The organism is Streptosporangium sp. G11 (genome assembly GCF_051192615.1).
Lineage (GTDB): Bacteria > Actinomycetota > Actinomycetes > Streptosporangiales > Streptosporangiaceae > Streptosporangium.
In genome coordinates, this window is sequence record NZ_JBPJUQ010000034.1 from 1 (window position 1) to 56,988 (window position 56,988).

Here is a 56,988-nt window from a genome sequence, read left to right on the forward strand (position 1 = left end):
GCGATGAAGCAGGAACCCACCCGAAGCCCACGCGGCAGGCGGGAATCTCCGTCCTTTAGGACGGAGTGGATGTCAAGAGGAGGTCTCGCAGACCCTCCGCATCCCGTTCGGCACCGTCGGCTCCCGGCTCAACCGGGTGCGCAGGAAGCTGCGCGCGGCGCTGGGCGGCGTCAACCCCATGATCGGAGGCTCCGATGGATGAACTGACCTCGGTCCGCGACCTGCTCACCGAGCCGGAGCCGTCCCGCGAGGTGATCGCGGCGGGCCGGGCCCGGCTCCTGGCCGCCGTCGACCCCTTCACCGAGTCCCCCGAGCCGTCCGGGCTGCCCTCGCCCCGGCCTCCGGGCGGCCGGATGATCCGGCAGGCGCGACGCGGCCGCAGGACAGCCTGGTGGACGGCCCTGGGGGTGGGGCTGGCCGGGACCGCGGCGGCCGCGGCCCTGGTGATCGCCTCGCCGACCGCCGTACGCCCCCCGACACCGCTCACAAAGCTGCCGGGGCCGGACACCTCCGCCACGGCGAGGCAGGTCCTGCTGGCCGCGGCGACCGCGGTCCCGGCCAGCACGCCCACCCCCCAGGGCGAGAACAAGGTCTACGGGAGGAACCGGCTCGTGATCGACGTGGCGAGCGGGCTGCCGCTGTCCAGGGAGAGGGACGGTCTCGACCGGCTCCCGGACGGGCGGACCTACAAGGTCACCTCGTTCACCGCGTACGAGCGGATCGGCTGGACCGACGATCTCCCTGACCTGCCCGCCCGTCGCGACTGAGCCGCTGGGTGTAAGGGGTCGCGCGGATCGGCGCGGGTGCGCGACCGGCACGGGTGCGCGCGGCCTCAGGGCGCGATCGGCGCGGATGCGCGACGGGTAAGGGTGCGCGCCTCGGGAACAGGCGGGACGCGGGGCGTACGGGAGCCGGGCCCGGGCTGTCGCCTGGGCCTGGCGCACCGCCGGGGGCGGGGTCAGCGACGCGTGTGGCCGCCCCGGAAGCGGTCGAGAAGCCCGCGCAGCTTCTGCCGGTTGCGCGGGTCGCGGGCCATAGTCCTTGCCTTCTCCATGTTCCTCTGCCCCTGCGGGGTGCGCAGGTAGTTTCGGACCCGGTCGATCAGCGACGCCATGGTGTCCTCCTCTGTCGGAACCCTCCAACTACCCGAGGAGGCCGGTTCCAATCACGGCGGCGCCGGGCTCAGGAGTCGACGAAGTCGTCGGGGACCATCACCCGCAGCCCGTTGGGGACGGTGCGGATCGTGATGGGGGTCATCAGGCGGACCTCGCCGTCGACGTCGGCGGCCATCGGCGGGTCGGTCTCCAGGTGCATCTCGCGCCCCACGACGAAGGGGCCTCCCGCCAGGCTGCGCCAGCGGCCGCTGCTGGCGCGGATCATGGTCTCCACCAGCAGGCGCAGGCGCTTGCCCGAGCCGAGCTGGTACGCGACCAGGCGTCCGTTGTCGATGCTGATGTCCTTGGCGACCTGCCAGCCGCCGTGGAAGCGGCCGTTGGCGATGTTGAGCTGGTGGGTGAGCAGCTCGTGGCGGCGCCCGTCCACGGTGAGGAAGGCGCGGAACGGCTGGTGGCGCGGCAGGACCGTCAGGGCCGTGAGCGGGTAGGCCGCGCGGCCGAGGAAGCGCTTCACCCCGTGCCTGACCTTGCCCGCCACCTCCACCGAGACCCCGAAACTGGCCAGGTTGGCGAACTCGCGGTCTCCGGCGATCCCCAGGTCGATGTCGGCGACCTTCCCCGTGCGCAGGACCCGGATGGCTCCGGCGAGGTCGAGGGGGACGCCGAGACTGCGGACGAAGTTGTTGGTGGTGCCCAGGGGCAGCACGCCGAGGGCGACGTCCCGGTGGGCGACGTGCTTGACGGCGGCGCTGAGCGTGCCGTCGCCGCCGCCCACCACGAGCAGGTCGGGCTCGGCCGCCAGGGCCTCCTCCAGGGTGGCGCGCAGGCGTTTGGGATCGACCACCGGGAAGAAGCGGATCGAGCCGAACCCCTGGGCCCGCAGCGCGCGGACCACGTCGGGGTAGCGGCGCCGGCCGCGGCGCGAGCGCGTGTTGACGACCACGCAGACGCTGCCCTCGGTCCGGATGGCCTCGGTGTGCTCGGCCTTGCTTCGAAGCTCTCCCACGCTGCCCCTATCCGATCGGGTGTTTGCCCGTTCAAATGGTAGGGCCCCGCCGTCGGTGACGGCGGGGCCCGGTGCCCGTGGGCCCTTGTTTACTTCTTGGGCGGGGTGACCTGCACGATCGCGCCGAGGTTGCCCGGGAACGGGGTGATCAGCTTGAGCTTCACGCCCAGCGCCTTGCCCTCGTCGCCGGGGTTGCCGGAGCCGAGGACGTGGCCGTTGCCCATGTCGGTCCCGTACAGCTCGGTGGCCGGGGTGCCGTCGGCGTTGACGACCCGGGTGCTGTAGAGCTGGTCGTCCTTGGAGGGGACGACCGTCGAGGCGTCGAAGTCGCGGTAGAACAGGCTGGTGCCGCGCGCCTCGAACCCGGGGTACCAGGTCTTGGCGTCGGTGAACTCGGAGACGCCGCGCTGCGCAGCCACCTTGGTGCAGTACTCGCTGAAGGGCTCACCGGGCCCCTCGAAGCACTCGGTGAAGGGGTAGGTCTTGGAGAAGGAGAAGGCGGCGTTCGAGGTCTGCACGCGGCCGTTCATGTTCTTGAGCGTGGTGGTGTCCTTCTCGGCCGCCGCGCCGGTCCGCCGCAGCGGGTCGAAGTGGGAGTCGACGAGGATCAGGCTGCCCTTGGAACCGATGCTCGGCGCCAGTTCGAGGTTGTTGGCCACCGAGTTGTTGGTGTAGTTCGAGTCGCGGAACCAGACGAGCAGGCCGGGGGCGTTGTACTTGACCTTCTCCACCTTCCAGGCGCCGTCACGCGAGTAGTTGGTGGTGTAGGTGTACTGCAGGCCCTTGTCGAACCCGTCGTAGTTGCGCCACTCGGCCAGATAGAACCGGGAGACCTCGCGCTTGCCGTCGTTGACGACCCAGCCCGCGCCGGTGGTGCCGTTGAAGGTGCCGCCGTTGGCCGTCCAGCCGGCCGCGCCGCTCTCGAGGTCGTCGCTCCAGACGGTCTGGGTGCCGTTGGTGAGCGAGAAGTCGTCGACGTGCCAGCCGCGCGGGGTGAACGCCGCGTCGGTGTTGTAGGTCAGGCGCAGCTTGACGGTCTTGCCGGCGAACGGGGCGAGGTCGACGTAGTCGTGCCGCCAGCCGTCGGTGTTACCGGTGAGGCCGTACTTCTTGTTGCCGAACGTGGCCAGGTTCTTGTTGGGGTCGGTGTAGTCGTCGTCGGTGGAGACCAGGGCGCCGCCCTCGGTGTAGACCTTCTGCTGGGCCCAGGTCGTGCCGCCGTCGGTGGAGATCTCGACGAAACCGTAGTCCCAGTCTTCCTCGATCTCGTAGTTGTTCCACATCCGGAACTTCAGGTCGGTCCCGGCGGGCACCTGGAGGTCACGGCCGATCTTGACGTTGGCCCATTCCTGGTCGAAGTTGGACCAGAAAGTCTTGGTGCCGCTGTGCGGCTCGACCATCGTGACCGGGGGGCTCGTCAGGTTGACCCTGACGCCGTCCTGGGTGAGCTTGGGGGTGCGCGAGGCCTGGCCGATCGTCACCGCGGCGGCGCGGTCGCCGGGGTTGAAGACCTTGGGGTTGGCCCAGCCGAGGACCCACTTGCTCCAGATGCTCATGTGGGCGGGCATCGACTGGAAGATCGGGCCGCTGTGCGAGCCGCTGGACATGAGGTCCCAGAAGTCGACGGCCGAGGAGGCCTGGCCGCTGGTGTCGTAGAGGTCCGGCAGGCCCAGGTCGTGACCGTACTCGTGGGCGAAGACGCCGACGCCGGAGTCCTCGGGCTGCACGATGTAGTTGGAGATCTTCACGTTCTTGCCGGGCACCTGGTAGCCGCCGGCCACCGCGCTGGAGTGCGCCCAGATCGCGTAGGTGCCCTCGGCGCCGCCGTCGGAGGACTTGTCCTTGCCCGCGTGGACCAGGACCAGGTGGTCGACCACGCCGTCGGGCTCGGCGAAGTTGCCGTCGCCGTCGGCGTCACCGACGTCCTCGAGGTCGTAGTCGGCCCAGGGGAAGGCCGGGTCGGCGGCGGCCAGGGTGTTGACCGCGTCGATGGCGAGCTGGCCGGCCCCGAGCGGGTTGTCCGGGTGGCCGCTCATGTCCTGCACCGGCTGGCCACAGGCGCGCGCGCCGTAGTAGGCCTCGGAGTGCGGGACCTTGATCCACGGGCTGGCCTGCCCGGTGACCGTGTAGGCGCCCTTGGACATCTCCTCGTACATGTTCTTCATGGTGAAGCCGGAGATGTCGATGCCCTTGCGGCCGTCCCGGGGGTCGGTCAGGTCGGTGCGGACGCGCTGGGTGATGCCCTGCTTGGTGTAGAGCATCTTGTTGAAGTGGTCGGGGCTGAAGTCGGGCACCCAGAAGCTGTTGTTGTCCTTGTGGGACAGCGTGGCCGGGTTGGGGATCTTGTTGTGCAGCGGGCCGTTGAGCAGCGTGCCCGCCGGCTCGGTGACGCACTCGGCCGGGTCCTCGCTGTCGACGTTCCCGGGCCGGGAGAAGCCGGAGAAGTCGTCGTTGGCCTTTTCGTTGAACTCCACCAGCAGCGTGAGGAGCTTGGCCGTCTTGACGGTCTTCGACTTCTTGAAGATGAAGTCGGCGGGGTTGATCCCCGTCCTGATCGCCTCGGCCTCACGTTTGGCCAGCACCCGCGCGGCGACGGGGTTGCCCTCCGAGTACTTCTCGGCGATCTTCTCGGAGGGGCTCTTACGCGCCTTGGCCGACGGCACGGCGGGGTCCTCGACCTCCGGCTCGTCCCTGGGAGGCGCGTAGTTGATGTAGTAATCGGCCGCGGTCGGCTGGTACCGCGCGACCGAGGCGTCGCTCTCGGCCGACGCACCGCCCACGGCCAGTCCCGTGACGGCCAGGCCGAGCACGGGAACAATCGCGAGGAGACGCCTGCCGGCGCCTCCGCTGCTGACTCTGCCGGACAACGTGTCCCCTTCCCTGCGCCCGGGTTGGCCGGACGCGTCCATCTCCGGCGCGCCGTATGAGCGCACCGAACCGGGACGTTAGACGAGAAGGTAAAGCGAGAGTCAAGAGACCAAATGATGTTGCGAAACTGCAATAAAGTACCTTTTGTCCGGGAGGAGCATGTTGGGGCAGGCCGTACAGTCCAACGTGTGACCGCTATCTCCGAACTCGTCACCGCGCTCGCACCGGAGAAGGTGCTGACCGACCCCGACGTGACCGACTCCTACGCGAGGGACCGGACCTTTCTGGAGCCGGGCAAACCGCTGGCCGTGGTGCTGGCGCACACCAGGGACGACGTGGTCGCCGTGATGAGGTGGGCCACCGAGCACCGGGTGCCCGTGGTCCCCAGGGGAGCCGGGACCGGCCTGGCGGGCGGGGCGACCGCCGTCGAGGGATGCGTCGTGCTGGCGCTGCACAAGATGGCGGCCATCAGGGAGCTGTCCCCCGCCGACGAGATGGCCGTGGTCGAGCCGGGCGTCATCACCGCCGACCTGGACCGGGCCGCCCGCGAGCACGGGCTGATGTACGCCCCCGACCCCTCCTCGTACGAGATCTCCACCATCGGCGGCAACCTGGCCACCAACGCGGGCGGCCTGCGGTGCGTGAAGTACGGCGTGACCCGCGACTCGGCGATGGGCCTGGAGGTCGTGCTCGCCGACGGGCGGGTGATCAACACCGGCAGGCGCACCGTGAAGGGCGTGACGGGGTACGACCTGACCGGGCTGTTCGTCGGCTCCGAGGGGACGCTCGGGGTCATCACCGCGGCGACGGTGCGGCTGCGCAGGGCACCGTCGGTCTACCCGGCGACGATCGCGGCCGAGTTCGCCTCCCTCAGGGACGCCGCCGCCGCCGTCTCGGCGATCATCGCGGCCGGATGCCAGCCGTCGCTGATGGAGATGCTCGACCGCAACACGCTCAAGGCCATCGACGACTGGCGGAACATCGGGCTGGAGGAGTCGACCCGGGCGATGCTGATCGCGCAGTCGGACGCGGTGGACGGCCCCGCGGTCTCCGAGCGCATGGCCGAGCTCTGCACCGCCAACGGCGCGGCCTTCGTGGCGGTGTCGTCGTCGGCGCAGGAGGCCGAGGAGCTGATCGGGGTCCGGCGGATGGCCTACCAGGCCAAGGAGCGGCTGGGCAAGTGCCTGGTGGAGGACGTGTGCGTGCCGCGCTCCTCGCTACCGGACATGATCGAGAAGATCGAGGCGATCGCCGTCAGGCACGACGTGCTGATCACCACGGTCGCCCACGCGGGCGACGGCAACCTGCACCCGGTCTTCATCTTCGACCACGCCCTGACCGAACCGCCGCCGGAGGTGTGGGCGGCGGCCGACGAGCTCTTCAGGGAGACCCTGGAGATGGGCGGCACGCTCACCGGCGAGCACGGTGTCGGGCTGCTGAAACAACGCTGGCTGGCACTGGAGACCGGGCCGGTCACCGAGGAGATCCACCACGGGATCAAGCGGGTCTTCGACCCTCTCGGCATCCTCAACCCCGGCAAGGCCATCTGAGCGGCCTCCCCCGTCGCCGCGGATCTCCGTCACCACCCGCGCTGGTAGCGTTCTGCCTCACATAAACCATTTTTCGGGTTTTGTTCGGGGGACATCGTGACAGAGCCGCTCAACGAGGAGGATCCGTCGCGGCTGGGCTCGTTCGAGCTGATCGGACGGCTCGGCGAGGGCGGCCAGGGGATCGTCTACCTCGGACGGGGGCCCGAGGGCGAGCAGGTCGCCGTCAAGCTCCTGCACCACGGGCTGGCCGGCGATCCCGAGGCCAGGGCCCGCTTCCTGCGCGAGGTGTCGGTCGCGCAGCGGGTGGCCCGGTTCTGTACCGCGGCGGTGCTCCACGCCGACCTCGCGGGAAGCCGCCCGTACATCGTGAGCGAGTACGTCCCGGGACCGTCCCTGCGCCTGCTGGTCGACCGGGAGGGGCCCCGGCGCGGCGCCTCCCTGGAACGTCTCGCGGTCAGTACGGCCACCGCGCTGTCGGCGATCCACCGCGCGGGCATCCTGCACCGCGACTTCAAGCCCGCCAACGTGCTGATGGGCCCCGAGGGCCCGGTGGTGATCGACTTCGGCATCGCCAGGGCGCTGGACTCCCCGGGGATGACGGCGACCGGGGTGGCCATGGGAACCCCGTCCTACCTCGCGCCCGAGCAGCTCGGTTCCGGCGACGTGACGCCCGCGGCCGACGTGTTCGCCTGGGGCGTCACGATGGTCTTCGCCGCGACCGGTAGGCCCGCGTTCGGCCAGGACTCCATCGCCGTCGTGATCAACCGGATCCTGAACGCGCCGCCGGAGCTGGGCACGCTGGAGGGGCCGCTGCGCGACCTGATCGCGGCCTGCCTGTCCAAGGACCCGGCCCTGCGCCCCACCGCCGAACAACTCGTCAGCCACCTGATGGGCTCGGGCCCCACCACCCCGGTCCCCCGCCCGGCCGCCCCCCTCCCCGGACCGGGCCAAGCGTCCGGTCCCGCGCCCGGTTCCTTCCATGCCCGCGGCACCGGTGCCGACACCGCACCTGGTTACGGCACCGTGCCCGGTTCCATGCCTGGTTCCATGCCAGGTTCCGGCACCGGACGCGCGACCGTACCCGGAACCGGGACGGCCGCGCGACAGGGCGGGCACGGCGCGCAGGGTCAGGCCGGACCACCGGCGGGCGGCCCCGGACAGGCCGGACCGTGGCCCGGCGGACCGGAGCGGCGCGGACCGGGACAGAACAGTCAGGAGCCCGGCAAGAGGAAGGCGCCCCGGCCGGTGGGGCTCCTGCTCGCCGGGGTGGCGGTCGTGGCCGCGCTCGGCATGGCCGCCGGGGCCGTGGTGCTTCTCCAGGACGACGAGAAGGCCGCGGCGGCGCGACCGGCGGCGACCCCCACCGTGTCGGGGATCGCGGAGCCGGAGCCGACGCTCGTCCCCGACGACCCGCCCGACGCTTTGGAGGAGTCTCCCGAGCCCTCGGAGACGGCCTCGCGGGAGGAGAGCGAGACGGTCGTCGCGCTCACGCCTCCCCCGTCCCGGCGCACCTCGCAGCCGTCCGAGGGTCGGGACCCCGCCGTGGAGAAGCCGACGCGAAGACCCAGTGGATCCCCCAAGCCGACCCCGTCCGCCAAGCCGACGACCTCGCTGCGGCCGAGCGACGCCCCCAAGCCCTCGTCGTCTCAGAAGACGATCTCCAGTCCCACCACCGCGCCACCGACGGTGAAGCCCACCATCATCGCCAAGCCGAGCCCGAGGCCCAACCCCTACAGGGCCACCGGCATCTGCGGAAGCGGCTACAAGGTGGTCAACTCCAGGGCCCTGGGCAGCGCGGCGACCGTCTATCTCCTCTACAACGCCGCGCAGGGCAGGAACTGTGTGGTCACCATGTCCAGGTATGTGTTCCCCTCCAAGATCGCGATGAACGCAATCCTTCAGGTGAAGGGCGGCCTCACCAGGAGCAACCCCGGCAGGTTCACCGCCTACGCGGGCCCGGTACGGCTCTCCGCCGCGAAGAAGTGTGTGATCTGGGGCGGCTCGCACGGGTCGCGGTCCTGGAAGAGCGGCTGGAGCCACTGCGGCTGAACACAGGGGACCGCGCGCGCTTCGCCGGTCTCCGTTTCATCCGGTCCGGCTCCGGCCGTCTTGCGCCGCCTCGCGTGTGCACGTCGGCCGACAGCGATGGAACCCGGGCATCGTGGCGTTCAGCGGGGAACGACCTGTGCCCGGACCCCGGGCAGGTCGTCGAACCCGGCGGACGAATCCATCGTGATCACGATTCTCGCGGTGGCGGCCGCCGTCGCGGCGATCAGCAGATCGTACGCTCCCCGCGCCTTTCCCGAGCGGCGCGCATCGGCCAGGAGGCGAGCGTGAACCCTGGCGACGTCCACCGTGTACTCCTCGACCGGGATCAACGCCAGAACCTCATCCACGAAAGCCTGCCGCCCGGGACGGCGTGCCGCATCCGCCAGTTCCACGCCGACGAGCAACTCGGCCACTGTGATCGCGGCGATCGCCACATCGTCGGCATCCCCGATCACCGCGTCCACGGAGGCCCTGCCCCGCTCCACCGCGCTCAGCACGCCGGTGTCCGGGATCAGGCGTCGGGCCACGTGCTCCTCATCTCGTCGTCGACCGCCTCCCGGGCCGCCGCGACATCGGCCTCAAAGCCGGCGTCCAGCGTCCCCACGGCTCTGGCCAGGAAGGCTTTGACCATACGCCCCGGCGCCGTGGGCGCGGGACCGATCACCGCGATCCGCTTGCCCCCACGAGTGACCACGATCGTCTCCCCCCGCTCAGCCTCGTCCAGAACGACCGCGAAGCTCCGAGACGCCTCAGTGGCAGTCATCACCTTCATGAAATCAGACCATCTGATTTTGGGTGGAGATTCGTTGATCACCCCTTCCGGCCATCGGACACTCCTGGATCGCAGGCGCCTCGTCAGCCACCTGATGGACGCCGGCCTCGTACAACTCGCCACCGCCGAAGAGTGCGTCATCTGAGGCGCTCGGACGGGTCACCGTCATGGAAGAGCGGCTGGAGCCACCGCGGCTGAGCACGGGGGCGCTTCGCCGGTTCTCGTTGCCTGCCGGCGTCTTCCACGGTCTCGCGGAGCGGCGACGGAACAGATCCATCGGGACTGCGAGAGATGAGCTTCCCCCCGTAGGACGGACACCTCGTCTGAGAACGCACGCTGGATGATCAATAGATCACGTTCCGGGCGGTGGTGTCGCGGCCGGGAGATCCGAGAGTGTCGGACTCAGGCGGTGACGCCGATTCACCCAGAACCCGGGACCGAACTCGCCGGGGATGCCGTGACTCCGGCACACAAGGTCACACCATTTCGCGTTGTTCCGGGCGGCCACGACCACCGCCCCTCCGACATGAGGACCTTCACCTTCACGGTGTCACAGCGCCCGTTCGACCGATCGGCCACCACTTCACGACCTTCACGGCAGCGCTCCACGATAGGGCCGACCCCGGAAACCCCCGTCCCATGCCCGCTCGGTCGGCACGTACCACCGTGGTCGGTAGCATCGGGCGGAAGATCCTTTCCGTACGAGCCTGTTGGACGTGTTGAATGAACTCGCACACTCACGGTTCCGAAAGCCGCGGCGAAGACGACACGCGGGATTCGATCTGGGATGTCCTCGCGCAGCCCTACTCCGGTGAGGTCGGATCGGCTCCCCCATGGATCGTCAAATGCCTGAACGGCTCCAACGCGCCAGGTGACCGCGTACGCCTGGGCGATTCGGCGACCGGAACGTACGTCATATTGAGCAAGTTCATGGACAGGTACGTCTACGCGGAGATCTTCGAGGCGCGCGGGCTCTCCGACGTCCAGCGGGAGCGGCTTCACGCGCTGGGCTGGAGACTGGAGGCCACCGGAACCTCGCAGATCCGTCCCACCTGGTCCATCGGCTGGACATGGTACGAGAGCGACCTGGAATTCCTCACGGGTCACGCCGAGGCCGTCATCGGCGCGTTGTGTGACGTGCTCGCCGTGCCGCCGGAGCGGTTGCGCTGCTGGTCGTGGGGTGATGACGGTCCCCTCGACGCTCCGCTCTTCTTGAAAGGTCGCGACGAGCGGCCCACGGCCACCGGCGCTCCCACCCGGTGTACCGAGTGGGAGGATCTGCGGCGGCGCCTGGACTGGGTGCTGCAGACCCTCCCCACCGAGAGCGCCGTGATCCTGACCAACGGGGAACGCGGCGGAGTGCAGTTCATGACGGATCACTATGGCTTCGCGAGCACCGGCGCACTCGACTACCGGCCGGTGTCGACGGACACCCCGGATCCGGACGCCCCCAGGACCGACCGCGAGCGGCGAATGTTCGAGATCGGCTGGACTCCCGACACGGTCACCGGGAAGTGCGTCAGCTGGACGGTCGGCAGCCCGGTCGTCTGGGCGGACACCGGGCCGCTGGCCACGCAGGCGGTCGAGGCACTGCGGGCGCTCGGTTTCCACGATCCCTCGGAACTCGCCGTCAAGACCTTCCGCAACGGCATGGGCGACGAGCACGTGAAGCACGTCGCCGAGGAGCTGGGCATCCGCCCCGAGGAATCCTGATCCGCCCCCTTGGCCATGCGGTAGGCGGACAGGGCGCGAGCAGCGATCGCAGTCGTCACCGTGGCCACCGGGCCGGGCGGCCGGGTGCCGCCGGACTCCCGCGCCCAGGGCGACGGAGGCGTCGCGGTCGGCCCCTCGAAGTACGCCGGCCAGTGCGGCCTGTCCCCCTCCCACCGTGAGCAGCGATCCTTCGTCCCCGAAGAGCGGTGCGGGGACGGCGTCACGGCCGGTCGCGGTGCGGCTCGTGATCGCCCGGTGGACACGACGGGTTGCACAGCACGTCCACCCAGATGTCGGTGACCGGCGCGGTGATCCGCTCGACGACATCGGCCGGGATCGCGTCGTCCACGAGGTCGGCCCAGATCGTGCGTACGGCGGCGGCCAGCGTGACGATGCAGGTGCCGCACCGCACGCAGACCCGCACGTCGTCCGGCATGTCCAGGACGGACAGCGGGCCGCTCATCGCGATCCCGGCTCCACGCAGACGAACCAGACGGTCTTGCCCTCGGGCGCGGACTCGACACCCCACCGGTCGGCGTAGGCCGCGACGATCGCCAGCCCGCGACCGTGTTCCGAGTCCGGGCCCGCCGGAAGCGGGCTCGGCCACACGATGCTGTGATCGGTGACCTCCCCGCACACGATCCGCCCGTGCCGGTGCAGCGAGAGGGTGATCGGCGCCTTCCCGTGCACGACCGCGTTGCTCACCAGCTCGGACACGACCATGGTCACGTCCTCCGCCACGGCGGAGATGGCCCAGGCGGCGAGGGCTTCCCGCGCCAGCCGACGCGCGACGCCGACCACTTCGGGATCGGCGGGCAGATCCCAGAACGCCTCAAGAGCCTTGCGAGGTGTCTTCATAAGTTCTCCAGCGGAGGCGAGACCGACAGAGCGAGTACCGCGTTTGCCATGCGAAGGATCAAGACTGCGAGGCCGGGATCCGGCCAGAACGACGACCGATGTTGCACAGCATCACGAAGCACTTACAGAGCGTGTTCGTCAACGCGCCTTATGATGTGGCCTGCACAGACCAAAATGCAACTCTCATTTTGAAACTCGACCGATATGTCTTCTCTTACGCTGAGTGCTCTACGATCGACACCCCTACCCCTTGGAGGCAAGCGATGACAAACAGTGGCCAGGGCCCAACGGTGCGCCGTCGACGTCTGGCCACCGAACTCCGACGTTTGCGCGAGGCTGCCGGCCTGACCATGGAGGAGGTCGCTCAATCACTGGACATGTCGCGGGCCACGATTTCACGCCTCGAAACAGGCAAAACGGCCCGACCGCGCCCTCGCGACATCCGGGACATTCTGAAGCTGTACAAGGTAGGAGATGCCCAGCAGGAGGCGGTCATGGACCTCGCCCGAGGTGCCCGCGAGCGAGGGTGGTGGGAGCAGTACAAGGGCGTCTTCACAGGCACCTACGTAGGGCTCGAAGCGGAGGCATCCTCAATTGACACTTTCGAACCTCTTGTGATTCCCGGCCTGCTGCAAACGTCCGCGTACGCGGCCGAGCTGGCCCGAGCCTCTCTCGCTGACCCTGCCGAGATCGATAAGCGCGTGGAAGCTCGGATGCGCCGCCAGGAGATTCTGCAGCGCCCGAATCCGCCCCGATATCGGGCGATCATCGATGAGGCAGCCCTACTACGGCCAGTGGGCGACACGGAGGTCATGCGCGATCAATTTCGCAAGTTGATCGATACCTGTTCGCTTGAGCACGTGACCATTCAGGTCATGCCGATGTCAGCCGGTCCGCACATCGGCTTGTGGGGGCAGTTCGTCATTCTCGGGTTCCCTGACTCCACCGATCAGAATGTTGTCTACATTGAAACTCCGACAGACAATCTCTATCTCGAAGAGTCCGAACACCTCGAACGTTATAACCTGGTGATGCAGCGCCTCGTCATCGACGCACTTGGAGCTGACGCCTCGATCGCGCATCTGTCCGAACTAATCGACCGGCTGTGAGGCACCGATGGATCTATCCAGCGCAGAATGGCACAAGAGCACACTCAGCCAGGGCGATGGCAACAACTGCGTGGAAGTCGCACTGAACCTTCCCGACATCATCGCGGTACGTGATTCGAAATCCCCCCACGAGCCGATCCTGACCTTCACCCCCTCGGAATGGTCCGCCTTCATCAGCGATATACGAAACGGCCGGTTCGACTGACCAAAACCAGCTGCACAGACGCGACCGCGATGAGCCAGAAGGAAGTCGTGGATCCTGTCTGGGGTGATCTCATCTGGCGAAAGAGTTCCTGTTCCGGCTCGGGCGACAACTGTGTCGAGGTCGCGGCGCTCCCCGGCGGAGGGCAAATCGTGTCGTGCCCGGTTACAGAGCGATGAGGCCGGCGTGCGTCGGCCGAAACCCGCAGGCCCCGAGGTAGAAGTCATTCACGTCATCGTCGAAGTCGACGTGGAGCCATTCGCACCCGGCCGCGCGGGCCTCTCTGACGGCGACGGCGATGAGTTCGGTCCCGACACCGTGCCGCCGGGCTCTCCCCGTCACGAGAGTGTCAAGGACGAAGGCATGGACGGCGCCGTCCCATGCCACATTGACGAAGCCGACGAGCTCGCCGTCCTCCGTGGCGCAGACCCACCCGAGGCTGTGCCGGTTGACCTGAGCCCACCGGTCGTCCTTCGGGGGCGCGTGACCAAAGCCCTCCGCGTGCAGGGCGTTGATCGCCGTATTGTCGAAGTGGCCTCGCCACTCGTATGCGATCGTCACGGAGTGACCGTAGGAAGAGACCCGCGCCCTCGGCAACGAGTTTTCAATCACCCCCTGTCCGGCGCCGGCCGCTCGCGGTACGCCGCCGCGCGGGTCACGCGCCGGACTCCGAAACGGCGGTTTCACGGAGCGCCTTTCGGCGAGGGCTCCGGATGAAGGGGCGCTCTCGATTCTCCCCGGATTCGGCTTCTCCAGTGGAGAGCCCGGCCATGGCGCTGTCCCCTCTTTTCGTTTCGTCGACGTCAAAGGCCTCGATCGCGATGCACGCTTCCAAGGTGACGGGCTACACCTTCAGGTGGGATCATCGGCGCAACGAGCCCGGGACTCCGCTGTCCGAAGAGGAGGCCCGGGCCAAGGACGCCGCGGGCGAGGAATACTCCGCGATCCTGCCGCCTCGGCCCGGCACGCGATCTGCGGTATTGGTGACGCCGGTGTGGCGGACCGGCGTGGTCGTCGTGACCTTCATCGACGACTTCGGCCGCAGAGTCGTCGAGTACGTCTTCACCGGCAAAGACGATCACCGTCTCTTCCTGAGCGGCGTCCGTGTCTGGACCTATCCGAACGACCAACCGGGTCTGCTCCTGTCCGACGCCGTAGTGCGCGAAAACATCCGCTACCGCGAGGACGGCCACGTCAGGCGCGTCATCACCGACAAAGCCGAACGGCATCGCGAGACGGTGGAGTACACCGGCGTCCCGGTCGACACCCACTGGGAATCCGTCCCTGCCTTCGGCGCCTACGGCTCGATCGGCCGGTTCGAGCGAGGAGCACCCCCGCTGGAAAGCCACCCCGGGGACTGAGTCGACCTGCCGATCGAACCGGTCGGCGGAGTGACGGTGGTTCGGCGGCCCCGCCCGGCCAGGCGCCGTGAACCGCGGATCACTTCCCGCCCGGGTGGTCAGACCCGGCGCAGGCGGCGGATCGGCGGGATGAGCAGGAGGGCGGCGCAGACGGCGGCGGTGACGCCGGTCGAGACGAACAGCAGGTCCCGGGGTTCGACGATCGAGGAGACCGGGCCGACGAGGGCCTGGCCCACGGCGACGCCCGAGACCGAGCCGGCGACCTCGTAGGCGGTCACCCGGTTGAGGACGTCCGGGGCCACCTGCGTCTGGACGCTCGTCGACCACATCACCGACCAGAACGCCCAGGAGGCGCCGCCGAGCAGATGGCCCGCCAACAGCGGGAGAAGCGGGAGCTCCAGGGCGACCGACAGCGGGATGCAGGTGAAGCCGATCAGGGCGACCGCACCCGCGGCCAGGGGGCGGGCGGGGCGGAAGCGGATCGCGACCAGGCCGCCGATCACGGTGCCGGCGCCGAGGGCGGCCATCGCCCAGCCGTAGGCGGCCTCGCCCAGACGGTCGCCGATCAGCCGGGAGCCGAGCGGGATGTAGGGGCCGAAGACGAACAAGCCGAAAAAGACCCAGACCAGGATCACCGACCACATCCAGCTGCGGGAGCGGAACTCCACCCAGCCGCGCCGCAGGTCGAGCAGGACCGTCGAGGACTCCCCGGCCCCGGCGGCGGGGGCGAGCCTGATCAGGGCCAGGCAGAGGCCGCTGACCAGGAAGGTGGCCGCGTCGAGGGCGTAGACGGCGCCCGCGCCGGTCAGCGCCATCAGCACTCCGGCCAGGACCGGGCCGCCGAGCTGGGTGGCCGCGTCAGCGATCTTGAGGGTGCCGTTGGCCCGCTGGGGGTCCTTCGCGACCAGCGGGACCATGCCGTTGACGCCGGGCTGGAACATCGCGGCGGCCGTACCCGACAGCGCGGAGGCGACGATCAGCAGCCACAGCGGCGGGGTGCCGGTGAAGAACGCGACGGCGAGCACGCCCTGGGTGACGATCCGCACCAGGTCCGCGCCGACCATCATGGCGCGTGCGCCGATCCGGTCGGAGAAGACCCCGCCGAACAGCACGAACAGCACGAAGGGCGCCGTCCAGATGGCGAGAACGTACCCCACGCCCGAGACGCCGTAGATGGCCCCGACCGCCAGCGCCGTCGCGACCGGCATCATGGCGTCGCCCAGCAGCGACACCACCCGGGCCGCGAAATAGAAAGAGAAATCCCTGGTCCAGAGCGTGGACGGGACGCTCGAGGCATCTTCACGATCGAGAATCGCGGTCATGTGACGAACTCCATGACCACTCATTCTGAAGATCAGCGCACATCCCCACAGATGCCCTGAATGACATTGTTGGGTACATTCTTGCCATGAGGCATCGCGTGGTCGCCCTGGTCGGCCCCACACAGGAGATGTACCCGGTGACCTGCGCGTCCGCCGTGTTCGGCTACCACGGTCCCGACATCCCCCAGCTCTACGACTTCCGGCTCTGCGCCGAGCGGCCCGGCCCGATCCCGACCACGCTGGGCGCCGACATCGTCGTCCACGACGGCCTGGAGGCCCTGGCGGAGGCCGACACGATCCTCATCGCGGGCTGGTGCCCAGGGCCGGACTTCTCCGCCGAACTCGGCGCGGCGGTCCTGGCCGCCCACGGCCGCGGCGCGCGGATCGTCGGGATCTGCGCGGGCGTCCACGTCCCGGCGAGCCTGGGCCTGCTGGACGGCCGCGGCGCCGCGGCCCACTGGGAGCTCACCCACGAGCTGGGCCGGCGCTACCCGAGGGTCCGCGCCGACGCGACCGTCCTGTACGTCGACCACGGCGACGTCGCGACGGCGGGCGCCACGGCCACCACCGTCGACCTGTGCCTCAACCAGGTCAGGCGCGACCACGGCGCGGCCCTCGCCATGCGGATCGGCCGGCAGCTGTCGGCGGCCCCGCACCGGGAGGGCTGCCAGCGCCAGTACCCCGCGCTGCCGACGACCGGCCCGGTCCCCGACTCCCTCGCCCCGCTCCTCGACTGGATAACCGCCAACCTCGACCGGCCGCTGACCCTGGAGGACATGGCGGCCCGGTCGGGGATGTCGGCGCGCACCCTCAGCCGCCGCTTCACCGAGCAACTCGGCATCTCCCCCGGCCGCTGGCTGCTCGACCGGCGCATCGCCGGCACCCGCGCCCTGCTGGAGGAGACCGACCTTCCGGTGGAGACGATCGCCCAGCGCGTCGGCCTGTCCTCTGCGGTCAACCTGCGCCGCCGCTTCCACAACGCGCTGAGCACCACCCCGGCCGCCTACCGGCGTTCCTTCCGCTCTCCGGCCCCGGAGGCCGTCGCCCGCTCCGCCGTGGGCTCGCACCCGCGCCGGATATGACCCCACCGGCGGACACGACGGGTTGTACAACACGTCCACCCAGACGTCGATGACCGGCGCGGTGATCCGCTTGACGATCTCGGCCGGGATCACGTCGTCCGCGCTCGGCCCGGAATCAACTCCGTGTGGGTTTCAGGCTCATGTGGGCCGCCCCCTAAATGCTTTGCCCGCGGATGGCGCGCACTGGGATGCTCGGCTGAGCCGGAACGGAGAGGAAACCGCGAAGTGGCCGTCACCGCGTCCAGCAAGCAGTCCGAGCCGGAAGTCCGCACGGCGGCCGGCGTCCTCCGCGGCGGCCGGGAGGCGGGCCTGGCGGTCTTCCGCGGCATCCCGTTCGCCGAGCCGCCGGTCGGCGCCCTCCGTTTCGCCGCGCCGCAGCCGGTGCGCGGCTGGGACGGTGCGCGCCCGGCGGTCGCGTACGGCCCGCCGCCCCCGCAGTCCGGCGTACTCGGGGTGTCCCAGGACACCACCGACGACGGCTGGCTGACGGTCAACGTCTGGACACCCGAACCGGATCCGGCGGCGGGGTTCCCGGTGATGGTGTGGATCCCCGGCGGCGGTTACGCCATGGGCGACTCCAGCCTCCCGGAATACGACGCCGGGCACCTGGCCGGGAGCGGAGCCGTGGTCGTGACCCTCAACTACCGTCTCGGTATCGAGGGTTTCGCGCAGATCGGCGGAGCCCCGGCCAACCGGGGACTGCTCGACCAGGTCGCGGCCCTGCAGTGGGTGCGCGACAACATCCGGGTGTTCGGCGGCGATCCGGACCGGGTCACGGTCTTCGGCCAGTCGGCGGGTGGCGGATCGGTCGCCGCGCTGCTCGCCATGCCGCGCGCCGCCGGGCTCTTCCACCGGGCGGTCGCGCAGAGCGTGCCCGGGACGTTCTTCTCCCCCGAGCTGGCCGCCGACATCGCCGCCGCCTGCGCCGCCGAGCTGGGAGTACGGCCCACGGTGTCCGGCCTGTCGGCGGTGGCCCCGGCCCGGCTGCCCGCCGCGGGCGACGCGATCTTCGCCAAGACGGTCCAGTGGCGGGAGCGCTGGGGGCAGATCACACACCGGCCGATCCCGTTCGCACCGGTCGTCGACGGCGACGTCCTGCCGGCGCCCCCTTGGCAGGCGCTGGCCGACGGCGCCGCCCGCGACGTCGGGCTTCTCGTCGGGCACACGCGTGACGAGCACCGGTTGTTCAGCCTGATCGACGGCGTGCTCGGCCAGGTCACGCACGAGCAGACCGAGACCGCTCTGCACATGCTCGCCCCCGGCCCCGACGGTGCGCGCCGGTACCGGCGGGCATTCCCGGCCGCGGCCGATGAGGAGCTGTACGAGCTGGTCAACGCGGACTGGTTGTTCCGCATGCCGAGCCTCCACCTCGCCGACGCGCAGATCGCCGGCGGCGGCCAGGCCCACCTCTACGAACTGACCTGGCCCGCCCCGGGATTGGGCGGCGCGCTCGGCGCCTGCCACGGCCTGGACGTGCCGCTCGTCTTCGGCAACCTGAGCAGCGGACAGACCGCCGCGCTGATCGGCGACCCGCCCTCCCCGGTGGCGGAGGAGCTGTCCGCGCGGATCCGCGGGGCGTGGACGGCGTTCGCCGCTCACGGCGACCCGGGCTGGCCTCCGTACGACGCCGGCCACCGCCTCGCACAGCTCTTCGACACTCCGTCGACGGTCACCGCCTACCCGGAGGAGACCTCGCGGCTGCTGTGGCGGGACCACACCTTCCCTGCGCTCCCGCTGCTCGCGCGGTAGGCGTACCGACGGCTCGGTCATCAGGAGTTCACCACCCGCCGACCGAGACCAGGCCGCCCCGTGGCCGGTCGTCTCACGGATTGCAAGTGGACGTTAACCGGTCAGGGGCACCGTGGTGCTTTCCATCCGAAAGCACCACGAGGAGACCGATACCGATGGACACATACGAGGCGGCCGACCCTCCGCCGCAGGGGGGTCGGCCGCGGATTCTGCCGCCCCGGCCGGGCAAGGGGCTGATCGCCGCTCTGGCGATCTCCGGGATCTGCGTCCTGGTCGCCATGGGGATCGTCCTGGCGAGCGGGGGCCCCACCGGCTTCGGCGTCTCGCTCGCCCTGGGGCTGGCGCCACTGCCGATCCTGCTCGCCGCCGTGCTCGCGCTCGACCGGCTGGAGCCCGAGCCCCGGCTGAACCTGCTCTTCGCGTTCGCCTGGGGGGCGGGCATCGCGGTGATTCTCGGCGTCGTCCTGGAGCTGGGCGGCACGATGGTGATGGTGCGGGCCTTCGAGGTGGGCGAGCGGACCGCGGCCACCGTCACCCTGGTGGCGGTGGCCCCCGTGGTCGAGGAGGCGCTCAAGGGCGCCGCGCTCCTGTGGCTGATCTGGCGGTGCAGGCGCGAGATCGACGGCCCGACCGACGGCATCATCTACGCGTCCATGGTCGGCCTGGGGTTCGCCGCCGTGGAGAACATGCTCTACTACTCCGCGGCGTTCACCGAGGCGGGCGCGGAGGGGGCGGTGGGCGTCTTCGTGCTGCGAGGGCTGGTCTCGCCGCTCGTGCACCCCCTCTTCACCTCGATGATCGGGCTCGGTGTCGCCCACGCGGTCACCGCGCGCCGCAGGGGCGCCTTCCTGGCCGTCCCGCTGGGCTATCTCGGCGCCGTGCTCCTGCACGGCCTGTGGAACGGGACCTCGGCGCTGGAGTCGCTGCCCGCCCTCGGGGCCGCCTATCTCCTGGAGCTGGCCGTCATCTGCGGGCTTGTCGTCGTCACCGTACGGGAGCGGCGGCGGCTGGTGGCCATGATGAGCGTGCACCTGCCCGCCTACCTGCGGACCGGCCTGGTCTCGCCGCAGGACATCGACATGCTCGGCTCGCTGTCCACCCGCAGGCAGGCCCGCAGGTGGGCCAGGGGGCTCGGGGCGGGCGGCGCGATGTCCGACTACCAGCAGGCCGCGACCGAGCTGGTCATGCTGCACCAGCGCGCCGAACGCGACGGCGCCGACCTCGGGGAACTCACCGCCGAGCGCGAGGCCCTGCTGGCGGTCATGGCGCGGTCGCGGGAGAGCTTCGTGCCGCGTTCCCCGTCCCAGCCCCAGCCCGCGTAGGGCGATGCGCGCTGTACGGCGGGTGCCGTGCGAGCGGACCGGCTCGCACGGCGTCCGTCGCGGACCGGGGGTCGTTCAGTCCGGCTCAGTTCAGTCCGGCTCAGTTCAGGGGGCGTTCACTCCTCGCCCTTCTTCCGGCCGGTCGTGAAGGCCACTCCCAGTCCGGCACCGACGGCGATCCCGATGCCCATGCCCATGCCCAGGTTTCCAAGCGCGACTCCCAGAGCGGCACCGATGGCGACGCCGACGGCGATGCCGAGGGAGAGGCCGGTGGCGGCCTTCGACGCGTCGTCTGACTTCTCATCCATGTGCTGCCGCTTCCCCCGCCTTTGTGGAACATGCGCTCTTTCAGGCCGACATCTTGGCATACCGGCCATCTTCGGAATCCCGGCCCGGTCCCCCTGCCAATGCGAGAAACGGTGGGCGGGAGGACGGACGGGATACGCGCCATCCCTGGCGGGGGCGCCTTTTGTGGGCTACCGTACCTGACGTGATCGTCAAGTCTGAGACCCTTGGCAGCCGGGGGCGGCGTACCCGGGCGACGCTCGTCCAGGCCGGGCGGGAGGCGTTCGAGGAGCGGGGCTACGACGCCGTGCGCGTCGACGACGTCTGCGCCCGCGCCGGGGTCTCGCACGGCACCTTCTACACCTACTTCGGCTCGCGCGAGGAGCTGTTCCGCGAGGTGGCGGCGACCGTGGTGGGCGAGATGTTCACCGCCAGCGTGGTCGGACCGGCCGCCCCCGGCGACCCGTACGCCCGCATCGAGGCCGCCAACCTGCTTTACCTGCGCGCGTGGGCCGCCAACTCCCGGCTGGTGCGGATGCTGGAGCAGGTCGCGGTCACCGACGAGAGCTTCCGCGGTCTCCTGCTGGAGCTGCGCGAGGTCTTCGTGCGGCGGGGCGCGGAGGGGTTGCGGCGCCTGCAGGAGCAGGGACTGGCCGACCCGTCGCTGGACCCCCGGCTGACCGCCGTGATGCTGGGCGGGATGGTCGAGCACTTCGCCCACGTCTGGCTGGACCTCGGCGAGCACGCCGACGAGCGGACCGCCGTCGCGGCGCTCTCCACGCTCTGGGCCCGTGCCATCGGCCTGACACCGGCTCCGTCGCGGGATCCGGTACAGGAACGAACACCGGCACCGACGCCGACACCGGCGCGAACGCCAACGTCGACGCAGAAGCCGACATCGACGCCAACGAGCCGGATCGTCGATATGACGTCCGCGTCAACCAAGGGAGCGGGTTCATGAGCCGCCTGGACACCTCCGGTGACGACTACCTGGCGCGGCGCGAGGCGATGCTCGCCAAGCTGGCGGAGCTCGACGCCGAGCAGGCCAAGGCCGTGGCGGGCGGCGGCGGCAAGTACGTCGACCGGCACCACGCGCGGGGCAAACTCCTGGCCAGGGAGCGGATCGAGCTGCTCGTCGATCCCGACTCGGCGTTCCTGGAGCTCTCGCCGCTGGCGGCCTGGGGCAGCGACTTCCCCGTCGGGGCGAGCGTGGTCACCGGGATCGGGGTGGTCGAGGGCGTCGAGTGCGTGATCGTCGCCAACGACCCGACCGTTCGGGGCGGCTCGTCCAACCCGTGGACGATGCGCAAGACGCTCAGGGCGGCCGACATCGCCTTCGAGAACCGGCTGCCGCTGATCAACCTGGTGGAGTCCGGCGGGGCCGACCTGCCGACCCAGAAGGAGATCTTCATCCCCGGCGGCCGGATCTTCCGCGACCTGACCCGCCTGTCGGCGGCCGGGATTCCCACGATCGCCCTGGTCTTCGGCAACTCCACGGCCGGTGGGGCGTACGTGCCGGGCATGAGCGACCACGTGGTCATGGTCAAGGAGCGCGCCAAGGTCTTCCTCGGAGGGCCGCCGCTGGTCAAGATGGCCACCGGGGAGGAGTCCGACGACGAGTCGCTGGGCGGCGCCGAGATGCACGCCCGCGTCAGCGGCCTGGCCGACTACCTCGCCGCCGACGAGCACGACGCGCTGCGGATCGGGCGGCAGATCGTCAGGAACCTGAACCGGCGCAGGTCCGGCGTCTCCCCCGGCGCCGTGCGCGATCCGCTGTACGACGAGGACGAGCTGCTGGGCATCGTGCCGGAGGACCTGAAGATCCCGTTCGACCCGCGCGAGGTGATCGCGCGGGTGGTGGACGGCAGTGAGTTCGACGAGTTCAAGCCCCTGTACGGCGGGAGCCTGGTGACCGGGTGGGCCCGCCTGCACGGCCACCCGGTCGGGATCCTGGCCAACGCCCGGGGCGTGCTGTTCAGCGAGGAGGCGCAGAAGGCGGCGCAGTTCATCCAGCTCGCCAACCAGGCCCGCACCCCGCTGATCTTCCTGCAGAACACCACCGGCTACATGGTCGGCAAGGACTACGAGCAGGGCGGCATCATCAAGCACGGCGCCATGATGATCAACGCGGTGTCCAACTCGTCCGTCCCGCACATCACGATCGTCATGGGCGCCTCGTACGGCGCGGGCAACTACGGCATGTGCGGCAGGGCCTACGACCCCCGCTTCCTGTTCGCCTGGCCCAGCGCCAAGTCGGCCGTCATGGGGCCCGCCCAGCTCGCCGGGGTGCTGTCCATCGTCGGCCGGGCCGCCGCCCAGGCGCGGGGCCAGGTCTATGACGAGGAGGGCGACACGGCGATGCGCCAGCTGGTCGAGGCGCAGATCGAGGCCGAGTCGCTGCCGTTCTTCCTGTCGGGCCGTCTCTACGACGACGGCGTGATCGACCCCCGCGACACCCGGACGGTCCTGGGCCTGTGCCTGTCCGCCGTCAACAACGCCACCGACAACGCCGCTGGCAACGCCGTCGGCAACGGCGCCATCAGCGCCGCCGGCAACGCCCCCGCCCCGAGGCCCTCGGGCTTCGGCGTCTTCCGGATGTGACCGTGACCATGCCCATGACCGTGACCGTCCCGCCGATCCGCCGCCTGCTCGTCGCCAACCGGGGTGAGATCGCCCGCCGCGTCTTCCGTACCTGCCGCGACCTCGGCATCGAGACCGTCGCGGTCTTCTCGGACGCCGACGCGGACGCGCCGCACGTGGCCGAGGCCGACCACGCCGTACGGCTGGAGGGTGTCAGGCCCGCCGACACCTACCTGTCGGTGGAGAAGATCATCGAAGCGGCCCTCAGGTCGGGGGCCGACGCGGTCCATCCCGGGTACGGCTTCCTGTCGGAGAACGCCGCCTTCGCGCGGGCCGTACCGGACGCCGGGCTGACCTGGGTCGGCCCTCCGGCCGAGGCCGTCGCCGCGATGGGCTCCAAGATCGAGGCCAAGGCGCTGATGGCCGGGGCGGGGGTCCCGGTGCTGCCGGGCTTCGTCGCGGGCCCCGGCTACTCGACGGACGACCTGGACGCCGCGTTCGGCCGGATGGGCGGATCCGCCTCCGAACGGGCCGTCCCCCTCCTGGTGAAGGCGTCGGCCGGTGGTGGCGGGCGCGGGATGCGCGTCGTGCGTTCGGCCGGCGACCTGCCGGAGGCGGTCGAGTCGGCGCGCAGGGAGGCGGCGTCGGCGTTCGGGGACGGCACGGTGTTCGTCGAGCCCCTGCTGGAGGGCGCCCGGCACATCGAGGTGCAGATCCTGGCCGACGGGCACGGGACGGTGTGGGCGCTGGGCGAGCGGGAGTGCTCGATCCAGCGGCGGCACCAGAAGGTGGTCGAGGAGACCCCGTCCCCGGCGATCTCCCCGCCGGTGCGGGCGCGGCTCCTCGACGCGGCGGTCACGGCCGCGCGGGCCATCGGGTACGTCGGCGCCGGGACCGTCGAGTTCCTCGTCCGGGACGAGACGGTGGCCTTCCTGGAGATGAACACCCGCCTGCAGGTGGAGCACCCGGTGACCGAGTGCGTCTACGGCGTCGACCTCGTCGAGTGGCAGCTGCGGATCGCCGAGGGCGCCCGGCTTCCTGCGTCGCCGCCCGAGCCGTCCGGGCACGCGGTCGAGGTGCGCCTCTACGCCGAGGACCCGGCCCGCGACTGGCTTCCGCAGAGCGGCGTCCTGCACCGCTTCGAGGTTCCCGGCGTGGACTCCCGCTTCGCGCTCGTTCCCGGCGGGCGGTACGGCCTGCGGCTGGACTCCGGCGTCGAGGACGGCTCGGAGATCGGCGTCCACTACGACCCGATGCTCGCCAAGGTCGTCTCGTACGGCGCGAGCCGCCCAGACGCCGTGCGGAGGCTGGCCTCGGCGCTGGCGGGCGCGAGGATCCACGGTCCCGTCACCAACCGGGACCTGCTGGTCGAGGTCCTGCGCCACCCGGCGTTCCTGGCCGGGGACACCCACACCGGCTTCCTCGAGGAGCACGCGCTCACCGGTCCTCCTGCGACCGGCCGGAAGGACACCGATCTCGTGCGCCTGTCCGCCCTCGCCGCCGCGCTCGCGGGGGCGGCGGCCAACCGGGCGGCGGCGACCGTTCAGGCGGGACTGCCGAGCGGGTGGCGCAACGTGGTGTCGCAGCCGCAGCGCGCCGCCTTCGCGGAGGCGGAGATCTCGTACCGGATCACCAGGGACGGCCTGCGGGCCGAGGGATTTCCCGATACGGTCCTGGTCGGCGCGGCGCCCTCGCTCGTCGTACTGGAGACCTCGGACGTGCGGCACCGGTTCGCCGTCGCCCGCTACGACGGCGTGACGCACGTGGACTCCCCCCTCGGTTCGGTACGGCTCACCCCGCTGGACCGCCTGCCGGAACCGGTGGAACACGTGCTGCCCGGCTCCCTGGTGGCGCCCATGCCCGGTACGGTGCTGCGGGTCGACGTCAAACCCGGCGAGACCGTCGGGGCGGGGCAGGTGGTCGTGGTGCTCGAAGCCATGAAAATGGAGCACCGGATCTCGGCGCCCGCGCCGGGCACGGTGGCGGCGGTGAACGTGACGCCGGGCCGCCAGGTCGAGGCGGGGGCCGTGCTGGCCGTGATCGAGGAGCAGGCGTGACCTTCTCCCGGAGCTCCCCGGGCTCCGCGAGCTCCGTGGGCTCCGTGGAGTCCCGGGAGCCGGGAGGAGGTCCCGACGACGGAAGGACCGACATGAAGAGCGACGGGGGCTGGCCGGTGGAACGACTGGTGCGCAGGGAGGTGTCCGGTGGGGTGGCGACGATCACCCTCGACTCCCCCCGCAACCGCAACGCGCTGTCGGTGCGACTGCTGGGCGACCTGGAGGACCGGCTCAACTGGGCGCTGGCCGAGGAGAGCGTCCGGGTGATCGTGCTCACCGGGACCGGGCCCGTGTTCTGCGCGGGCGCCGACCTGAAGGAGCAGCGGGTCGCGCCGGGCGGCGCGCACGAGGCGCCGGTGACCGCGTCGTTCCCGGAGATCATGAGCCTGATCTGGGAGAGCCCGAAGCCGGTCGTCTGCAGGCTGAACGGTACGGCGAGGGCCGGGGGGATCGGCCTGGTGGCGGCCTGCGACTTCGCGATCGCCCCCGACTCGGCGTCGTTCGCGTTCAGCGAGGTGCGGCTCGGCGTGGTGCCCGCGATGATCTCGGTGACCGTCCTGCGGCGGCTCGGCCCGCGTGCCGCCGCCGAGTACCTGCTCACCGGGGAGACGTTCGACGCCGCCCGCGCCACGGAGATCGGGCTGCTCACCCGAGCGGTGCCCGAGGAGGAGCTGGACGCGACGGTCGCCCACTACACCGGCATGCTGCTGCGCGGTGGCCCCGAGGCGCTCGCCCTCACCAAGCAGCTGGTGCGGACCGTGCCCGAGCTGAGCGTCGAGGAGGGCATGCGCCAGATGGCCGAGCTGTCCGCGCGGCGCTTCACCTCCGCCGAGGGGCAGGAGGGGATCGCCGCCTTCATGGAGAAGCGGCCCGCGTCGTGGATCCCCGCGCCGGAGGCGGGCTGATGCCGTACGCCGGACCGGCGACACACGACGGGCCCGCGCCGCCCGCGCCGCGCGGACCGCGCGGACCGGAACTCGCGACGCGGGCCCGCGCGTCCGGGACGTCCCGGACGCGCAGGACGCACCGGACCTGCCGGATGGCCCGGACGCACCGGAACGAGGAGAGCTGATGCTGCGCGTCGCCAACTGCTCCGGCTTCTACGGTGACCGGCTGTCGGCCGCCAGGGAGATGGTGGAGGGCGGCCCGATCGACGTGCTCACCGGCGACTGGCTCGCCGAGCTGACCATGCTGATCCTGGCCGGGAACCGGCTGAAGGGCCGCCCCGGCTACGCGCCGACCTTCCTGAGACAGCTGGAGGAGGTCCTCGGGACGTGCCTGGAGCGAGGCATCAAGATCGTCTCCAACGCGGGCGGGCTGGACCCGGCCGGGTGCGCCGAGGCGGTGGCCGAGCTCGCGGGGCGCCTCGGGCTGCCGGCGCGGGTCGCCCATGTCACCGGCGACGACCTCACCGGCCGTGACCTGGGCGGCGCCCCCAACGCGGACACCGGCGAGAGGCTGCCCGCGACCGCCCTGACCGCCAACGCCTATCTCGGGGGCCGCCCGATCGCCGCCGCCCTGTCGGCGGGGGCGGACGTGGTGGTGACCGGCCGCGTCACGGACGCCGCCCTGGTCACCGGGCCGGGCATCTGGCGGTACGGCTGGGGGCCCGGCGATCTCGACGCGCTGGCCGGTTCGGTGGTCGCCGGGCACGTCATCGAGTGCGGCTGCCAGGCGACCGGCGGCAACTACGCCTTCTTCGGCGAGGTCCCCGACCTGGCGCGCTGCGGGTTCCCGCTGGTGGAGCTGGAGGCCGACGGTTCCAGCGTGGTCACCAAGCACCCGGGGACCGGGGGGCTGGTCTCGGTGGGCACGGTCACCGCGCAGCTGCTGTACGAGATCGGGTCGCCCCGCTATCTCGGCCCCGACGTGGTCGCGCGCTTCGACACGATCCGGCTGGAGCAGGAGGGCCCCGACCGGGTCCGCGTCTCGGGGGTGCGCGGCGAGGCCCCTCCCGACACGCTCAAGGTCGCCGTCAACTACCTGGCTGGCTACCGCAACACCATGACGCTCGTGCTGACCGGCCTGGACATCGAGGCCAAGGCCCGGCTGGCCGAGGAGGCCGTCTGGTCGCGGGTGCCGAAGGAGTCGTTCGACGAGGTCCACGTGGAGCTCACCCCGCTCGCCGGGACCGCCCTGCTGCGCGTCACCGTGATGGACGCCGACCGGCGGAAGGCGGGACGCGCCTTCTCCTCGGCCGTGGTCGAGACCGGCCTGGCGAGTTACCCCGGTTTCTACGGCCTCACCCCTCCCGGTGACGCCTCCCCGTACGGGGTTTACTGGCCCACGCTCGTCCCGGCGGAGACGGTGCGGGCCCGCGTCTGGCTCGACGGCCGCGAGCTCGACCAGGCACCGGACGCGTCGTGGACGCCCCCGGCGGGCGGTGACGGGCTCCCCGCCTCCGCGCCTCCGGAGGAGTCCCCGCGACGGGACGCGCGGAACGGCGACGGGGAGGACGGGGAGAAGGAGACCGTGCGGGTCGCGCTGGGCGCGATCGTGGGCGCCCGCTCGGGCGACAAGGGCGGCAACGCCAACCTGGGCGTCTGGGTCCGTACCGCCGAGCAGTTCAGGTGGCTGGAGGGCCACCTGACGGTCGAGCGCCTGGCGCGGCTTCTGCCGTCCACCGCCGGGCTGAGGGTCGAGCGCTTCGAGCTGCCCAACCTGCTCGCCCTCAACTTCGTCGTCCACGGCCTCCTCGGCCGGGGCGTGGCCGCCAGCCCCCGCCTCGACGCGCAGGCCAAGGCACTCGGCGAAGAGCTCCGCGCCCAGCTCGCCGACATCCCGCGACACCTCCTCTGACGTCTCCTCCGACGCGTACGACGATCCGTACGGCAACGCGTACGACGATCCGTACGACGGACCCGCGTCCCGGCCGGGCCCGCCCGATGCCCGGACTCAGGCCTCCCCCGCCCCGTACGGCGAGGTATGGCGAGCCCTGATCCGCCCGCCCGCACGGCGGCGCCCGCGCCGATCCTCCGTCTCGTAGGGGAGGCCCGGTCCCGTCCTCCCCGTCAGAGGGCGGGGAGGCGGTCCTGTCCGCGCAGACCGGCCAGGGTCACCGAGAGCAGGCGTTCGGCCCGGTCGAGCCCGCCGGGCAGCTCGGTCGCGGCCAGCGCGACGCCGGTGACGAGCTGGAACAGGTCCTCGACGTCGATGTCCGGACGCGTCCGCCCCTCCCGCTGGGCCCGCAGCAGGAGACCCGCCGCCGCCGAGCGCATCGCCGCGCGGCAGTCGAAGCCGAGCTCGACCCCGCCGAGCGTCATCGAGGTGGACAGCCCCCGGTCGGTGAGGGCGTGGGCGAGCACGTCCCGCGACCAGAGGGCCAGCGCCTCGTCCGGTGAGGCGTGGGCGAGCAGGGCCCCCGCCCTCGCGCACAGCGTCTCGACCCGATCCTGGAACACGGCCGCCAGGAGCACCTGCCGCGTGGGGAAGTGGCGGTAGAGCGTTCCCGGCCCCACCCCGGCCCGGCGCGCGATCTCGTTGAGGGACGCCTCGGGCCCCTGCTCGGCGATCACGGTCCTGGCTGTCGTCAGCAGGTGTTCACGGTTGCGGCGCGCGTCGACCCGCATCGATACCCCCTGGTTTCCACACCCGTTTGCAAACGGAGAAGTTCTCCGTATCATACGGTCATATTATCCGGAGACCCTCTCCGGATATTTTCGGGAGAGAGGCTTCTGGATGAACGACGAAACCGCCGACCTCGGACGCGTCGGGATCTGGACGTTCGCCTTCGACGGCCAGCCCGCGGCGAAGGTGCGTGAGGCCGCGGCGGAGATCGAGGAACTCGGCTACGGCGCCCTGTGGTTCGGCGAGGGGTTCGGCCGCGACAGCGTGAGCCAGGCCTGGCTGCTGCTCTCCGCCACCCGGCGACTGGTCGTGGGAGCGGGCATCGCCAACATCGCCCTGCGCGACCCCATCACCATGGCGGCGGCCGAGCGCGCGCTCAACGAGGCGTACCCCGGCCGCTACCTTCTCGGCCTCGGCGGGCACCGGGTGTCCGACGCCCCCATCGAGATGAACGGCTACAGCATCCCCAGCCGCGGCCGGGCCGTGCACACGATGGGCGCCTACCTTGACGCGATGGACGCCGTCCCGCTGGGCTCCCCCGCCCCGGCGACGCCCCCGCGGCGCGTCCTCGCCGCGCTCGGGCCGCGGATGCTGGCTCTGGCCGCCGGGCGGACCCTCGGCGCCCATCCCTACTTCGTGCCCGTGGAGCACACCCACCGGGCGAGAGAGATCATGGGGCCCGACGCCCTCCTCGCGGTCGAGCAGGCCGTCGTGCTGGACACCGACCTCGCCAGGGCCCGCGAGGTCGCCAGGGAACACATGGGCCCGTACGCCGGCATGGCCGCCCACCAGGCCGCCAGCCTCCGCAGGCTGGGCTTCGGCGACGACGACCTGGCGGGCGGCGGGAGCGACCGCCTGGTCGACGCGATCGTCGCCCACGGGGACGCCGACGTCATCGCCGAGCGCGTCCGGGCCCACCTGGACGCCGGGGCGGACCACGTGTGCCTGCAGGTGCTGACCGCCACCCCCGCGGCGCTCCCCATGCGTGAATGGCGCGAACTGTCCGCCCTGGCCACGGCCGCCTGACCGCGACCCGTCAAGCGTGCCCTCCCACCCGCCCGGCGCACCGGCGGCCGGATCGACAGGACGGCGCCCGCCACCGAGAGCCCCGCCCAGGGCCCCGGCGGGAGCACGTGTGAGGCCGGTGCCGCCTCCGCCGGACCGGGACGCTATTGACCGCCGCGAACGGGAATCATAGATTCACCCATCTAGAACATCATTCGGTCAAGGAGGGCGCATGACGTCCACGCACATCGACGTCAACGCGATCGACTTCGGCGTGCTCGGGGCGTGGATGGACGCGCGGGGGCTGCCGGAGGGGCCGTTCGAGCGGGTCGCGCCGGTGGCGGGCGGGACGCAGAACGTCATGGTGCGCTTCGAACGGGGCGGGGCGTCGTACGTGCTGCGCAGGCCGCCGCTGCACCCGCGCGCCAGGAGCAACGAGGTGCTCCGCCGGGAGGCGAGGGTGCTCGCGGTCCTGCGCGACACGCCGGTGGCGGCGCCGCGCCTCGTCGCGGCCTGCACCGACGAGAGCGTCATGGGCGCGGTCTTCTACCTGATGGAGCCGGTCCGGGGGTTCAACGCCACCGTCGAGCTGCCCGAGCCGCACGCGGGCGATCCCGCGATCCGGCACCGGATGGGACTGGAGGCGGCCTCGGCGCTGGCCGACCTCGGGCGGGTGAACCACGGCGCGCTCGACGGGTTCGGCCGCCCCGAGGGCTTCCTGGAGCGGCAGGTGCCCCGCTGGATGGGTGAGCTGGACGGCTACGGGGCCCTGAAGGGATATCCAGGGCCCGACATCCCGGGACTGGAGGAGACCGCCGGCTGGCTGGAGCGCAACCGGCCGGAGGGGTTCACCCCGGGGATCATGCACGGCGACTACCACCTGGCCAACCTCATGTTCGCCTGCGACGGGCCCAGGGTGGCCGCGATCGTCGACTGGGAGATGTGCACGGTGGGCGACCCGCTGCTGGACCTGGGGTGGCTCCTGGCGACCTGGCCGACCCCCGACGGGGTGGGCGTGATCTCCGGCGGGATCACCGGGCTGGCCACGGCCGCGGAGCTCGTCGACTGCTACACGGCCCTGTCCGACCGCGACCTGTCGGCCGTCGACTGGTACGCGGTGATGGCCTGCTTCAAGCTCGGCATCGTCCTGGAGGGCACGCACGCCCGCGCCTGCGCGGGCAAGGCCCCCAAGGAGATCGGGGACCTGCTCCACGCCACCACGCTGAACCTGTTCGCCCGCGCCCAGACGTTCATGTGACCATGCGGCGAAATAGGCGGAATGTGCGTTAGCTGGTGATTGAAACCTTCATGCAACCTTCCGAAATCTAGGATTGCACGCAATTGCTTCACGAGTGTGATTCGGGGAAGGACCCAGCCATGCGTCTCCGGTTTCTTGGCTCCACCTCGGAGGCGGGGGCCTGTCCCTCCCTCTACGAGACCGACCGCGGGACCGTCGTGGTGCAGGGTCTCCGGGTGACCGACGTGGAGGCGCTGGCCGATCTGCGCCACGTCCTGGACGGTGAGACCGCCGTCGAGGTGCCCCGTGAGCTTCTCGCGGATATCGCGCGCCAAGTACTTTCTGTAAATATTGGTCACGATTAGGAGTGCTCTCTGGCTTGATCCACATGCTCGGGTCTAGCGTCGTGCGCACCATACGGGAGGCGACGTGAGCACGCGGAGAGAGCGGGCGGGCGGCAGCCGCGGCACACCGCCCGTACGAACGGCCGAGGAGATCGGGTGAGCGGGTTCCAGCAGGCCAGGACCGACCTCGGCGTGCAGCTGCGGCACCTGCGGGAGGCCGCCCACCTGTCGGGCAAGGACCTGGCCGAACGGCTGAGGTGGCAGGCCTCCAAGGTCTCCCGGATCGAGAACGCCCGCCAGACCGCCACCGAGGACGACGTCACCCAGTGGGCCCTGGCCGTGAACGCCGCCCCCGAGGTCGTCGGGGAGCTCGTGGAGCAGGCCTCGGGGCTCCTGGAGCGCCAGGACTCCTGGCGGCAGCGGCACCGCAGCGGGCTGGCCGCGCTCCAGGAGGACATCCGCGACGCGGAGGCGCGGACGACCCTGCTGAGGGTGTTCGAGCCCGGCGTGGTGATCGGGCTCCTGCAGACCACCGAGTACGCCCGGAGCATCTTCACCCGGATCAAGCGCCTCTACCGGGCGCCCGACGAGATCGACGCGGCCATCCGGGTGCGCATGCAGCGCCAGGACATCCTCTACGACCCGAGCAAGCGGTTCAGGTTCGTCATCCCCGAGGCGGTGCTGCGCTACCGGCTGGCCCCGCTGGACGTGATGCGCGGCCAGCTCGACCGGTTACTGGCGGTGACCGCGCTGCCGAACGTGGAGTTCGGCGTGATCCCCTTCGAGGCCCCCCTGCCCTCGGCTCTGCTCAACGGCTTCTGGGTGTACGACGAGGACCACGTGGCGGTGCCGACCAGGACCAGGGACCTGATCCTGCGCGACCCGGAGGACGTCGCCTTCTACGCGCGGACCTTCGAGGAACTCTGCGAGGTCGCGGCCTTCAGGGAGGATGCCCGATCGGTGATCGTCCGAGTACTCAGCGATTTCTCCCGACAATCGGCGGACTAAACACCGCAATTGCTTGATTAGCATCCCAAGATCGTGCAATTCTCTGTCGAGACGGAGGTGACGCACGATGCTGGACACGCTGTCTTGTCTCGAGAGATTCGTTACCGCGATACGGCTGCACGCGGACCTTTCCGTGCAGCGAATCTCGTTCGGCGACCCCGCGTACGTGTACGTCCGCAACCGCTTCAGCAACACGCTGGCCGAGACCGTGACCTGCTCCCAGGACGGCGGCTTCATCACGTCGTGGGGCTACCGGCTCGGCACCACCGAGAACATCGAGGACGCCGCGGCCCGGCTGGCCTTCCTCCTCGCCGCCATGCCCACCCCCCGGGCCTGACCACCGCGCCCCTAGGGGGTGTCGGCCGGCGCGTCGGGGAAGTCGGAGAGGTCGAGGCCGACCTCGCGGGCGGCGGCGACCCTGGCGTGGTGGAGCATCCGGCTCCGCGACATGTTGCCGGCGTGCAGGGTGTATCGGACCACGAGACCGTCGAGCATGCCGTCGATCCGCTCGGCCGCGCCCAGCGGGTCGTCGCAGGTGAACTCGCCCGAGGCCACCCCGCCGGAGATCACCTGGCTGAGGATCTCGATCCAGGCGCCCTCGAGCTCCAGCAGGATGGCGCGGACGTGCTCCTCGCGCACCCCGACGGCCCAGGCGTCGACCCAGAGGATCCAGCTCTGGTCGGAGCGGGAGGCCGGGATGTAGAAGCGCAGGACGCGGTCGAGACACTGGACGGCGGTGCCGGGGCCCGCGACGATCTCCTTCAGCCGCTGGACCTCGGAGTCGCTGGTGCTGCGGAGCATCTCGGTGATGAGATCGTCCTTGGTGGCGAAATGGTAGTGGATCAGCCCGCCGCTCACGTTCGTCGCCTTGGCGATGTCGGCGACGCGGGTGCTGGCCAGCCCGCGCTCCAGCACGACCCGCCTGGCGGCTTCAAGGAGCTCCGCTCGACGCTGGTCGGCCTGGTCGGCGCGGCTGCTGCGCGCTCCTCCTCCGCTGTGCACGGCGCAAGACTACAACAGCACGGGACGCCGCCTCACTACTCCTGATTGACTAATCAGTCAATAGCTTCACGCCTATCTCACCGGCCGTATCCGGTCACCGTGCGAGGGACGACCGCCCGGGACGTCGGGGCGTTCCGGGCGGTCGCGGCGGGCTCAGGCGCAGCGGTAGAGGGACTGGCCGGTGGAACCGCCGTACTCCGAGGCCTTGACGGCGGCGCAGTTGGCCCGCACCCACTCGGTCACCTGGGAGCCGCCAGCGTCGGGCCCTCCCCTGCCGCCGCCGGGCATCACGTACCTGAGCCGTCCCGAGGAGACGAGCCCCTTGAGCCGGTCCACGGTCATGGCCGGGTCGCCACCGGTGAAGCCGCCCATCGCGATCACGGGCAGCCCGGTCGACAGGATGGCCGAGGAGGCGCCCTGAGCGCTGCCCACCGCCACCAGCCAGGTCGCGCCGCCCCGGTTCCTCTTCAGGTAGTCGACCATCCGCTGGTCCATGGCCCCGCCGAAGCCGCCCCGCGCCCCGCCGGGGAAGCCGTAGCGCACGCGCGGGGCGGCGTCACCGGTCGCGCCCTGTCCCGGAGCCTGTCCCGGGCCCTGCCCCGGCGCGCCGCCGGGGAGCTCGCCGCGCGTTCCCCCGGCAAGCCCCGCTCGTACGCCGCCGGGGAGGCCGCCCCGCATGCCGCCGAAGCCTCCGCCGCCCGCGGGGCCCGCCGTGGGGTTGGTGCCGTTGACGGGCGAGCCGAGAGGGGTCAGCGCGTAGGCGGCGGGCCCGGCCAGGACGGCCACCAGCCCGGCCATCAGCGCGACCGCGGCGATCCGCGGCCTGAGCCGCCGCCCGAGGCGGGCCAGGAGCAGCCCGGCGACCGCCACGACGGTCGCGCCGGCCACCGCCCAGGCCAGCCAGGGTACGAAGTCGTCGGTGCGTCGCAGCAGCGTGAACGCCCACGCCCCGGTGACCGCGATGCCCGCGGGCAGCACCCACGACCAGGCCCGGGACTCCCGGTGGGCCCGCCACGCGAGCACCCCGCCGAGACCGGTCAGGGCGGCGACGGCCGGGGCCATCGCGGTGGTGTAGTACGGGTGGAAGGTACCGCTGGAGAAGCTGAACACCACGTAGTGGACCGCGAGCCAGCCACCCCACAGCGGCAGGGCGATCCTGGCGTCGCGGAGCGGGCCGCGCGCGACCAGGGCCAGGCCCGCGACGAGCGCGATCACCGAGAAGGGCAGCAGCCAGGAGATCTGCCCGGCCATGATGTCGTTGAACAGGCGCCCGGCGCCCGCCTCTCCGCCGAACCCGCCGCCGCCCCCGGGCCCGCCACCTCCGCCGGGCCCGCCGCTCCCGCCGAAGATCCGACCGAGGCCGTTGTAGCCGATGACGAGGTCCCGGACGGAGTTGTCGGTGCTGCCGCCGACGTAGGGCCTGCTCGACGCAGGCCACAGGTCCACGACCACCATCCACCAGGCGCTGGAGACCACCAGCGCGGCGCCCGCCGCGAGCAGGTGCCCGAGGCGGCGGAGCGGGGCGCCGGGAGCCAGGGCCAGGTAGAGCAGGGCGAAGACCGGGAGCACCAGGTAGGCCTGGAGCATCTTGGTGTTGAACGCCAGCCCGACGAGCACCGCCGAGACGACGAGCGTGCGCATCCGGCCGGTGCGTACCGCCTCCTGGCAGAACCAGGTGGCGAGCACCAGCAGCAGGACGAGGAGGGTGTCGGGATTGTTGTCCCGGTTGATGGCCACAGTGATCGGGGTCAGCGTCATCACCAGGGCCGCGACCAGTGCCGCGGCGTGGCCGTACGTGCCGGGCAGTGCCCTTCGCACGGCCGAGTGGAGCACGGCGACGGCGGCGACCCCGGCGACGGCCTGGGGCAGGAGCATGCTCCAGGTGCCGAACCCGAAGATCCTCGCGGGCAGTCCCATCACCCACAGCGCGAGCGGCGGCTTGTCCACGGTGATGAACGACCCGGCGTCCAGGGCCCCGAAGAAGAACGCCTTCCAGCTCTGGGTGCCCGACAGGATCGCGGCGGAGTAGTAGTCGTTGGCGTAGCCGTTGCGCCCGAGCGCCCACACGTACAGGACGGCGGCCGTCGCGAGCACCCCCCACAGGCCGGGCCGCGCCCACCGGGGGTCGCCGGGGCCGCCGAGGAACACCCGCCGCACGGCCCCGCCGAACCCGCCCGCCCGCTCCGCACGGCCCCGCCCGGCGACATGCCCCCCGCCGGAAGACGACGCCGCCGTTTCGGGCACGGCCGGCGCGACCGACACGGGTGGCGCGGACGGCGCGACCGGCGTGACCGGCACGGACGGCGCGGACGGCGCGGACGGCGCGGACGGCGCGGACGGCGCGGACGGCGCGGACGGCGCGGACGGCGCGGACGGCGCCGTACCGGGTGCGGGCGTGGAGGAAGATCCCGCGTCCCGCGGGGTGTGAATGGTCATGGAGTGGTCTCCTTGGCGCGGCGAGGGTTGAAGACCCAGGCGCGGAGCATCAGGAATCGTACGAGGGTGGCGAGGGCGTTGGCCGCCACGAGCGCGGCGACCTCCGCGGCGGTGGAGGCCGCGGGCGCCACGAGGTCGAGCAGGGCCAGGCCGCCGGTGCTCAGCAGCAGGCCGACGAGGAAGGCCAGGCCGCCTTCGAGCTGGTGGCGGAGGGCTCCGGTGCGGCCCGTGACGCCGAAGGTGAAGCGCCGGTTGGCCGCGGTGTTGGCGACGGCGGTGACGAGCAGGGCCACCCCGTTGGCCACGACGGCCGGCATCACCAGGCGCAGGGTCACGAACAGGATCAGGTGCGCCAGGGTGCAAATGGCGCCGATGACGGCGAAGCTGGGCAGCTGGCGGGCCATGCCCCTGGGCAGGCGCGCTCCCCGCACGCGCGGCGGGACCGGGATCCTGGCCGCCCCCGACAACGTCTTTCGCGCCACCCTGGCCATCCCCCTGAGGTCGTCCACGGCGGTCCTGGCGATGTCGACGCGGCTGTCGGGGTCGTCCACCCAGTCGACGGGCACCTCGTGGATGCGCAGCCCGTGCTGCTCGGCCAGGAGCAGCAGCTCGGTGTCGAAGAACCACTCCTCGTCCTCGACGGCGGGGAGCAGCGCCTGCGCGATCTCGGTGCGGACCGCCTTGAAACCGCACTGCGCGTCGGAGAACCGCGCCCCCATCGCCGAGCGGAGCAGCAGGTTGTACGTCCGCGAGATGAACTCCCGTTTCGGCCCCCGGACGACGTTGGAGCCCCTGGAAAGCCGGGTGCCGATGGCCAGGTCGCTGTGACCGGACAGCAGCGGGGCCACCAGCGGCAGGAACGCGTCCAGGTCCGTGGAGAGATCCACGTCCATGTAGCTGACCACGTCGGCGTCGCTCGCCGACCACGCCCGGCGCAGCGCGCGGCCCCGGCCCTTGGCGTCGAGGCGCAGGGCGCGCACGTGGGACAGCTCGCGGCTGAGGGCGGTGGCGATCCGCCAGGTGGCGTCGGTGCTGGCGTTGTCGGCGATCGTGATGCGGAAGCCGTACGGGAAGGTTCCCGTGAGGTAGGCGTGCAGGCGGCGGACGCTCTCACCGAGCACCCGCTGCTCGTTGTGGACGGGGACCACGATCTCGACCAGCCGGGTGCGCGCCGGCGCCGTGGCCTGCTTCACGCCGCCCTCCGGGGGCGGGGGCTCGGGTGTCTCATGCCCTCAGGGTCGTCACGTGATCTTGAGCGATCCTGAGGCGACCATTAACACCGGGTGAGAAACCCGGGACGGCCGGTCCCAACGGCGGGCGGGCGGCTCACGGACCCGGAGCGAGGCGGCCGACGAGACCCAGGGGCACCGTCTCCGGCGTCACCGGGAACGCCCGCTCAGGCACCCCGGAGTAACGGGACACCGTCCCCGGAAGTCACCGGGAACACCCGCTCACGCACCCCTGCGCGACAGGGCACCGCCGGAACGCCCGCTCACGTCTCCGAAATGACGGGGGACCGGGTGGGGGAGCCGGGCAGGCGGACGCGCGCGAGGATGCCGCCCCCGGTGGCGTTCTCCAGGTTCACCTCTCCCCCGGCGTCGCGCACGGCCTTGGCCACGATGGCCAGCCCCAGCCCCGAGCCCGGCATGCTGCGGGCCGAGGACGACCGCCAGAACCGGTCGAACACGTACGGCAGTTCCTCCCCCGGGATGCCGGGGCCGTGGTCCCTGACGGTCAGCTCGCCGTCGCGGAGCCGCACGCTCACCGGATCGGCCCCGTCCGCCGAGAACTTCACCGCGTTGTCCAGGAGGTTCACCACGGCCCGCTCCAGGGCGGCCTGGTCGCCCCGCAGGTACCAGGGGCTCAGCTCCACCTCGATCGCGGTGTCGGGGGCGCGCGGCCGCGCCCTGCGCACGGCCGCCTCGACGGCGTCGTGGAAGGCGACCTCGACGTGCGGCTCGTGCTCGTCCTCCGAACGCGAGAGCTGGAGCAGGTCCCCGACGAGCGTGGACATCTCCTCGAACTGGGCCTTGAGGTTGGTCAGCAGCCTGCGCTTGGGAGCGGCGTCGAGGGGGCGCCCGGCGTTCTCGCTGCGCAGCAGCAGGTCGATGTTGGTGCGCAGGCTGGTGAGCGGGGTGCGCAGCTCGTGCCCCGCGTCGGCGATCAGCCGCCGCTGGCGCTCGCGGGACCCGGCCAGCGCGGTGGTCATCGCGTTGAAGGAGACGCCGAGCCTGGCGATCTCGTCGGTGCCCTCGACCGGGATCCTGGTGTCGAGGTCCTCGGTCCTGGCGACGTACTCGACGGCCTCGGTCAGGCGGCCGACGGGGCGCAGCGCCGTACGGGAGACGAGCAGCCCGGCGGAGGCGGCGCCGAGCACGCCGAGGGCGGTGACCCCGGCGAGGATCCAGGCGAGGGTGGCGAGGGTGGCGCGGACCTCCTCCAGGGATCGGGACTCCATGACCGCGAGGCCGGCGCCGACGTTCTTCGTCATCACCCGGACCTCCTCGCCGCCGTCGGTCACGCCGTTCCTGAACGCCCGCCCGCCCGGGGGGCCCTGCGCCAGGGCCAGGTCCGCCGGGGTGACCTTGACGGGGGTGGAGCCCGCCACGCACCTCGCGCCGTCGGCGTAGACCAGCTGGATGGGCGGGAGGCGGAGCTGCGGCCTGCGACCGATGATCTCTCCCGGGCCTCCCGGGCCTCCCCGGTCCCCCGGGACCCCCGGGATTCCCGCCCATCGCGGCCCCACCGGGCAGTACGGCCTGATCCACTCGATGCCCTGCGGCCGTCCCTCCAGCGAGCGTTCCACCTGCCGCAGCAGCTCGGCCCTGACGACGAACCAGCACAGCACCGCGCACACCGCGATCGCCAGCGCCACGGCCGACGCCACCAGCAGGGTCAGCCGGGAGCGCAGGGAGCGGCGACCGTTCACGCGGAGGTCCGCAGCACGTAGCCGACGCCCCGGACGGTGTGGATCAACCGGGGGCGCCCGCCGGTCTCGGTCTTGCGGCGCAGGTACATGACGTAGACGTCGAGGGAGTTGGAGGACGGCTCGAAGTCGAAGCCCCACACCTCGCTGAGGATCTGCTCGCGGGTGAGCACCTGGCGGGGGTGGATCATGAGCAGCTCCAGCAGCAGATACTCGGTGCGGGTCAACTCCAGCGGCTCGCCCGCCCGGGTGACATCGCGGCCGGCGGTGTCCATCCGCAGGTCGCCGAAGGTCAGGACCGCGTCGTCCTCGGCCGCGGGCGCGCTCAGCGCGCCGCGCCGCAGCAGCGCCCTGACGCGCGCCAGCAGCTCGTCCAGCTCGAACGGCTTGACCAGGTAGTCGTCGGCCCCCGCGTCCAGGCCCGACACCCGGTCGCCCACGGCGTCGCGGGCGGTGAGCATGAGCACCGGCAGGTGGTTACCCGCCGCCCTGAGCCTGCGGCAGGCGGTCAGCCCGTCCAGGCGGGGCATCATGACGTCGAGCAGGACCAGCTCGTACGGCTCCCGGTCGATCGCCTCCAGCGCCGCCTGGCCGTCCGAGGCCAGGCCGACCTGGTAGCCCTCGAACTCCAGGCTGCTCTGCAGCGCCTCCCTCAGCGCGGGCTCGTCGTCCACGACCAGCACCCGCGCCGCCTCACCGTCAGCCATGGCCTCCACGGTAGACGCACATCATGAGAGCCGGATGAACGCCTCCGCCCCACCCCGGCCGGGCCGGTGCCGGCCCTCAGGTGAGCAGCGCCATGGCGGCGTTGTGGCCGGGGATGCCGCTGACGCCGCCGCCGCGCCGGGCGCCCGCGCCGCAGAGCAGGACGCGCTCGAACCCGGTCTCCACGCCCCACCGCCCCGGCTCCCCGTACGGCCAGGACAGGTCCCGGTGGAAGATGTGGCCGCCGGGCAGGCCCGCCTCGGTCTCCAGGTCGACCGGGGTCTTGGCCTCCAGGCAGAGGCCGCCGTCGGGGGCACGCAGCAGGCAGTCCTCGACGGGTTCGGCGAGAACGGCGTTCATCGAGGCGAGTGTGGCGCGCAGCGCGGCCTCGCGCGCCCCCACCGGGTCCTCGCGGAACAGCCTGGCCGGCATGTGCAGGCCGAACAGCGTCATCGTGTGGGCTCCGGCCTCGCGCAGCTCCGGGCCGAGGATCGAGGGGTCGGTCAGCGAGTGGCAGTAGACCTCGGCCGGGGGCAGCGAGGGAATCCGCCCGGCCGACGCCTCCGCGTACGCGCGGGCGAGCTGGTCGCGGCCCTCGTTGATGTGGAACGTGCCGCTGAACGCGGCCACGGGGTCCACGCCGGGATCCTTCAGGCGCGGCAGCCGCGACAGCACCATGTTGACCTTGAGCTGGGCGCCCTCAGGGGTGGGCTCGGTGTCCCCGAGCAGCCTGGCCAGCACGGCGGGCGGCACGTTGGCCAGGATCCGCTCGCCCGTCACCGTGTGCTCCCCGTCCGCGTCGCGGAAGGCGACCTCGCCCGAGGGGTCGACCGCGAGGACCTCCGCGCCGGTCAGGATCTTCGCCCCGGCGGCGCGCGCGGCGTCGGCGAGCGCGCCGGAGACCGCGCCCATGCCGCCGACGGGGACGTTCCAGTCGCCGGTCCCGTCGCCGATCACGTGGTAGAGGAGGCAGCGGTTGGCCAGCAGGTCCGGGTCCGAGGGGTCGGCGAAGGTGCCGATGAGGGCGTCGGTGAGGACCACGCCGCGCACGGTGTCGTCGGCGAACCGCTCGTCCACCACCTCGCCGACCGGCCGCTCGAACAGGTCGCGCCAGGCCTCCTCGCCGACGAGTCTCCGCATCGCCGCGCGGTCGGCGAGGGGTTCCAGCAGCGTCGGCGCGACCCGCTCGGCCACGTCGGCGGTCATCCCGTAGAAGCGCCGCCACGCCTCCAGCTCGCCGGTGCCTCCGGTGACCCGGGCGAAGGAGCCCGCGGTCCGCGCGGCGTCGCCGTTGTCGACCAGCAGCCCGGTGTCGCCCACCGGCGTGTACGAGGCGTACCGGCGGCGGCGCAGCGCGATCTTGAGCCCCAGGTCGGCGACGACCTTCGAGGGCAGCAGGCTGACCAGGTACGAGTAGCGCGAGAGCCGGGCGTCGACCCCGGGAAACGCCCTCGCCGACACGGCGAGGCCGCCGACGTGACCGAGGCGTTCCAGGACGAGGACGCGCCGTCCGGCGCGGGCGAGGTAGGCGGCCGCGACCAGGCCGTTGTGGCCGCCTCCGACGATCACGGCCTCATAGCGAGAGTGGAGCACTGGACTTCCCAGGGGGTGAGGTGAGGGATGCGGGGCTGAGGGCTCCCGCCGCTCAGAGACCCGTCTGCCAGTGCGGCTCGGGGCAGAGCACGCTCGGCGTCTCGACCATCACCATGCGCTTCACCATATCCCGAAATATCGCTAGATCGGCAGCCCCACGCGCCTCGCCGACCACCTCACCCGGCGACCGCTCACCCGCTCACCCACGCCCGCCGCCCGCGCCCGGCCCGGCCCGGGACCGGCCCGATCCACGACCGGCCGGATCACGGCCCCCTGATCCACGACCATCCCCCAGCCATCCCCGACCATCCCCCCGGCCGCCCGGATCAGCTCCGCTCGCGGGCGGCGGAGAGGGTGATCTTGAGGAGGGTGGCGGCGGGGCCGGTGGGGGCACGGCCGTGGCGCCAGACCGCCCGCAGGCGGCGCGTGAGGTCGATGTCCTTCGTGGGCACCTCGACCAGGCGGCCGGTGGCCAGCTCGGCCTCCACCGCGTAGCCGCTGAGCACGGCGGGGGCGGCGCCCTCGCGGGCGGCGCCCTTGACCGCGGCGTTGGAACCGAGCTCCAGCCTCGGGGGGGCGACGGCGTGGCCGGTGAGCGCGAGGTCCAGCGTCTCGCGGGTGCCCGACCCCCGCTCGCGGACGACCAGCGGGGTGGCGGCCAGCTCGGCGGCGAGCAGCGGGGTGCGACGGCGCGCCCACGGGTGCCCCGGCGCGACCACCACCACGAGCCTGTCGGTGGCCACCACCCGCGACACCAGCCCGGCCGGGACCGAGGGCCCCTCCACGAACCCGAGCTCGATCTCCCCGCCGATCAGCTTCGCCACCTCGGCCGAGTTCTGCACGTCCAGGCCGACCTGGACCTGGGGCTCGCGCTCCTGGAGCTCCCCCAGCCAGCGCGGCAGCAGGTACTCGGCCACCGTCATGCTGGCGGCGATGTGCAGGTGCGCGGCCCGGCCGTGCCGTACCGCCTCCGCCCCCCGCATGAGCTCCTCCGCCGCGGCCAGCACCTGCGTGGCCCAGGCCGAGACCATCACGCCCTGCGGGGTGAGGGTGGACCCGCGCGGGGTGCGTTCCAGCAGCGGCAGCCCGAGGCGGCGTTCCAGCAGCGAGATGCGCTTGCTCACCGACGGCTGCGCGATGCCCGCGGCCCGCGCGGCCTGGCCGAGACTGCCCAGGCGTTCCACATCGACGAGCAGGCGCAGGGATTCGAGGTCGGGCAGCTCGCTCATAGCGACAGGCTATGACCTTCCAGGAAGGTGACGGCTACCGGCCTCCCGGCACCGCGCCGAAACTCGGGGGATGCCCGTCTCCCCGCTCACCCGCCCTCCCGGCTCCACCGCGCAACCCCCTCCGACGCCCGTACGACCCACGCCCACGCCCGCACCGACGCCCGCACCGGCTGCGAGGCTCGCGACGTTCAGGACGCTCGCGCCGGGGCTGGGGGCGGCGGCCGTCGCGGTGGTCCTGGCGACGGCCGCGGCCCGGATCGTTCCCGGGGTGAGCGCCGCCGTGATCGCGGTGGTCCTCGGGGTCGCGCTCACCAACCTCGGCGGCCTGCACCGGTCGCTGGCCCCCGGGCTCGGGTTCGCCTCCCGCCGGGTGCTCCGCCTGGCGATCGTGCTGCTCGGCCTGCAGATCGCGCTGCCGGAGCTGCTGGCGCTCGGCTGGCGGGCGCTGGCGGTGGTCGCCGTGGCGACCGGCGTCACGTTCGCCGCGACGCGGTGGATCGGAGGCCGCGTCGGCGTCGGCCCGCGCAGGTCCCTGCTGATCGCGACCGGCGTGTCCGTCTGCGGGGCGGCGGCCGTGGCCGCCATGCACGAGGTCGCGGGGAGCGACGACGACGACGTGGCGGCCGCGGTCGGCGTGGTCGTCCTGTACGGCAGCGTCTCGATCGTGACGCTGCCCCTGCTCGCGGGGGCGCTGGGACTGACCCCGCAGCAGCTGGGCCTGTGGGCCGGGGCCTCGGTCCACGAGGTCGCGCAGGTGGCGGCCATCGGCGCGGCGGCCGGAGCGGGCGTGCTGGTGAGCGCGGTGGCCGTCAAGCTGGCCCGGGTCGTCCTGCTGGCCCCGATCGTCGGCTTCACCTCCGTCTCCCTGCGCCGTGCCGCGGCCGACGGCCCCGAGGCCGGCAGGGCGGTGCGGCGCCCGCCGGTGGTGCCGCTGTTCGTCGCCGGGTTCGTCGCGGCCGTGGCGGCGCGGAGCCTGGGCGTGGTGCCGCACGAGATCACGCGGGCCGTTCCCGGCCTGACGGCGGTGCTGCTGGCGGCGGCACTCTTCGCCCTGGGCACCGGGGTCGACCTGCGCAGGCTCGCGCGGGGCGGGCGGTCGCTGCTCCTGGGCGGGATCGCCACGGTCATCATCGGCGGGATCTCACTGCTCGGGGTGGTGGTTATTGGCTGATCTTTGAGTGGACGTCTCCCTGCAACCGCCGTAACGTGCTCTTTTTGGGGAAGACGGTGTCGTTTACACCGTTCCAAAAGCAAGCAATGATTACGACCTCGGACAAGGAGACAGAACCAGCTCATGCGTACCACCCGACAGTCCCTCTCCAGCACGCTCCGCCCCTCCGGCGAGGTGGCCGAAGCGCTGGAGCAGGGTGCCCCGATCGTGGCACTGGAGTCCACGATCATCTCTCACGGCCTGCCCCAGCCCCGCAACCTCGAGGTCGCGGTGGAGCTGGAGCGGATCGTCCGGGAGGCCGGGGCCGTGCCCGCGACGATCGCGGTGCTGGACGGCGTGGCGCGCATCGGTCTCGACAAGAGCGAGCTGGAGCGCGTCGCCGGCGAGCAGGGGCTTCGCAAGCTGGGCTTCCGCGACCTGCCCGCCGCCGCCGCGCTCGGGGCGAGCGGGGCGACCACGGTCTCCGCCACCTCGTTCCTGGCCGCCAGGGCGGGCATCCGGGTCTTCGCCACCGGCGGTCTCGGCGGCGTGCACCGCGGGTGGACCGAGAGCCAGGACGAGTCCGCCGACCTCGACATGCTGAGCCGGACCCGCATCACCGTGGTCTGCGCGGGTGTGAAGTCGATCCTGGACGTTCCGGCCACCCTGCAGCGGCTGGAGACGCGCGGCGTCACGATCGCGGGGTTCCGCACCGACGAGTTCCCCGGCTTCTACCTGCACTCCTCGGGCGAGCCGATCGACTGGCGGATCGAGACCCCCGACGAGGCCGCGGGCATCATGCGGGCCCAGGACGCGCTCGGCGGCCCGGAGACCGCGCTGATCGTCGCCAACCCGGTGCCGCTGCCCGAGCAGCTCGACCCCGAGCTGCACGACCGGGTCCTCACCGAGGCCCTCGCCGAGGCCGGGCAGCGCCAGATCACCGGTCAGGCCATCACCCCGTTCCTGCTGGGCTACCTGGTGCGCGGCACCGGCGGCGCCTCGCTGGAGGCGAACCTGGCCGCGGTGCGGGGCAACGCCCGCGTCGCCGGGCAGATCGCGGCCTCCTGGAGCCGGGGAAACTGAGGTCACCGTGGCCGGAACGGGTCTGCTGGTCATCGGCGACGTGGTGACCGACGTCGTCGCACTTCATGGCGGGTCCGCCAGGAGCGGCCTGGCCGTCGGGACGGACACCGCCGCCGACATCGTGCTGCGTCCCGGCGGGTCCGGGGCCAACACGGCCTCCTGGGCCGCCCGGCTGGGCGCCGACGTGCGGATCCTGACCCGGGCCGGCTTCGACACCGCCGACTGGCACGCCGCCGAGCTGCGGAGATTCGGGGTACGGCCGCATCTGCGGGTCGACCCCGACCGGCCCACCGCGGTGGTGATCGCCATGGTCGACGTGACCGGAGAGCGTTCCATGCTCACCAACCGGGGCGCGGGCGGGCACATCGGCACGGGCGACTGGGACGAGAGCCTGCTCGACGGGGTGGGTCATCTCCATCTGTCCGGATACACACTGTTCGCCGAGCCGGGACTCCAACTTTCCCGGCTGGCCATGGCCGAGGCGTCCCGGCGCGGTGTCTCGATCAGCGTGGACCCCGCCTCGACCGGTTTCCTGCGCTCGTTCGGCGTCGAGCGGTTCGTCCAGGAGACCCTGACCGCCCAGCTGATCATTCCCAATTTGGACGAGGCGCTGCTGCTCACCGGCGAGGCCACCGCCGAGGGGGCGGCCGAGAGCCTCAGCCTCAGCTACGGCGCCGCGGCGGTGAAGCTCGGATCCCGCGGCGCGCTGATGGCCAGGGACGGAAAGTTGGCCGCTCGGGTTCCCGCGCTCACCACCGAGGTGATTGACTCCATTGGAGCGGGGGACGCGTTCGCCGCCGGGCTGCTGACGGCCCTGCTGAGCGGGGCCGCGGACGAGGCCGCGCTGGACGCCGGACGCCGCGCCGGGGCGGAGGCCGTGACGGTTCTGGGTGGCCGTCCGCGTGTCCTTCCGTCTGATTTGGGTACCAAGGAGCTTTACCCTCTTAACACCAATTGATAGCTTGCGGCGTAAGCTGCACCATTAGCCACACGCGTCACTTTGGGGAGGTTACGGTCCGCCGATGGATGCCGAGTCATCGATCTGCCTGAGTGATCTGGTCCCGGCCCTGCGCTGGAGCCGTCCCCAGCAGGTCGCCGAAGCCCTGGCCGACCCCCGGCTGCCCGCCGGCTGGTGGTCGTCGGTCACCCTGCCCAAGGCCCTCGGCGCCGCTGGGCTCGACTGGGTTTGCGACAGGCTGGCCCGGCTCTCACTGTCACGCTGGGATCATCTGCCGTTGAGCGACGTGCTGCCCGCGCTGCACGTGCACACGGTCGATCCCACCCTGCCCGGCTGGCCGGAGCCCGCGCGCGCGGCCATCGCCGGCCTCGGCGGCTGGAACCGCCTGCGCCGCCTGACCGCGGGAGACCTGAGCGGGCCCTCGCCCTCCTCCCCCGAGGCCGTGGTCACCGCCGTGTTCCGCGAGGTGCTCAGCCGCATCCCGGGGGTCGCCGAGTACGCCGCGCCGGCCGCCGTCCAGGTCCCGGTCCAGGAACGGGTTCAGGACCCGGCGCAGGCACCCGCGCCGCAGGCACCGCCTCAGGTCCCCGCCCAGCCCTCCGCGCCACCCGCGCCCGCGCCGCAGGAGCAGCGTCAGCCGGTCCCGGAACCGGCCCCGGAGCCGGTCGCCCCCCAGGTCCGCCTCAGCGACTACCCGCTGGTGCGCCTGGTCGACAACATGTTCCGCGACTGGAGCCCGCTGGAGCGCGCGGTCGCCGTCGAGCGGCTCTTCGCGGTCGACCCGATCAGCCTGCGCGCGCTCGCGCACAAGCTGAACGCCGACCGCGACGCGCTCTCGGCGGCCCAGCGCTCCGCGGAGGAACGCATCCTGCTCTGGCTGCGCTCCTCGGAGTCCGCGCCGCTCACCGGTCACATGTTCGGGCTGACCGAGTGGCTGGGCTCCGCCGCCACCAAGGACCAGCTCATCGGTGCCGACCCCGCGCACCCGATCGAGGTCCCCACCCTGCGGACCCCGCTCTGGAGGGTGCTGGTCACGCTCATGCCCGACCGGCGGCTCCAGGACGACTGGCTCGTCGTGGGCGATCTGGGCGGCCTGCGCGAGCGGACCCGCCAGCTCCTGTCGAACAAACCGATCGACAGTGACGCGCTCCGGCTCATGGAACTCCAGCTGGGCGTCCGGGCCCACTCGGCCCAGGCCTGGCTGGACGCCCTCGCCGCCGCCGGCACCGCGCAGGAGGAGGCCCCCCAGGAGAGCTCCTCCGAGGCGGTCAGGCAGCTGCCGCGCCGCACCCCGGGGGCCAACGGCCACCACCACCGCGGCGGTCAGCCGATCCCGCAGGTGAACGCCGGCGCCATCGACCCCCGCGCCGCCCTGGCCACGCTGTCGGCCCTGGCGAGCGGAAACTCCAGGCCGCACCTGATCACCAGCCAGCGGGCCCAGCTCCACCCGCCCGCGAGCCCGTCGTCCGACCCGAGCCGCTGGCAGCGCATCGAGGTGACCAGCGACCACCTGCGGGGCGGCCCGGTGGCCGTGCCCGAGGGGTACGCCACCCAGCTGGGCATGCGTCCCGGCACGCTGCTGTCGGTCACCGGCCCCGGCGACAACGCGGTGGTCCTGGTCTGGCGGGACCACCCCGTCTTCGACTCCCTGCAGCCCGTCCTGATGCGCCTGAACGCCCGTCCGGGCGACCAGGTCTACGTCACCGTGGACGGCTACCGCCTGGACGCCCAGCTGCCGGCCTGAATCCCGCCCCCTCCCCTCGGAGACGATCCCGGGGGGGAGGGCGGGGACCGCACCGCGCCATCGCCCCGGAGGGCGGGCCGCCGCGCGCTGACCGGGAATACCAGGAGTGATCCGGGTGCCGGTGGACGGCCCTGCGGCTCCGGCGATCCGGCGCCGAACGCCACCGGATGCGGCCGGGGCGAGGTTTTCCCGGCGATTCCCAAATGCCACTTTCCGGGCGCGGAAACAGCCGACCTTTCCCGGCTGCTCTTCTTCGGCGCTATGCTTTTGGGACTCAAGTGACTCAGCGACACCACTGTGACCCGTTTTGACGAACGGGCTCTTATTGCTGTTGATTTCTGCGGCTTTTTGTCAAGAAATTGTCATCGTTCACCTAACAGCGGGAGTCCGGTTAGCTCTCTCCCCCATTGCCTTGTGAGGTGTTCCCTAGGACGCAGACGGGGACGGCGGGCGACCAGGTCGCGCCAGGGCCCGGGATCAGAGAGCGACTTCGAACTAGCCGATGAGAAAATTCGCCCGCGTCTGGCTGGGGATGACGTTCTCGACCGTGGGGTCACGAGCCGTGAGCGTCGCCTATCCCCTCCTGGCATTGGCCCTGACCGGTTCTCCGGTGCAGGCGGGCTGGACCAGTTTCGCCCTGACCTTCCCGATCCTGGTCTTCTACATCCCGGCGGGCGTCCTCGCGGACCGGGTGGATCCGCGCTCGCTGATGCTCCTCACCGAGACCCTGCGGGGACTGACCGTCTTCACCGTGTTCCTCGCGCTCGTCCTCGACCGGGCGTCGCTGGCGCACCTCCTGCTCGCGGCCTTCCTCGAGGGAACGCTGTGGGTCGTCTACTCGCTGGCGGAGACGGCGCTGATATCGTCCCTCGTCCCGAGGAACCAGGCCTCCATCGTGATGGCCAGGAGCGAGACGATCTCGCACATCGCGGTGCTGGCGGGCAGGCCGCTCGGAGGATGGCTCTTCGGGGTCATGCACGCGACGTCCTTCGCGGTGAACGCGGGGCTGTTCTTCCTGGCCCTCCTCTCCCCCCTGAGCGTGGCGGCGGGAAAGACCAGGAAGAGGGGGCGCCCGCCGCAGCTGCACGCGATCCGCGAGATCGCCGGCGGCGTGAGAAGCCTGGCGGGACGCCACCTGCTGCGAGAGATATCCGACGGTTTCCAGGAACTGTCCAGGCACCCGTTCCTGCGCAGGGCCATGGCCCTGACCACGGTCACCAACCTGATGATCAACGCGCTCATCATGGTCTTCATCGCCGGGTCGGCGGATCTGCCCTCGTACCAGGTCGGCCTGGTCCTGGCGGCCGGGGGCATGGGCGGCGTGGCGGGATCGGGCCTGGCCCCCTACCTCAGGCTCGAACCGAGGAACTTCACGCTCTTCGCCCAGCTGTGGATATGGGTGCTGGCGCTCTTCGTCGCGGCGTACGGGGAGGGCCCGCTCTTCTTCGGGCTCGCGATACTGCTGACCGGGTGCGCCGGGGCGCTCTGCAACGTGGCGATCAGGACCTTCGAGGTCGACACCGTCGACAAGGCCAAGCTCGGACGCGTGGTGAGCGTGCACCGGCTCGTCGCGCACGGCGCCGTGTGCGTCGCCGCCCCGCTCGGCGGGATCCTGGCCGCCGCCTTCGGCATCCGGACGGCGGCCGTCATCCTGACCGTCCTGATGCTCGCCGTCGCCACGGGGGTGACGTTCACGTCGCTGCTGCGCCTGCACGCGCGGCTGGGTCTCGCCGGGACGGCCAGGAAGGTCAGGGCGACCGGTGCCCACGTGGCCGCGCGGGTGCTCACGACGTGGCGAGCAGCCGAGCCGCCTCGGCCGCGAGATGCGCAGGCAGGCCGGGCGCTCTCGCCGCCCTCGCCCTCTGGGCCAGATCGGCCGCCGACGCGGCGTCGCCGGCCGAAGCGCGAACCAGGGCGGCGTACAGCAGCACCGGACCGTGATCTCCCGCCTCGGCCAGCACCGCCCTGACCTCTCGTTCCGCCTCGGGAAGACGCCCCAGGGAGGCCAGCGCGAGGGCGTGGGCGGCCCGGGTGGACGGCCACTGCAGCGGCCGGACCCGGTCGAGATCGCGCAGCGCCGCCTCCGCCTGGCCGAGCCCGGCGAGGATCTCGCCCCGCGCCCGCAACGCCTCGGTGATGTTCCCCTCCCTGCCCAGGACGTCGTTGAGGACGTCGCGCGCCGCGTCGGGGTGACCGTCGTACCAGAGCGCCCAGGCGAGCTCGGTCTGGATGTTCAGGTCGTTGGGCACGCGGCGTATCGCCGAGTACAGCTCCCGGACCGCGACCGAGGGCCGTCCCTGGGCCAGCCGCAGCCGGCCGATCCCGGCGAGAAGGCCGCCGACGGCCGAGGTCGCCCCCAGCGTCTCGAAGTGGACCGCGGCGTTGCGGTAGTGGGAGACGGCCTTCTCGAAGTCCTCTCGCCGGTGCGCGACGTTGCCGAGGAAGGACTCGATCTCCGCCCGCATCCTGGTGTTGCCCCCGCACCGCGCCAGCGCCTCCTCGGCCTGCTTCGCCGCCAGCGCGAACTCCCCGTCACGGAACGAGAGCTCGGCGGCCCGCAGGTAGTCGTCGGGAAAGGACCTGCTCTCGGCCCGCACGACGACGTGGTCGTTCTGGAGGATCGGCTGGATGAGGCGCTCGTGCGACAGCTCGCACCATCGCGTGCCGCCCTTGATGTCCTCGCGCAGGATGTGGCGGTCGACCAGCGCCCTGACCACCGCGTTCGGCATGCCGGCGGTGACGGTCTCCCCCTGGTAGACGACCTCCCGGGTGCCCAGCTCGGTGATGAGGCAGCGGCGCAGCCAGCTTCTGAGCTCGGCGACGTCGTCCTCGAAGTGGTCGCGGGCCACCTCGGCGATCATCCGCTCGGAGAAGTCGGTGAGCGACCGGTCGGCGTTGGCGAACCTGCGCACGTGGTCGGAGGAGATGACCCGCACGTCCTGCGGCAGGGAACGCCACATCGCCGAGCACACGACCTGCAGCTGGACGGGCTCGACCGCCTTGGCGTCGGCGACGACCTCCTCGCCGAGCGCCCTGCCGACCCTGATCATGCGCAGGTCGTCCACCAGGCCCCGCGCGGCGCCGGGGGCGAACGAGCGTCCCGTCCCCTCGAGCGGCCCCTCGGTCGCCCGGACCGCGGCGGCCGTGTCGAGAGCGGTCAGCGGGAACCGGCTTCTGGCCATGCCCGCCAGTTTCGGCTCGTGGGGAAGGATCGAGGCGAGGTGGTCCTCCCTGATCGAGACGAGGAGGCGCAGGTTCGGATCGCCGTCCAGCGCCTCGACGAGCTGGCTGATGAACCACTCCCGGTACGGCTGGCGGTGGGCGAAGTCGCCGAAGAGCTCCTCCGCCTGGTCGATCGCGGCCAGGGTGAGGACCGGGTCGCCGTACGGGTCCTGGCGCGGCGGGCGCCGGCTCAGGAACTCGCGGATCGTCAGCCCGGCCAGCCGGGTGGGCGTCTCCGAGGGGGACCACGACGACAGCAGCGCGAACACGTGCGGGTTGTGCCGCGAGAGCGCGGCCGACGGGAAGGGCGAGCCGTGCGACACCCGCCCTATCGGCAGGACGTCGGTCTTCCCTGCGTCCAGCAGCGGGAGCACACCGGCCTGGATCAGCGAGGTCTTGCCCACGCCGGACGGCCCGTACAGCACGGTCAGGCGCCCGGCCTGCCACAGGTCGGAGACCTCGCAGGCCTCCCTGTCGCGGCCGAAGAACTTGGAACCGTCCTCGCGGCGGAAGGCCCGCAGGCCGACGTACGGCTGGTCGTCCGCGTCGGGCCGGTCGCGGTCGGGGGTCACGTCGGGGGTCACGGCACCGGTCCCATCCGCCGGCGCAGCTCACGGCAGAACTCCTCCGCCGTTCCCCAGAAGATGGAGATCCGCCAGTCTTCGTAGTATCTGGCCAGCTGGCGCTGGACCTCCAGCACGTCCGCTTTCGTGCTGGCGAGCGAGGGGGCGAGCTGGACGCTCACGTGCCTGCGGCGGTTGATTCCGGGAACGGCTTTCAACAGCCCGTGGAAAAGCACGCGAAACGTCCAGTCCTGCAGGCTGTACCCGATGAACAGCAGGGGTCTTCTGGTCAGCGCCGCGAGAATGGAGGTGGGCAGCATTCGCTGGCCGCCCGCGACGCCGTCGACCGCGAGGTTGGTGAGAAACTCCAGATAGTCGTCCTCGGCCAGCACGATCGACGCCGGGTCCTGCAGGTTGCCGTGCAGGTGGTAGATGAGCGGGGCCTCGGGCCTGGGATTCCAGCCCGCCTCGCTGCTGAACAGGTCCTCCGCGTAGGCCAGCCCTTTGTTCCACGGGCAGATGGCCACGTTCGGCCTTTTTCCCACCGCTTCGAGCGAGCGCAGGATGAAGTCGTCGTAGTTCGTCGTCAGATATACCGGAAGAGGGAAACTCGCCAGCAGGGCGTGGGGCTCGAGGGGGTCGAGGAAGTCGGGCGCACCCCCCGCGTCGAGCTCGTCACAGATGCGCCTCTTCACATATACGGAGTCCCCATATCTCATCACCGCGAACTGCGTCACCCGGGGAAGATCGTGATCGTCGTCGAAGGGATAGTCCCATCGGCGCGCCATGTCGCGGCTCAGCGCCGTCCCCGTCGGCAGAGTCCCCACGCACGCCCCGGATCCCAGAAAGGGCGTGCAGTCTCCGCTGTTCAACTGGTCGAGCAGGCGTTCCCACTCGGCCTCCCCCATGTCGTGCACGCAGGGCACCGCCTCACGGACAAGAGGTCCAATCAGGTCATGGACTCGATGCCGTACGACTCTATTGGCACGGTCAATCCCCCCCGCGCGGGAAGGCACCCCTCGTATCGCCGGCGCGACCGGAGTGGACGAATGATTCACGATCACCTTTCTGCCGCGACCCGCGTGAAACGGCAAGGTGATTCGTCAGATCGAACTCGCGAATCCCGCCGTCGGCTCCGCCGTCTCCAGGAGCAAGGGCTCCAGCCTCCTGCGCAGCCAGGCCTCGTCGACCTCCATGAGCTTCTCCAGGGAGAGGCCCTCAAGGTCGACGAAACCGTCTGACCTTGAATTGTCATCGCGCATGCGTGCTCCCTTTTTCGTCGTATCACATCCGGCCTGGCCCGGCACCGGGGTTTGGGATGTCCAAAACGTGTGACGCGACACCGCTTTCAAAAGTCCCCGGGCCGTCTTTTTTCTCAATGTGATTCTGTAATACCCCACTCTTCGAATCAACCTTTAGGATGACCGTACGATCCCTTTGGCTAGAAAAAGGCGGAGGCCCGAGGTGGTGGAGCTTTCACACGCGGCGAACACGGTGCCCGAGCGGCAGCCCGAGGTCTGGGAGAAGGTGCCGGCCCGCAACAGGAACTTCACCGGGCGAGACGACATGCTCGTCAAGCTCCGTCAGGGCATCAGCACCGTCACCGCCGTCGTTCCCCAGCCCCAGGCGCTGCAGGGGTGGGGCGGTGTCGGCAAGACCCACCTGGCCATCGAGTACGCCCACCGCTACCGGTCGCACTACGACCTCGTCTGGTGGATCCCCTCCGACCAGCGCGTGCTGGTGCCGTCCGCGCTGGCGGCGATGGCCCCCCACCTGGGCCTGCCGTCGGCGTCGGCCACCGGAGTCGAGGAGGCCGCCGAGTCCGTGCGCAGGACGCTGCAGAGCGGCGTCCCCTACCGCCGCTGGCTGCTGATCTTCGACAACGCGGAGGAGCCGGGGCAGGTCCAGGAGTTCATCCCGCGCGGGCCGGGCCACGTCCTGATCACCTCGCGCAACCCCAAGTGGGAGGACCACTTCGAGACCCTCCAGGTCGACGTCTTCACCCGCGAGGAGAGCGTGGCGTTCCTGAAGAAACGCCTGCGCCGGGAGGTTCCCGACAACGACGCCTCGCGGCTGGCCGAGCAGCTCGGCGACCTTCCCCTGGCCCTGGAGCAGGCGGGCGCGCTGCAGTACGAGACCGGCATGTCGGTCGACGAGTACCTGGAGCAGCTCGACGAGCAGGCGAGCAGGCTGCTGGGGGTGAACAGGGCACCCGGATACCCGCTGTCGATGACGGCGGCCTGGAAGGTGTCGGTGTCGCTACTGGAAGACCGCCTCCGCGAGGCCATCACGCTCCTGCGGTGCTGCGCCTTCTTCGGCCCCGAGCCCATCCCCCGCGACGTCTTCCGCCGGGGCAACAAGGCCGTCGTCCCCCGGCTCGGCAAGATCCTTTCCGATCCGATCCTGCTCGCCACGGCGCTGAGCGAGCTGAGGCGCTTCGCGCTGGCCAGGATCGACCCCGCCACCCGCACCATCCAGGTCCACCGGCTGATCCAGGCACTCCTGCGCGACGACCTGCCGGAGGAGGATCAGGCGGAGATCCGGCACGAGGTGCACGTCCTGCTGGCCGGCAGCGCCCCGAACGATCCCGACGAGACCGCCAGGTGGCGCCGCTTCGAGGAGCTGGTCGCCCACGTCACCCCCTCCGGCCTGGAGGAGTGCACGGATCCCGCAGTCAGGCAGTTCGCCCTCAACGTCACCCGCTACCTCTACATCTCGGGCAACTACCAGTCGGCCCACTCCTTCCTGGAGAGCTTCATCAAAAGATGGACCGAGGTCAGCGGGGCCAGGCACCCGGACGTGCTCGTCGCGCACAAGCACCTGGGCAACGTGCTGCGAGGGCTCGGCCAGTACTCCGCGGCGTACGAGACCGACCACCGGACCCTCGACAACATGCGCGAGGTCCTCGGCCACGACCACGACGAGACGCTCCTGACGACCAACGGCTACGGGGCGTCCCTGCGGGCTCGCGGCGACTTCATCGCCGCCAGGAAACTGGACGAGGAGTCCCGGGCGGCCCACACCGCCAGCCGGGGCGCCGACCACCCGTCCACGCTGCGCGTGCTCAACAGCCTGGCCCTCGACTACGCCCTCACCAGCGACTACCAGGAGGCGCGGCGCCTGCACCAGGAGACGTACCTGGAGATGAGCGACGCGGTGGGAGGCATCGGCAGGAGCATCCTGCTGCTGTCGTGGAACGGCCTGGCCAGGGCCGTGCGGCTCTGCGGCGACTACACCGAGGCGTGCGACCTGGGCGAGGAGGCCTACGCCTACGGCGTCCAGGAGCTGACGCTCGACCACCACGTCACGCTGCTGACGGCCAAGGACCTGTCCATCGCCAAGCGGCGCTCGGGAGAGGTGGCCGAGGCGCTGGACCTGGCGCGCGACACGCACACCCGCTTCCAGCGGCTGTTCGGGGACGAGCACCCCGACACGATGGCCGCCGCGATCAACCTCTCCAACGCCCTGCGAACGGCCGGCGACCTCGACGAGGCGTTCGCGACGGCTGACAGGACCGTCGGTCTCTATCCCCGGGTGTTCGGTGAGAAGCACCCCTACAGCCTCGCCTGCGGCGGCAATCTGGCGATCCTGTACCGCCTGCGGGGCGACATCGCGACGGCCAGATACCTGAACGAGCGGGCCGTGGAGGGCCTGATCGCCACGGTAGGCCGCAGGCACCACTACCCGCTGACGTGCTCCATCAGCCTCCAGGCGGACGTCGCGGCGCTGGGAGAGTTCGACCTGGCCTGCGAGCTCGGCAGGAAGACTCTCGCCCAGCTGAGAGATCTCTTCGGCGAGAACCACTTCCTGAGCCTGTCCTGCGCCAGCAACCTCGTCCTCGACCTGAGAGCCGCGGGCGAGAAGCAGGAGGCCGAGATCCTCCACGACGACACGATGCGGCGCTACGAGCGCCCGCTGGAGATGGGCCACCCCGACGCCCTCTTCGCGAGCGAGGGCCGCCGCATCGACTGCGACTTCGACCCCCCGCCGATCTGACCCCCGGCCCGCCCGGGATCAGGTGTTGCGCCTCCTCCACGCGTCGAGGTGCTGCTCGGCCTCGCGGAGGGCCTGGCTCTCCGCGGCGGGTTCCACCGGTTCCGCGGCGCACTCCTCCAGCGTCTTCCTCATCCGCGCCACGAACTCCTCGCCGCGCTCGTTCAGGCCCCCGCCGGCCAGCAGCGTGCCGGTGACCGCGTAGGCGGCCCGCCTCCAGCGGGCGAGCTCCACCCGTGCCCGGAACGCCTCGGCGTCCCGCTCGAACCGGTGCTGCCTCCGCCAGAACTCCGCCACCCCGAGATAGGCGTACGAGCCCTGCAGCAGGCCGTAGGCGGGGCGCGGATCGTCCCGCCAGGGCGCGTAGTAGCGCCTGCCGTCGTCGGGCAGGGTCAGCGGGATCACCTCGGTCAGCGCCGTGAGCTTGGCGTGCTGGATCTCGTGCGCGAACGTGGCGGCGAGCCCCACGCCGTGCCACGGGTCCGACATGGCGATGGTCCCGAACGTCTCGCGCGAGGAGGCGCTGTTCTGTCCCCTTTCCGGGGCCTTGACGGGGGTGAGCACCGACACGGCGAAGCCCACCTCCTCCGCCACGGTCTCGTGGTGCGCGGTCAGGACGCGCCACGCCTCGTCCATGTGCGTCTCCCAGGCGCGGAACCGCTCGCGGTCCAGGCGCGGCTCCACGGCCTCCTCCGCCGACCACCGGTACGGGTCGAGGTCGTCGACGACCAGGTCGAACCCCGGGGTCACCCGCAGCGTGCGCAGCGCCTGCCAGCCGGGCCGGTCGCCGCGGGGGTGAACGCGGACCGTCAGGCCGCCGGCGTCGACCTCGACCCCGTCCCCGTCCGGCCTCACCGTGACGTCGACCGCCTCTCCCGCGCCGGCGGGCAGGGTGAGGCGCCCCAGGGACGGCAGCATGATCGCGCCGTCGCGGACGGGCAGCCGGACCCGGCACCCGGCCCGTGCCCGCACCGCGGCCACCACGGCCAGCGCGCCCAGCTGAGCGGGATCGTCCCGGGTGCCGTTCCCGCCGGTCAGTGACCGGTAGGTCCGCCACGCCCACGCCCCCACCGCCGGGTAGCGCAGCACGCGCTCGACCTCCTCGCCCGCCTCCCCCTCCAGGTCCGCCAGGAGGTCGTAGGCGCGCGTCGCCAGGGCGGCGCCGGGATGTCCCGCCGAGCGCGCCTCGCTCACGACCCCCCGCACCAGCAGCCTGTTCTTGACGCGCTGGACCGCGCGCAACTCGGCCACGGCGTCGGCTCCGCCCTCACCGGCCGCCAGCGTGAGAACCGTCGTGTCGGACACCCTCTGCGAACCGAGCCTCATCGGCTTCCCTTCAGCCGGGCGACATCTCGCGCGAAACTTGTACGAATATGGGTGATCAACCGGTAGAGGTCGGGACAGTAGACCGAGGGCCCCTTGAAACCGGCCGCCTCGCTGTACCGGTGCGCGTACAACCCGCCGCCGCAGACCGAACGCAGGTCGCAGTCCAGGCAGACGGGGGCCAGCGCGAGCTCGCCGATCTGCCGGGCGGCCATGGCCGGGTGCATGAGCGCGGCGTCGAACGGGTCGCGGAGCAGGTGCAGTCGGGTCGCGGCCGCTCCGTGGTAGCTGGACTTCAGGATGTCCGACTGCTCGATGCTGCCGTCGGTCTCCACGACGGCCATCCTGGCGGGTGAGAGTCCCACCGTCTCGCTGCGCGAGGCGCCTCCCGTCAGCAGGCGCATGATCTCCCGGAACAGCCGGACCTCCGTCTGGTCGGCGGCCGAGCCGTACCAGCGGTCGAAGATCGGGATCAGCCAGTCGGCGTACGGCGTCGCCTTCGACTCCGGGAGGCGGTACGGCGGCGGGGTGGACCAGTTGCCGTGCGGGAGCAGGAAGTCGACGGCCGGCGGGTCGAAGGCGAGGAGCGCCTCGTAGGTCGCCAGCGGATCGTTGCGCACGTCGATGGTGCAGAGGAGGCCGCTGAACAGGTGGTGGAACGGGCCGGTGGTCAGCCTGCGGAGCGAGTCCGCGACGATCGCGTGGCTTCCCCTGCCGTCCGCGTAGCGCCTGTGCCGGTCGTGGCCCTCGGCGTAGCCGTCCATGCTCACCCCGACGCGGATCTCCAGGCTCTCGAAGAGCCGCAGATAGGTCTCGTCCAGGCGCAGCCCGTTGGTCTGCACGCCGACGCGGACGCGGGTGCCGACGTCGGCGGCGGCGCCCCTGATGGTGCGCACGGCG

General features: G+C 71.6%; 50 protein-coding genes and 1 pseudogene (1 of these 51 only partly in view). 28 read left to right on the forward strand and 23 right to left on the reverse strand.

Annotated elements, in window-relative coordinates:
* The first annotated feature begins 194 nt into the window (after positions 1-194).
* Positions 195-767, forward strand: a complete 573-nt coding sequence (locus tag ACSDR0_RS27590; RefSeq protein WP_435291794.1) for a hypothetical protein — start codon at positions 195-197, stop codon at positions 765-767.
* A gap of 191 nt (positions 768-958) precedes the next feature.
* On the opposite strand, the gene ACSDR0_RS27595 is transcribed toward ACSDR0_RS27590, so the two are convergent.
* The 3 genes from ACSDR0_RS27595 to ACSDR0_RS27605 all read right to left on the reverse strand — a co-directional run bounded on the left by ACSDR0_RS27595 (position 959) and on the right by ACSDR0_RS27605 (position 4,988).
* On the reverse strand, positions 959-1,114 hold the full coding sequence (locus tag ACSDR0_RS27595) for a hypothetical protein (protein ID WP_435291795.1): 156 nt from the start codon (positions 1,112-1,114) through the stop codon (positions 959-961).
* A gap of 68 nt (positions 1,115-1,182) precedes the next feature.
* Positions 1,183-2,121 (reverse strand): diacylglycerol/lipid kinase family protein, encoded by a 939-nt coding sequence (locus ACSDR0_RS27600; RefSeq protein WP_435291796.1) that lies wholly within the window; start codon positions 2,119-2,121, stop codon positions 1,183-1,185.
* An 89-nt stretch (positions 2,122-2,210) separates the two neighbouring features.
* Complete coding sequence (locus tag ACSDR0_RS27605; RefSeq protein WP_435291797.1) at positions 2,211-4,988, reverse strand: immune inhibitor A domain-containing protein; 2,778 nt, start codon at positions 4,986-4,988, stop codon at positions 2,211-2,213.
* 189 nt (positions 4,989-5,177) lie between these two features.
* Here ACSDR0_RS27605 and ACSDR0_RS27610 point away from each other — a divergent pair, with 189 nt between their 5' ends.
* A complete protein-coding gene (locus ACSDR0_RS27610; protein ID WP_435291798.1) occupies positions 5,178-6,539 on the forward strand; it encodes an FAD-binding oxidoreductase in 1,362 nt (453 codons plus the stop codon).
* Between the two features lie 96 nt (positions 6,540-6,635).
* Positions 6,636-8,588 (forward strand): protein kinase domain-containing protein, encoded by a 1,953-nt coding sequence (locus ACSDR0_RS27615; RefSeq protein WP_435291799.1) that lies wholly within the window; start codon positions 6,636-6,638, stop codon positions 8,586-8,588.
* A 119-nt stretch (positions 8,589-8,707) separates the two neighbouring features.
* Here ACSDR0_RS27615 and ACSDR0_RS27620 read toward each other — a convergent pair whose 3' ends face one another.
* Positions 8,708-9,115 carry a PIN domain-containing protein gene (locus ACSDR0_RS27620; protein WP_435291800.1) on the reverse strand — a complete coding sequence of 136 codons (408 nt, stop codon included), beginning with the start codon at positions 9,113-9,115 and terminating at the stop codon, positions 8,708-8,710.
* On the reverse strand, positions 9,100-9,351 hold the full coding sequence (locus ACSDR0_RS27625; protein ID WP_435291801.1) for a type II toxin-antitoxin system Phd/YefM family antitoxin: 252 nt from the start codon (positions 9,349-9,351) through the stop codon (positions 9,100-9,102). Before ACSDR0_RS27625 ends, ACSDR0_RS27620 begins: the two co-directional genes overlap by 16 nt.
* Positions 9,352-10,083: 732 nt before the next feature.
* Here ACSDR0_RS27625 and ACSDR0_RS27630 point away from each other — a divergent pair.
* Positions 10,084-11,073, forward strand: coding sequence for a TY-Chap domain-containing protein (locus ACSDR0_RS27630; RefSeq protein WP_435291802.1), 990 nt, complete (start codon positions 10,084-10,086; stop codon positions 11,071-11,073).
* A gap of 220 nt (positions 11,074-11,293) precedes the next feature.
* Here the strand turns inward: ACSDR0_RS27630 and ACSDR0_RS27635 are convergent, their stop codons facing one another.
* Complete coding sequence (locus ACSDR0_RS27635) at positions 11,294-11,536, reverse strand: hypothetical protein (protein ID WP_435291803.1); 243 nt, start codon at positions 11,534-11,536, stop codon at positions 11,294-11,296.
* Positions 11,533-11,931: an ATP-binding protein gene (locus ACSDR0_RS27640; RefSeq protein ID WP_435291804.1), complete on the reverse strand. Its 399-nt coding sequence runs from the start codon at positions 11,929-11,931 to the stop codon at positions 11,533-11,535. The genes ACSDR0_RS27635 and ACSDR0_RS27640 overlap by 4 nt, the downstream gene beginning before the upstream one ends.
* A gap of 98 nt (positions 11,932-12,029) precedes the next feature.
* Between ACSDR0_RS27640 and ACSDR0_RS27645 the strand changes: the two genes are divergently transcribed.
* Genes ACSDR0_RS27645 through ACSDR0_RS27655 form a run of 3 tightly spaced genes read left to right on the forward strand, consistent with a single transcriptional unit; the run spans position 12,030 to position 13,421 of the window.
* Complete coding sequence (locus ACSDR0_RS27645; RefSeq protein ID WP_435291805.1) at positions 12,030-13,040, forward strand: helix-turn-helix domain-containing protein; 1,011 nt, start codon at positions 12,030-12,032, stop codon at positions 13,038-13,040.
* A gap of 7 nt (positions 13,041-13,047) precedes the next feature.
* Positions 13,048-13,245 (forward strand): DUF397 domain-containing protein, encoded by a 198-nt coding sequence (locus tag ACSDR0_RS27650; RefSeq protein ID WP_435291806.1) that lies wholly within the window; start codon positions 13,048-13,050, stop codon positions 13,243-13,245.
* A gap of 29 nt (positions 13,246-13,274) precedes the next feature.
* Positions 13,275-13,421 carry a DUF397 domain-containing protein gene (locus ACSDR0_RS27655; RefSeq protein ID WP_435291807.1) on the forward strand — a complete coding sequence of 49 codons (147 nt, stop codon included), beginning with the start codon at positions 13,275-13,277 and terminating at the stop codon, positions 13,419-13,421.
* Here ACSDR0_RS27655 and ACSDR0_RS27660 read toward each other — a convergent pair.
* Positions 13,408-13,803: a GNAT family N-acetyltransferase gene (locus tag ACSDR0_RS27660; RefSeq protein WP_435291808.1), complete on the reverse strand. Its 396-nt coding sequence runs from the start codon at positions 13,801-13,803 to the stop codon at positions 13,408-13,410. The genes ACSDR0_RS27655 and ACSDR0_RS27660 overlap by 14 nt on opposite strands.
* A 194-nt stretch (positions 13,804-13,997) precedes the next feature.
* Here ACSDR0_RS27660 and ACSDR0_RS27665 point away from each other — a divergent pair, with 194 nt between their 5' ends.
* Complete coding sequence (locus ACSDR0_RS27665) at positions 13,998-14,603, forward strand: hypothetical protein (protein WP_435291809.1); 606 nt, start codon at positions 13,998-14,000, stop codon at positions 14,601-14,603.
* Between the two features lie 98 nt (positions 14,604-14,701).
* Here ACSDR0_RS27665 and ACSDR0_RS27670 read toward each other — a convergent pair whose 3' ends face one another.
* Positions 14,702-15,925 (reverse strand): MFS transporter, encoded by a 1,224-nt coding sequence (locus tag ACSDR0_RS27670; protein ID WP_435291810.1) that lies wholly within the window; start codon positions 15,923-15,925, stop codon positions 14,702-14,704.
* An 86-nt stretch (positions 15,926-16,011) separates the two neighbouring features.
* On the opposite strand from ACSDR0_RS27670, the gene ACSDR0_RS27675 reads away from it, so the two are divergent.
* From ACSDR0_RS27675 to ACSDR0_RS27685, 3 genes are all read left to right on the forward strand, one after another.
* Entirely contained in the window at positions 16,012-17,007 is a 996-nt protein-coding gene (locus tag ACSDR0_RS27675) for a GlxA family transcriptional regulator (protein WP_435291811.1), read from the forward strand.
* Between the two features lie 225 nt (positions 17,008-17,232).
* The gene (locus tag ACSDR0_RS27680; RefSeq protein WP_435291812.1) at positions 17,233-18,756 is read left to right on the forward strand and encodes a carboxylesterase/lipase family protein; all 1,524 of its coding nucleotides are present in this window, start codon (positions 17,233-17,235) and stop codon (positions 18,754-18,756) included.
* Positions 18,757-18,911: 155 nt separating this feature from the next.
* Complete coding sequence (locus tag ACSDR0_RS27685) at positions 18,912-20,078, forward strand: PrsW family intramembrane metalloprotease (RefSeq protein WP_435291813.1); 1,167 nt, start codon at positions 18,912-18,914, stop codon at positions 20,076-20,078.
* 116 nt (positions 20,079-20,194) lie between these two features.
* Here the strand turns inward: ACSDR0_RS27685 and ACSDR0_RS27690 are convergent, their stop codons facing one another.
* Positions 20,195-20,386, reverse strand: coding sequence for a hypothetical protein (locus ACSDR0_RS27690; RefSeq protein ID WP_435291814.1), 192 nt, complete (start codon positions 20,384-20,386; stop codon positions 20,195-20,197).
* A gap of 182 nt (positions 20,387-20,568) precedes the next feature.
* Here ACSDR0_RS27690 and ACSDR0_RS27695 point away from each other — a divergent pair, with 182 nt between their 5' ends.
* The 5 genes from ACSDR0_RS27695 to ACSDR0_RS27715 all read left to right on the forward strand — a co-directional run bounded on the left by ACSDR0_RS27695 (position 20,569) and on the right by ACSDR0_RS27715 (position 27,799).
* Positions 20,569-21,324 (forward strand): TetR/AcrR family transcriptional regulator, encoded by a 756-nt coding sequence (locus ACSDR0_RS27695; protein WP_435291815.1) that lies wholly within the window; start codon positions 20,569-20,571, stop codon positions 21,322-21,324.
* Positions 21,321-22,964, forward strand: coding sequence for an acyl-CoA carboxylase subunit beta (locus ACSDR0_RS27700; RefSeq protein ID WP_435291816.1), 1,644 nt, complete (start codon positions 21,321-21,323; stop codon positions 22,962-22,964). Before ACSDR0_RS27695 ends, ACSDR0_RS27700 begins: the two co-directional genes overlap by 4 nt.
* A gap of 8 nt (positions 22,965-22,972) precedes the next feature.
* On the forward strand, positions 22,973-25,000 hold the full coding sequence (locus ACSDR0_RS27705; protein ID WP_435291878.1) for an acetyl/propionyl/methylcrotonyl-CoA carboxylase subunit alpha: 2,028 nt from the start codon (positions 22,973-22,975) through the stop codon (positions 24,998-25,000).
* A 92-nt stretch (positions 25,001-25,092) separates the two neighbouring features.
* A complete protein-coding gene (locus tag ACSDR0_RS27710; protein ID WP_435291817.1) occupies positions 25,093-25,905 on the forward strand; it encodes an enoyl-CoA hydratase-related protein in 813 nt (270 codons plus the stop codon).
* A 166-nt stretch (positions 25,906-26,071) separates the two neighbouring features.
* Positions 26,072-27,799, forward strand: coding sequence for an acyclic terpene utilization AtuA family protein (locus ACSDR0_RS27715; protein WP_435291818.1), 1,728 nt, complete (start codon positions 26,072-26,074; stop codon positions 27,797-27,799).
* Positions 27,800-28,011: 212 nt separating this feature from the next.
* On the opposite strand, the gene ACSDR0_RS27720 is transcribed toward ACSDR0_RS27715, so the two are convergent.
* Positions 28,012-28,569, reverse strand: coding sequence for a TetR/AcrR family transcriptional regulator (locus tag ACSDR0_RS27720; RefSeq protein WP_435291819.1), 558 nt, complete (start codon positions 28,567-28,569; stop codon positions 28,012-28,014).
* Positions 28,570-28,678: 109 nt separating this feature from the next.
* Between ACSDR0_RS27720 and ACSDR0_RS27725 the strand changes: the two genes are divergently transcribed.
* From ACSDR0_RS27725 to ACSDR0_RS27745, 5 genes are all read left to right on the forward strand, one after another.
* Positions 28,679-29,593, forward strand: a complete 915-nt coding sequence (locus tag ACSDR0_RS27725) for a TIGR03620 family F420-dependent LLM class oxidoreductase (RefSeq protein WP_435291820.1) — start codon at positions 28,679-28,681, stop codon at positions 29,591-29,593.
* 211 nt (positions 29,594-29,804) lie between these two features.
* The gene (locus ACSDR0_RS27730; RefSeq protein WP_435291821.1) at positions 29,805-30,830 is read left to right on the forward strand and encodes a phosphotransferase family protein; all 1,026 of its coding nucleotides are present in this window, start codon (positions 29,805-29,807) and stop codon (positions 30,828-30,830) included.
* A 119-nt stretch (positions 30,831-30,949) separates the two neighbouring features.
* A complete protein-coding gene (locus ACSDR0_RS27735) occupies positions 30,950-31,174 on the forward strand; it encodes a hypothetical protein (protein ID WP_435291822.1) in 225 nt (74 codons plus the stop codon).
* 135 nt (positions 31,175-31,309) lie between these two features.
* Positions 31,310-32,161, forward strand: coding sequence for a helix-turn-helix domain-containing protein (locus ACSDR0_RS27740; RefSeq protein ID WP_435291823.1), 852 nt, complete (start codon positions 31,310-31,312; stop codon positions 32,159-32,161).
* Between the two features lie 133 nt (positions 32,162-32,294).
* A complete protein-coding gene (locus ACSDR0_RS27745) occupies positions 32,295-32,498 on the forward strand; it encodes a hypothetical protein (protein ID WP_435291824.1) in 204 nt (67 codons plus the stop codon).
* A gap of 11 nt (positions 32,499-32,509) precedes the next feature.
* Here ACSDR0_RS27745 and ACSDR0_RS27750 read toward each other — a convergent pair whose 3' ends face one another.
* Positions 32,510-33,163: a TetR/AcrR family transcriptional regulator gene (locus tag ACSDR0_RS27750; RefSeq protein WP_435291825.1), complete on the reverse strand. Its 654-nt coding sequence runs from the start codon at positions 33,161-33,163 to the stop codon at positions 32,510-32,512.
* A 153-nt stretch (positions 33,164-33,316) separates the two neighbouring features.
* Positions 33,317-35,425 (reverse strand): glycosyltransferase family 39 protein, encoded by a 2,109-nt coding sequence (locus tag ACSDR0_RS27755; RefSeq protein ID WP_435291826.1) that lies wholly within the window; start codon positions 35,423-35,425, stop codon positions 33,317-33,319.
* Positions 35,426-35,450: 25 nt separating this feature from the next.
* Here ACSDR0_RS27755 and ACSDR0_RS27760 point away from each other — a divergent pair, with 25 nt between their 5' ends.
* Positions 35,451-35,591, forward strand: coding sequence for a hypothetical protein (locus tag ACSDR0_RS27760; protein ID WP_435291827.1), 141 nt, complete (start codon positions 35,451-35,453; stop codon positions 35,589-35,591).
* 4 nt (positions 35,592-35,595) lie between these two features.
* On the opposite strand, the gene ACSDR0_RS27765 is transcribed toward ACSDR0_RS27760, so the two are convergent.
* The 5 genes from ACSDR0_RS27765 to ACSDR0_RS27785 form a co-directional block, all read right to left on the reverse strand.
* Positions 35,596-36,792 carry a glycosyltransferase gene (locus ACSDR0_RS27765; RefSeq protein WP_435291828.1) on the reverse strand — a complete coding sequence of 399 codons (1,197 nt, stop codon included), beginning with the start codon at positions 36,790-36,792 and terminating at the stop codon, positions 35,596-35,598.
* A gap of 299 nt (positions 36,793-37,091) precedes the next feature.
* Entirely contained in the window at positions 37,092-38,528 is a 1,437-nt protein-coding gene (locus ACSDR0_RS27770; protein ID WP_435291829.1) for a sensor histidine kinase, read from the reverse strand.
* Positions 38,525-39,232 carry a response regulator transcription factor gene (locus ACSDR0_RS27775; RefSeq protein WP_435291830.1) on the reverse strand — a complete coding sequence of 236 codons (708 nt, stop codon included), beginning with the start codon at positions 39,230-39,232 and terminating at the stop codon, positions 38,525-38,527. Before ACSDR0_RS27775 ends, ACSDR0_RS27770 begins: the two co-directional genes overlap by 4 nt.
* A 76-nt stretch (positions 39,233-39,308) precedes the next feature.
* Complete coding sequence (locus ACSDR0_RS27780; protein ID WP_435291831.1) at positions 39,309-40,823, reverse strand: phytoene desaturase family protein; 1,515 nt, start codon at positions 40,821-40,823, stop codon at positions 39,309-39,311.
* A 326-nt stretch (positions 40,824-41,149) separates the two neighbouring features.
* On the reverse strand, positions 41,150-42,052 hold the full coding sequence (locus ACSDR0_RS27785) for a LysR family transcriptional regulator (RefSeq protein ID WP_435291832.1): 903 nt from the start codon (positions 42,050-42,052) through the stop codon (positions 41,150-41,152).
* Between the two features lie 70 nt (positions 42,053-42,122).
* Between ACSDR0_RS27785 and ACSDR0_RS27790 the strand changes: the two genes are divergently transcribed.
* The 5 genes from ACSDR0_RS27790 to ACSDR0_RS27810 all read left to right on the forward strand — a co-directional run bounded on the left by ACSDR0_RS27790 (position 42,123) and on the right by ACSDR0_RS27810 (position 48,956).
* Entirely contained in the window at positions 42,123-43,223 is a 1,101-nt protein-coding gene (locus ACSDR0_RS27790; protein WP_435291833.1) for a YeiH family protein, read from the forward strand.
* A gap of 123 nt (positions 43,224-43,346) precedes the next feature.
* On the forward strand, positions 43,347-44,285 hold the full coding sequence (locus tag ACSDR0_RS27795) for a pseudouridine-5'-phosphate glycosidase (RefSeq protein WP_435291834.1): 939 nt from the start codon (positions 43,347-43,349) through the stop codon (positions 44,283-44,285).
* 7 nt (positions 44,286-44,292) lie between these two features.
* A complete protein-coding gene (locus tag ACSDR0_RS27800) occupies positions 44,293-45,243 on the forward strand; it encodes a carbohydrate kinase family protein (protein WP_435291835.1) in 951 nt (316 codons plus the stop codon).
* A 64-nt stretch (positions 45,244-45,307) separates the two neighbouring features.
* Positions 45,308-46,987 carry a hypothetical protein gene (locus tag ACSDR0_RS27805; protein ID WP_435291836.1) on the forward strand — a complete coding sequence of 560 codons (1,680 nt, stop codon included), beginning with the start codon at positions 45,308-45,310 and terminating at the stop codon, positions 46,985-46,987.
* A 502-nt stretch (positions 46,988-47,489) separates the two neighbouring features.
* Positions 47,490-48,956 (forward strand): MFS transporter, encoded by a 1,467-nt coding sequence (locus ACSDR0_RS27810; protein ID WP_435291837.1) that lies wholly within the window; start codon positions 47,490-47,492, stop codon positions 48,954-48,956.
* Between the two features lie 100 nt (positions 48,957-49,056).
* Here the strand turns inward: ACSDR0_RS27810 and ACSDR0_RS27815 are convergent.
* The 3 genes and pseudogenes from ACSDR0_RS27815 to ACSDR0_RS27825 form a co-directional block, all read right to left on the reverse strand.
* Positions 49,057-50,793, reverse strand: a pseudogene (locus tag ACSDR0_RS27815) (nSTAND1 domain-containing NTPase); the annotation flags it as partial.
* Positions 50,790-51,680: an SIR2 family NAD-dependent protein deacylase gene (locus ACSDR0_RS27820; RefSeq protein ID WP_435291879.1), complete on the reverse strand. Its 891-nt coding sequence runs from the start codon at positions 51,678-51,680 to the stop codon at positions 50,790-50,792. The pseudogene ACSDR0_RS27815 and the gene ACSDR0_RS27820, both read right to left, overlap by 4 nt.
* Before the next feature lie 195 nt (positions 51,681-51,875).
* Positions 51,876-52,034, reverse strand: coding sequence for a hypothetical protein (locus ACSDR0_RS27825; protein WP_435291838.1), 159 nt, complete (start codon positions 52,032-52,034; stop codon positions 51,876-51,878).
* 202 nt (positions 52,035-52,236) lie between these two features.
* Here ACSDR0_RS27825 and fxsT point away from each other — a divergent pair, with 202 nt between their 5' ends.
* Positions 52,237-54,768 (forward strand): FxSxx-COOH system tetratricopeptide repeat protein, encoded by a 2,532-nt coding sequence (fxsT, locus tag ACSDR0_RS27830; RefSeq protein ID WP_435291839.1) that lies wholly within the window; start codon positions 52,237-52,239, stop codon positions 54,766-54,768.
* Between the two features lie 18 nt (positions 54,769-54,786).
* On the opposite strand, the gene ACSDR0_RS27835 is transcribed toward fxsT, so the two are convergent.
* Entirely contained in the window at positions 54,787-56,091 is a 1,305-nt protein-coding gene (locus ACSDR0_RS27835; protein WP_435291840.1) for an HEXXH motif domain-containing protein, read from the reverse strand.
* Positions 56,088-56,988: the 3' portion of an FxsB family cyclophane-forming radical SAM/SPASM peptide maturase gene (locus tag ACSDR0_RS27840; RefSeq protein WP_435291841.1), read on the reverse strand. 338 nt of this gene lie beyond the right edge of the window; 901 of the gene's 1,239 nt are visible here — the last part of the coding sequence; its start codon lies off the right edge, out of view; its stop codon occupies positions 56,088-56,090. The genes ACSDR0_RS27835 and ACSDR0_RS27840 overlap by 4 nt, the downstream gene beginning before the upstream one ends.

Coding starts and splice junctions, on each gene's coding strand:
- ACSDR0_RS27590 (WP_435291794.1), top strand. CDS start 195: ATGGATGAACTGACCTCGGTCCGCGACCTGCTCACCGAGCCGGAGCCG.
- ACSDR0_RS27595 (WP_435291795.1), bottom strand. CDS start 1,114: ATGGCGTCGCTGATCGACCGGGTCCGAAACTACCTGCGCACCCCGCAG.
- ACSDR0_RS27625 (WP_435291801.1), bottom strand. CDS start 9,351: ATGACTGCCACTGAGGCGTCTCGGAGCTTCGCGGTCGTTCTGGACGAG.
- ACSDR0_RS27630 (WP_435291802.1), top strand. CDS start 10,084: ATGAACTCGCACACTCACGGTTCCGAAAGCCGCGGCGAAGACGACACG.
- ACSDR0_RS27635 (WP_435291803.1), bottom strand. CDS start 11,536: ATGAGCGGCCCGCTGTCCGTCCTGGACATGCCGGACGACGTGCGGGTC.
- ACSDR0_RS27640 (WP_435291804.1), bottom strand. CDS start 11,931: ATGAAGACACCTCGCAAGGCTCTTGAGGCGTTCTGGGATCTGCCCGCC.
- ACSDR0_RS27645 (WP_435291805.1), top strand. CDS start 12,030: ATGTTGCACAGCATCACGAAGCACTTACAGAGCGTGTTCGTCAACGCG.
- ACSDR0_RS27650 (WP_435291806.1), top strand. CDS start 13,048: ATGGATCTATCCAGCGCAGAATGGCACAAGAGCACACTCAGCCAGGGC.
- ACSDR0_RS27655 (WP_435291807.1), top strand. CDS start 13,275: ATGAGCCAGAAGGAAGTCGTGGATCCTGTCTGGGGTGATCTCATCTGG.
- ACSDR0_RS27670 (WP_435291810.1), bottom strand. CDS start 15,925: ATGACCGCGATTCTCGATCGTGAAGATGCCTCGAGCGTCCCGTCCACG.
- ACSDR0_RS27675 (WP_435291811.1), top strand. CDS start 16,012: ATGAGGCATCGCGTGGTCGCCCTGGTCGGCCCCACACAGGAGATGTAC.
- ACSDR0_RS27685 (WP_435291813.1), top strand. CDS start 18,912: ATGGACACATACGAGGCGGCCGACCCTCCGCCGCAGGGGGGTCGGCCG.
- ACSDR0_RS27690 (WP_435291814.1), bottom strand. CDS start 20,386: ATGGATGAGAAGTCAGACGACGCGTCGAAGGCCGCCACCGGCCTCTCC.
- ACSDR0_RS27700 (WP_435291816.1), top strand. CDS start 21,321: ATGAGCCGCCTGGACACCTCCGGTGACGACTACCTGGCGCGGCGCGAG.
- ACSDR0_RS27705 (WP_435291878.1), top strand. CDS start 22,973: ATGCCCATGACCGTGACCGTCCCGCCGATCCGCCGCCTGCTCGTCGCC.
- ACSDR0_RS27710 (WP_435291817.1), top strand. CDS start 25,093: ATGAAGAGCGACGGGGGCTGGCCGGTGGAACGACTGGTGCGCAGGGAG.
- ACSDR0_RS27715 (WP_435291818.1), top strand. CDS start 26,072: ATGCTGCGCGTCGCCAACTGCTCCGGCTTCTACGGTGACCGGCTGTCG.
- ACSDR0_RS27720 (WP_435291819.1), bottom strand. CDS start 28,569: ATGCGGGTCGACGCGCGCCGCAACCGTGAACACCTGCTGACGACAGCC.
- ACSDR0_RS27725 (WP_435291820.1), top strand. CDS start 28,679: ATGAACGACGAAACCGCCGACCTCGGACGCGTCGGGATCTGGACGTTC.
- ACSDR0_RS27730 (WP_435291821.1), top strand. CDS start 29,805: ATGACGTCCACGCACATCGACGTCAACGCGATCGACTTCGGCGTGCTC.
- ACSDR0_RS27735 (WP_435291822.1), top strand. CDS start 30,950: ATGCGTCTCCGGTTTCTTGGCTCCACCTCGGAGGCGGGGGCCTGTCCC.
- ACSDR0_RS27775 (WP_435291830.1), bottom strand. CDS start 39,232: ATGGCTGACGGTGAGGCGGCGCGGGTGCTGGTCGTGGACGACGAGCCC.
- ACSDR0_RS27785 (WP_435291832.1), bottom strand. CDS start 42,052: ATGAGCGAGCTGCCCGACCTCGAATCCCTGCGCCTGCTCGTCGATGTG.
- ACSDR0_RS27790 (WP_435291833.1), top strand. CDS start 42,123: ATGCCCGTCTCCCCGCTCACCCGCCCTCCCGGCTCCACCGCGCAACCC.
- ACSDR0_RS27795 (WP_435291834.1), top strand. CDS start 43,347: ATGCGTACCACCCGACAGTCCCTCTCCAGCACGCTCCGCCCCTCCGGC.
- ACSDR0_RS27805 (WP_435291836.1), top strand. CDS start 45,308: ATGGATGCCGAGTCATCGATCTGCCTGAGTGATCTGGTCCCGGCCCTG.
- ACSDR0_RS27810 (WP_435291837.1), top strand. CDS start 47,490: ATGAGAAAATTCGCCCGCGTCTGGCTGGGGATGACGTTCTCGACCGTG.
- ACSDR0_RS27820 (WP_435291879.1), bottom strand. CDS start 51,680: ATGGGGGAGGCCGAGTGGGAACGCCTGCTCGACCAGTTGAACAGCGGA.
- ACSDR0_RS27825 (WP_435291838.1), bottom strand. CDS start 52,034: ATGCGCGATGACAATTCAAGGTCAGACGGTTTCGTCGACCTTGAGGGC.
- ACSDR0_RS27835 (WP_435291840.1), bottom strand. CDS start 56,091: ATGAGGCTCGGTTCGCAGAGGGTGTCCGACACGACGGTTCTCACGCTG.